The following is a 55,516-nucleotide window of genomic DNA, read 5'->3' on the forward strand; positions in this document are numbered from 1 at the left end:
CTGGGCGATGACGGCGCTGGTGCGCTGGTCGGTGTTCGCGCTCGTCACCGGCCGCACGCCGCGCCTGGACCTGGGCATGCGGGACTACTTCGCCATCGCCGACCGGGATGACCTGTCCTACGGCGAGAAGCTCGCCGCGTACCGCAAGCTCGCCGACGACTACTTCGAGACCGACCGCTACCTCGACTTCTGCGAGAGCCGGATGAGCCACCTCGGGGAGGTGGTGCTGGAGTGGGTCGACGGCCCGGACTTCGACGACCTGCTCGTCGAGACCGTCCGCAGCACCTACCCGCCGCACGAGCACGACCGGTTCGTCGCGCACTTCCGCGGGCTCGTGGGCCTGTGGGTGGCCGACCAGAAGGCGCTCACCCGGCCCGCGTAGCGCGGGGGAGCGCCACCACGGGCGGACGGCGCCCGCGCCGACCCCGAACCTCGTCGACCGGCCGCGTGTGGCGCACGCGATCGCTGCGTGGACGCCGATACCCGCTGCAGCGGCCGGCCCACGTCGTCACCGACCTGCTGGGGCTGGAGCCGGAGGCCCCGTCGACCACGAGGGCTGAACCCCGCGCGCCGCCGTGCCACCGACCGGCTCAGGGCCGCGGGGGATCGCGTGCGCCATCCGGTGTATCTGGCGGGCGGCAACCGCCTCCTCCTCGGGTGGAGAGGCCCGATTCCCGGGGCACGGCGGTACGAGGAGCCCGCTCATGACCACAGCGTCGACACCCGCGGCATCCACCCTGGTGGGCCTCGCCCCCGGACCGCTGGCCGGACGCCGGTTCGGGCTCGCGGACGGGTTCCTCCTCGTCGGCCGGGGCCCCGGGGCGGACGTCGGGCTGGCCGACCGGCACGTGAGCCGCAGGCACGCCGCGCCCACCGTCGCCGGCGGTCAGGTGGTGGTCGAGGACCTGGGTTCGTCCGGGGGCACGTTCGTCAACGGCCGACCGGTGCACGGGTGGCGCGAACTCCACCCGGGCGACGTCGTCGAGTTCGCCGTGGTCCGCATGCGCTACGAGGGCGGCGGTCCGGGCGGTGGTCCAGGCGCAGGACCGGTGGGCGGCGGGGTGCGCTACGACATCGACCGCCAGCTGGGCGAGGCCATCATCAACGTCGGCGGCAACTACTACCACCAGCAGCGCGACGGCCTGCTCCGCGAGATCGCGGCCGCCCGCACCCGGGGGCGGCGGCTGATCGGCGTCGGCGCCGTCCTCTTCCTCGCCGGGGCCGCGGTGTTCGCGGCCGCGGTGATCGGCTTCATGTCGCAGATCGTGGACGGTCTGAACGGCGGCGCCGTGGGGCCATCGACGAACCCCTTCGGCCCGCCCGTGTTCGGCGTCCCGGCCGGCCTGCTCGGATGGGCGCTCGCCGCGATCGGCGTCGTCGTGACCGTGATCGGCATCGTCCAGCACGTGGTGGCGACGGCGCGCCGGCGCCGCGTGCACCGGTCGTTGCCCCTGTGATGGACGGCGCTGTGGTCGAGGGCGCTGTGGTCGAGGGCGCTGTGACCGGCGAACCCACCCGCTTCGAGGAGACCCGATGACGTTCCACATCGGCAGCCGGCACGCCAATCAGATCAACAACGTGGCCGGCGACATGCACCTGTCCGGCGGCCAGCACGGCTACGTCGGCGACCCGGAGGTCGGGCGGCAGATCTCCCGGCACCTGCGGCGTTCGGTCGAGCGGGCGGGCCTGGACGGGCGGAGCGCCGTGGCCGCCCGGGCCGAGGTCGACGAGATCGATGCCGGGCTCGCGGCCGGGCGTCCCGACCGGTCGCGGATCGCCGGCGCGCTCGAGCGGCTGACCCGGCTGCTGTCGGCCACCGGCGCGCTCGCGGCGGCCGGCGCGGCTCTCGTCGAGCCGCTGCAGGCGTTGGCCGGCTGGCTCGGCGAGCTCGGCGCCCCCGTGCTCCAGCTGCTCGTCTGATCCGCGGCGCCGCTCAGCCCGCGTAGAGCCGCAGGTCGGAGGCGAACCGCTCGGTCATCTCGATCACCCGCTGCAGCTCGTGGTGGCGCACGACGACCCAGCCGTCGGAGATCAACATGGCGCGCCAGTCGCGGCGCGGGGCGCCGATCGGGAGCAGGTCGACGAGCACGATGTCGTCGCCGTAGGCGGCGCGCAGCGCGTCGAGGCCCTCGACGCGGGTGATGCGGCCGCTGCCCCGGGCGCGCTTGAAGATCGAGCCCGCGTTGTAGCGGTGGTGCAGCGGGGTGCGCAGGTGGCCGTGCAGCACGGCCTCGGCCCAGGCCACGTAGAGGTCGCCGTCGGTGGCGTAGTTCATGAGGTCGACGACCCGGGCGCCGGGGGGCCGCGCGGCGATCTCGCCGAACACCGCCTCGCCGGAGGCGGTGCGGTACCACTCCATGTGCGTGAAGCCGGTGCGGAACCCGAGCGCGGCGAGCACCCGGACACCCATCTGTCGCCCCGGCTGGAGGTCGGGTACGTCGAGGTCGCGCAGGGCGATCGAGACCGGGCTGATCCACTCGTGGAGCTTCATCTGCAGCGGCCGCGGCCGGTACCACATGACGTTCTCGAACAGGACCCGCCCGTCGGCGCAGACGGTGTCGAACGTGAGCTCCTCGCCGTCGACGAACTCCTCGACGCTGACCTCCGGGACGTGCCGCAGCAGCGGCAGGACCTCGGCGAGCTCGGCGGAGGAGTCGACGCGGTAGGTGTCGGCGGAGCCCGCGCCCGCGATCGGCTTGACGATGATCGGGTAGCCGATCCGCTCGGCGGCTTCCCACACGCCCGCCACGGTCGTGGCGCTCGCGTGGCGCGGGGTGCGGATGCCGGCCGCGTCGAGCACCTGCTTCATCCGCTCCTTGTCGCGGAACGGCAGCGTCTGCGCCGTCCCCATGCCGGGCAGCCCGAACGCCTCCCTGACCCGCGCTGCGAGCAGCATGTACGGCTCCCACAGGCACTCGACCCGATCGAGGTGCACGTGCCGGGCGAGCCCGTGCAGCGCGGTGAGCACCGCGCCCTCGTCGGCGAGGGGGACGTGCTCGTAGTGCGCGAGGGCGTCGCGGGCCGGGGCGGGCAGGTCGGAGGGCGGCTGGTCGCCGACCCCGATCACCCGCGCTCCCGCCGAGGCGAGCGCGTGCGTGAAGTAGGCCATCTCGGCCGGGAAACCGGGGGAGAGCATCACGACGGTGCCGCTCATTGGGCCTCCACCAGCTCGACCCGGATGCCCTCGACGATCTGCCGGAGCGCGTCGCGCACCACGTCGGTCTCCGGGTGGCGGACGATCACGTACCCCTCGCCCTCGTAGCCCGTCGACGCGGGGGTGCCCGGCTCGGGCAGGTGGGCCTCCACGACGAGGTGGCCGATCCGGCGCTGCAGCTCGTCCACCCCGTGCACGGCGCGGACCCGGCCCCGGCCCTGCCCGCGCAGGTAGGCGGTGCCCACCGCGTAGCGGCGCTCCGGCGGGTCGAACCCGCCGAGGATCACGAGCCGGGTCCACAGCCGGTGGAAGTCCACCTCGTGGGCGTAGCCGATCATCGACGAGATCTGCGCCCCCGGCGGCCGGGCGCCCACCTCGGACACCGCCACCGACCCGTCGGGGCGGCGGAACCACTCCATGTGGGTCAGCGCGTCGCGCACCCCGAGCGCGCGCAGCGCGGCCGGGCCGACGTCGGCGATCCCGGCGTAGCGCGGGTCGTCCAGCTCGCGCGGCAGCACCACCGTCCACTGGATCCACGGGTTGCGCAGCACCTCCAGCGGCGGCGGCACGTAGTCGGAGATCGAGGCCCACACGGTGCGCCCGCCGATCGTGACGCTGTCGAAGGTGTGCTCGTCCCCGACGAGGAACTCCTCGAGCAGGCCCGGCGTGTCGTGGTCCAGTGGCGTGGCGGCGAGCCAGCTGCGCAGCGCGGCGTCGTCGTCGAGCCGGTACGTCGCCTGCGCCCCCGCGCCCGCGGGCGGCTTCGCGACCAGCGGGAACCCGATCGCGTCGGCGAACGCGAGCGCCTCGGCGGGGTCGGTGACGAGCTGGTGGCGGGCGCACGGCACGCCCGCGGCGCGCAGCACCTGCTTCATGCGGGACTTGTCGCGCACGTTGTAGGCCGTCTCGACGTCCATGCCGGGGATGCCGAGGGCCTCCCGGGCGTACGCGAGCGGCACCTGCAGCTGTTCGAGCGCCCCGACCAGCCGCTCCACCGGCCCGATCTGGGCGGTGAGCCCTCGCGTGGCGGCGATGATCTGGCCCGGGTCGAGCGGGTCGTCGATCCGCCAGTGGCCCGCGGCGTGCCGGGCGATCTCCGGCGGGACGTGCTCGGCGGGCACGGTGGTGATCACGCCGAGGCGGACGTCGGGCAGTTGCGCCGCGGCGGCGACGAAGCGCACGGTGGCCGGCAGGAGGAAGGGCGCGACGAAGGCAGCGACGGCCATCCTGGGACGTTACCCTCCTCGGGGTGAACGTGGTCTTCGTCGAGCCGGCGTTCCCGCCGACGCAGCGGCACTTCGCGCGCGCGTTGGCCGAGGTGGGGGCCACGGTGATCGGCGTGGGGGAGCGCCACGTCGACGAGCTCGACGAGGAGCTCAAAGGCTTCCTGGCCCACTACCACCAGGTGCCGACGGTGGTGGACGCCGGCGTGCTCACCGATGCGGTCCGGTGGATCCAGGACAAGGTGTGGGTGGACCGGCTCGAGGCGACGATCGAGGCGCACACGCTCGCCGCCGCGCAGGCGCGGGAGAACTGCACGATCCCCGGCACGTCGGTGCGCACGGCGTGGCTGTGCCGCGACAAGCCGTCGATGAAGGAGGCGCTGCGCGCCGCCGGGGTGCCGACGGCCGCCTCCGCCGCCGCCACCGGCGCCGCCGCGGTGCACGAGTTCGTCGACGCCGTCGGCTACCCGATCGTGCTCAAGCCGCGCACCGGCGCGGGCGCGCTCGACACCACCCGCGTGGACGACCGCGCCGGGCTGGAGGTGGCGCTCGCCCGGTTCGGCGGGCAGGGGGTCGAGTCGATCGCGGTCGAGGAGTTCGTGGAGGGCCACGAGGGCTTCTACGACACGGTGTCGGTCGACGGCGCCGCCGAGCTGGAGTTCGTGTCGCACTACTACCCGAACGTCCTGGAGGCGATGCGCACCCGGTGGATCTCCCCGCAGTTCGTCTCGACCAACCGGGTCGACTCCGCGGGCGACTACCAGGAGCTGCGCGAGATGGGCGCCCGGGTGAACGCCGCGCTGGGGATCGGCATGAGCGCCACCCACATGGAGTGGTTCTTCGGGCCGAAGGGTCTGCGGTTCTCCGAGATCGGCTGCCGCCCGCCCGGCGTGGGCGCGTGGGACCTCTACTCGGCGGGCAACGACATCGACGTCTACCGGGAGTGGGCCAACGCGGTGGTCCACGGGCACGTCGCGGCCCGGCCGTCGCGCCGGTTCGCCACCGGGATCGTCGCGTTGCGACCCGACCGCGACGGGCAGATCACCGGGTACTCGGGCGTCGAGGAGGCGCAGCAGCGCATGGGGGAGTGGGTGATCGACGCCCACCTGCCGCCGCCCGGCACGCCCACGCAGCCGATCGAGGCGGGGTACTGGGCCAACGCCTACGTGCGCATGCGCCACCCCGACTACGACGTCCTGCGCGAGATGCTCGACGACGTCGGGCGCACCGTCCACGTGCACGCTGCATGAGGGCGTTCGTGCTCGGGCCGCAGCGGCGGCCCACCCTCGACGCCGTGGTCCGCGGGCTGGACCTCACCGGCCCGATCGCCACGGTCACCGCGGGCTGGCTGGAGCGCGAACCCGACGACGCCGAGCTCGACGCGCTCGTCGGCGGGCGCGGCGCGAACCTGCGCCTGTACGCCCGCTGGCTCGACGTGCAGGCGAACGACCCCGAGTACGCGGCGGCCGAGCAGGAGCACCGGGCCGCGCTGCGCGAGCTGCAGGAGCTGTACCTGGTGCAGCTGGACGGCACGCTGCGCGCCCTGCACGAGGTCGACCGCTACGGCGGCAGCAGGCCCGAGATCCGTGACGCGGTGCGGGCCGACGCGCAGGCCGCCGTCCGGGTCGTCGACGAACGCCACCTCGCGCGGGTGCGGGAGGCGCGGCGCGCGTTCGAGGAGCGCTGGCGGCCCGGCGCGCGGCTCGCGGCCGCCGGGCATCGCGCCGAGGTGGGCCAGATCCTCTCCGCCGCGTCCGCGCTCGTCGTCGCCGGCGGGCACGTCGGCGTGCTGCTGCACGTGCTGCGGCTGTTCGACGTGGCCGCCGCGCGCGTGGTGATCGCGTGGTCGGCGGGGGCGATGGCGCTGACCGAGCGGGTGCTGTTGTTCCACGACCGCGCCCCGCACGGGCCCTCCCACGCCGAGTTCCTCGACGCGGGCCTGGGCTGGCTCACCGGGTGCGTGCTGCTGCCGCACGCGCGCAGGCGCCTGCGCACCGACGACGCACCGCGCCTGGCGGAGCTGGCCGCCCGCGCCGCACCGGCCCGCTGCGTGGTGCTCGACGACGGGGTGCGACTCGACCTCGGCGACGGCGGCGCCCTGCCGCCGGGCGCGCGCACCATCGGCACCGACGGCCGCATCGGCGAGCTCACATGAGCCGGCTCGCGATCAACCGGCTCAAGGAGCGCAAGCCGGACGCCGCCGCCGTCGACCGGTTCCTCGCCCGGCACGACGTCCCGATCGTCGAGGGCGACCGGTGCACGTTCCTGTGGCGGGGCGAGGCCGACGAGGTGTTCCTCGTGCAGCGGATCGTCGGGCTGCCCGAGCGGCTGCCGCTGCGCAGGCTGTGGGGCACCGACCTGTGGTACCTGGTGCTGGAGCTGCCCCCGGGCTCCCGCATCAACTACCAGGTCGAGGTCCGCAGGGGCGACCGCGTCGAACGCGGCAACGACCCGCTCAACCCGAAGGTGTCCTACAGCCCGGTCGGGACCTCGTCGGTGTGCTTCGCGCACGGCTACACCACCCCGGACTGGACCGAGCCCGACCCCGACGCGCGGCCCGGTGAGCTGACCGAGCTGGTGCTGCCCAGCCGGGCGCTGCGCCGCGACTGCCGGGTCACCGTGTACCTGCCCGCGCGGTTGCGCCGCACGGCCGCCTATCCGCTGCTCGTGGTGCACGACGGCGGTGACTTCCTGCAGTACGCCGCCGCGAAGACGGTGCTGGACAACCTGATCCACCGCCTCGACGTGGCCGAGACGGTGGTGGCGTTCGTCGACCCGGGCGACCGCCTGGCCGAGTACGCCGACTCGACGGCGCACGCCCGGTTCCTCACCCGCGAGCTGGTGCCGCGGCTGGAGGCCGACCTGCCCCTCGTCGCCCAGCGGTCCGGGCGGTGCCTGCTCGGCTCCAGCTTCGGCGCCGTCGCCTCGCTCGCCACCGCGTACCGGGCCCCGGACTTCTACGGCTCCCTGGTGCTGATGTCCGGGTCGTTCGTCTTCACCGACATCGGCGCCGCCGACCACGGCGGCGGCCCCGTCTTCGACCCGGTGGTGCGGTTCGTCAACCGCTACCGGCAGCGCCCCCGCCGCCTCGCCGACCGGCTCTTCGTCAGCTGCGGGGTGTACGAGCCGCTGATCACGGCCAACCGGTCGATCGTGCACACGTTCGAGTCGACGGGCATGGCGGTGCGCTTCGTCGAGACGCGCGACGGCCACGACTGGGAGAACTGGCGCGACACGCTGCGCGACGCGCTGGCCTGGGTCTACCCCGGCCCGCAGAAGCTCGTCTACGAGTGACGCTCCCAGGTGTGGACCGGCTCGTTGGTGTGCATGTTGTCGACGTAGCGGCGCAGCATCTCGTGCAGCGCCGCGGCGCGGTCCCCGCCGATCGCGTGCACGGTGTCGACCTGCCACGAGGCGCCGTTCGTGCCCTCGACGCAGCGGGCCTCGACGATGCCGAGCAGCCGGTCGCTCACCTGCGGGGCGACGCCCCACGCGTCGAGGCCCTCGCGCGCGAGCGGCAGGAGCCTGCGCAGCACCAGCTCGGCGGCGGGTACCGGGCCGAGGCCGGGCCAGTAGATCGAGGCGTCCAGGCCGTCGCGGGCGCCGCTGTGGAAGTTCTCCTCGGCCGCGGAGAACGACATCTGCGACCACACCGGTCGCTCGTGCTCGGCGAGGGTGCGCACGAGCCCGTAGTAGAACGCGGCGTTGGCCATCGCGTCGACGACGGTGGGCCCGGCCGGCAGCACCCGGTTCTCCACGCGCAGGTGCGGCCGGCCGTCGACCACGGCGTAGATCGGCCGGTTCCAGCGGTAGATCGTGCCGTTGTGCAGGCTGAGCTCGTCGAGCGTCGGCACCTCCCCCCGCTCGAGCTGCTCGATCGGGTCGGTGTCCTCGCAGATCGGCAGCAGCGCGGGGAAGTAGCGGGTGTTCTCCTCGAACAGGTCGAACACCGAGGTGATCCAGCGCTCCCCGAACCACACCCGGGGGCGGACACCCTGTTCCTTCAGCTCCTCGGGGCGGGTGTCGGTGGCCTGCTCGAACAGCGGGATGCGGGTCTCGCGCCACAGCTCGGTGCCGAACAGGTACGGCGAGTTCGCCGCGAGCGCGAGCTGCACCCCCGCGATCGCCTGCGCGGCGTTCCAGTACTGCGCGAATTGGGCGGGGCTCACCTGCAGGTGCAGCTGGAAGCTCGTGCAGGCGGCCTCGGGGGTGATCGAGTCGGTGTAGGTGCGCAGCTGCTCGACGCCCTGGATCGACAGCGCCATGTCCTCGCCCCGCGCGGCGAAGATCTGGTCGTTGAGCAGCTCGTAGCGCGGGTTGCGGCTCATCGACTCGATGCGGACGTGCCGCGGCATCAGCGTCGGGAGGATCCCGATCATGACCAGCCGGGCGCCGCCGGAGCGGGCGCGCTCGTCGGCGGCGTTGAGGCTGGCCCGCACCGTCTCCTCGAACGAGACGAGCCCGGTCCCGCCGATCTCGCGGGGCGGCACGTTGATCTCGATGTTGAACTGGCCCATCTCGGTCTGGAAGGCCTCGTCGGCGACGAGGCCCAGCACCTCTTCGTTGACGTTCGCCGGCTCGCCGCGCTCGTCGACGAGGTTGAGTTCGAGCTCCATCCCGGTGAGCGGCCGGTCGAAGTCGAACTGCGACTCCCGCAGCATCTGGGCGAGCGCGTCGAGGCACCGGCGCGTCTTGTCCCGGAACCGGTGGCGGTCCTCCCGGCTGAACACCATGTGCTCGACGTCGCGCCCCACCCGATGCTCCTCCGTCGTGGATACGGGGTTCCATCGTCGGCGCTTTCGGGGGCGGCCGTCCACCTCCGTCAACCCGGCGCGCCCGCCGTCGCCCCCTCGCGGCGGCGCCCGACGGGCCGCGGCGCCCGTACGCCGAGCACCAGCCCGGCCACGACCAGCGCCGTCCCCGCCCACACCCCGGCGCCCGGCACCGGGCCGCCCAGCAGCACGCCGACCGCCGCCGCGGCGACCGGAGCGACCCCGGTGAGCAGGCCGGCGAGCGCGGTGCCCAGTCGCCCGACCGCCGAGTACCACAGGATGAACGCGATCGCGGTGAGCACGACCGCGAGGTATGCGATCGCGGCCAGGTGCGGCCCGCGGAGCGTCGCCGCGGCGGCGGGGCCCTCCGCGACGAGCCCGAGCGCGCCGAGCTGGACCGTGGCGATCCAGCAGGTGTGCACCGACACCCCCCACGGGCCGTGCCGGCGCAGCACGGGCACCGCGAGCAGGGTGAACCCGACCTCGCAGGCCAGCACCAGCGCCGCGTACCCGAGCCCGGCGAGGTCGGTGCGGCCGCCGCTCTGCACGAGCGCGGCGCCGGCCGTCACGACGACCGCGGCCAGCACCGCGGCCGGGGCGGGCCGCCCGCCCTCCAGCAGCGGCCCGACCAGCGCGAGCACCACCGGCACGCAGGCCACGGCCACCCCGAGCGCGGCCGGCTCGGCGTGCTCCGAGCCGCGCACGAGCCCGACGTTGAACAGCACGAGCCCGAGCGCGGCGACGCCGCAGAGCCACAGCCACTCACCGCCGCGCGGCGCCCGGATCGGCACCCGGGCGGCGCGGGCCAGGGCGAGCAGCAGCAGGAAGGCCGCCGCGTAGCGGATCGCCTGGACGGTGAACAGGGGGGCGTCGGCCAGCACGCCGGACACGGCGACGCTCCCGCCCACGCTCGCCATGGCCGCGATGCCCATGGCGAGCCCGCCGGCGCGGCTCGCCGTGTGGATCGACGCCGTGTGGATCGACGCCGTGTGGTTCGTCATGGCCCCAGCTTGGGCGCCGAATGGACTCGATGAGAGGTCCATTGACGCCGAGCGCTGCAGGACCAATCCGCGGGGTGCACCGGGACCGCGACTCGCGCGTACTGGGACCGCGACTCGCGCGTACCGGGACCGCGACTCGCGTGCACCGAGAGCGCGACTCGCCGACACCCAGGGCGCGACTCGCCGACACCCAGGGCGCGACTCGCGGGTGGGGGGGTTACGTCGTGCCGAAGGTGAAGACCATCCGGGAGCGGTACTCCTCGCCCGGCCGCAGGACGGTGGACGGGTAGTCCGGGTGGTTCGGCGCGTCCGGGAAGCCCTGCGCCTCCAGGCAGAAGGCGTCGCTCTGGCGGGCCGTGCGGCCGTCCGCGAGCACGAGCGAGCCGTCGAGCATGTTGCCCGAGTAGAACTGCAACCCCGGCTGGTCGGTGCGCAGCTCGAGCACGCGCCCGGTGCGCGGCTCCACGACGCGGGCGGCGGCCCGCAGCTCGCCGGGTGCGCCGTCGACCACGTAGTTGTGGTCGTGGCCGTGCACCGCGACGAGCTGCGGGTGGGCGTCCCGGATCCGGGCGCCGAGCCGCGCCGGGGAGCGGAAGTCCAGCGGGGTGCCGTCCACCGGGACGGGCGGCCCGGTGGGCAGCGAGTTCTCGTCCACCGGCAGGTACTGCCCGGCGAACAGCTGGATCTCGTGGTCCTCGGCGCTGCCGCCGCCCGCGAGGTTCCAGTAGGTGTGGTTGGTCAGGTTGACCACGGTGGGCCGGTCGGTGGTGGCGGTGTGCTCGATGCGCAGCTCGTTGCCGTCGACGGTGTAGGTGACGGCCGCCTCGAGCGTGCCGGGGAAGCCGTTGTCGCCGTCCGGGCTGGTGTGGCGCAGCGTGACCGCCGACCCGTCGGCCCCGTCGGTGCGCCACTGGGCCGACTCGAACCCGCCCGGCCCGCCGTGCAGCGCGTTCTCGCCCTCGTTGGGCGGGATCCGGTACTCGACCCCGTCGAGGGTGAACCGCGCGCCCCCGATCCGGTTGGCGTAGCGGCCCACGCAGGCGCCGAGGTAGGCGGGGTCGCGCCGGTAGGCGTCGAGGTCGGCGAGGCCGAGCGCGACGTCGCCCCACGTCCCGTCCCGGTCCGGGGTGCGGACCGCGACGATCCGCGCCCCGTAGGTGATCACGCCGACCTCGAGCGCGTCGCTGCGCAGCCAGATGACGTCCATCCGCTCGTCCACCGCCCCCGTCTACAGGGCGCCGGCGAGCCGGTAGTAGGCCTGGTTCCAGCGCAGCTCCTGCTGGAACCGGCGCGGGGTCGTGTCGGCGTCGATCACCACGAGCTCGGTGCGGGCGAACTCGGCGAGGTCGGCCAGCTCCTCGGTGGACAGGGCGGTGGACAGCACCGTGTGGTGCGGGCCGCCCGCCATGATCCAGGTCTCGGCCGAGGTGGCGAGGTCCGGGCGGGGCTCCCACACCGCGCGGGCCACCGGCAGGTTGGGCAGCGGCTCGTCGGCGGGCACCACGTCGATCTCGTTGAGCACGAGCCGGAACCGGTCGCCCATGTCGGACATGCCGACGACGATGCCCTCGCCGGGGGCGGCGTCGAACACCATCCGCACCGGGTCCTCGCGGTTGCCGATGCCCAGCGGGTGGATCTCGATGCGCGGGGTGCCCGCCGCGATCGTCGGGCAGACCTCGAGCATGTGCGCGCCGAGCACCTTCGGGGTGCCGGGGCCCAGGTGGTAGGTGTAGTCCTCCATGAACGAGGTGCCACCGGGCAGGCCCTCGGCCGCGACCTTGAGCGTGCGCAGCAGCGTGGCGGTCTTCCAGTCGCCCTCGCCCGCGAAGCCGTAGCCCTCGGCCATCAGCCGCTGCACGGCGAGCCCCGGGAGCTGGCGCAGCGCGCCGAGGTCCTCGAAGTTGGTGGTGAAGGCCTTCGCCCCGGTCTGGTCCAACAGCGCGCGCAGCCCCAGCTCGATGCGGGCGCCGTAGCGCAGCGACTCGTGCCGCTCACCGCCGCGACGCAGCTCCGGCACGACGTCGTAGCGCTCCTCGTACTCGGCGACCAGCCGGTCGACCTCGCTGTCGAGGCTCGCGTGCACCGCGTCCGCGAGGTCGGTGACCGCGTAGCCGTTCACGGTGACGCCCCAGCGCCACTGCGCCTCGGTGCGGTCCCCCTCGGTGACGGCGACGTCGCGCATGGTGTCGCCGAACCGGGCGAGCCGCAGCGAGCGGACCTCCGCCCACCCCCGCGCCGCGCGCGTCCAGGCCGCGATCTTCGCCTGCACGCCCGCGTCGGACACGTGCCCGGCCACGATCTTGCGGACCACGCCGAGGCGGGCCTGGATGTACCCGAACTCCCGGTCGCCGTGGGCGGCCTGGTTCAGGTTCATGAAGTCCATGTCGATCGTCGCCCACGGCAGCGCCTTGTTGGCCTGCGTGTGCAGGTGCAGCAGCGGCTTCTGCAGCGCGTCGAGGCCGTGGATCCACATCCGGGCCGGCGAGAACGTGTGCATCCACGCGATCACGCCGATGCAGAACGGGTCGGAGTTGGCGGCCAGCATCGTGCGGTGGATGCCACCGGAGTCGGTGAGCACCGGCTTCCACACCAGCTCGACCGGCAGCGCCTCGCCGAGGACCTTGGAGATCTCCTGCGACTGCTGCGCGACCTGCTGCAGCGTCTCCTCCCCGTACAGGCCCTGGCTGCCGGTGAGGAACCAGACCTGCGCAGTCATTTGCGACCCCCCTGCTGGCCGTAGACGTTCTGGTAGCGGTCGTAGAGCGCGTCGACGTCGTCCTGCGGGATCGGCACGAGCGGCCCCATCTGCCGGGCGACGAACGTCGTGCGCGCGACGTCCTCGCACATGACCGCGGCCTTGACCGCGGCCTTCGCGTCCGGCCCGATCGAGAACACGCCGTGGTTGCGCATGATCACCGCGCGCGAGCGGTGCCCGGACAGCGTCTCGACGATGCCGCGCCCGATCGCGTCGTCGCCGATGCGGGCGAACGGGCCGAGCGGGATCGGGCCGCCGAACTCGTCGGCCATCGCGGTGAGGACGCAGGGGATCGGCTCGCCGATCGCGGCCCAGGCGCTGGCGTAGGTGGAGTGGGTGTGCACGACGCCGCCCACCTCGGGCATGTGCCGGTACACGTAGGCGTGCGCCTCGGTGTCGCTGGAGGGGGAGTAGTCGCCCTCCACGAGCTTGCCCTCGAGGTCGCAGACGACCATGCGGTCGGGCGTGAGCTCGTCGTAGGACACCCCGCTCGGCTTGATCACCATCAGGTCGTGGCCGGGGACCCGGCCGGACACGTTGCCCGCGGTCCAGACGACGAGGTTGTAGCGGACCAGCTCGGCGTGCAGGGCGGCGACGCGTTCGCGCAGCTCGTCGACGGCGGTCTTGGCGGAGGCGGGAATGGTCGTCATCTGCCGCTCACCGCCGCCCGCCGAATGGCACGCAACCGGTGCAGGACATCGTTCTCTCCTCGTCCGAAGTAGTCGTGCAGGCGCTGGTACTCCGCGTAGAGCGCGTCGTAGGCGCGCGCCCGCTCGGGGTCGGGGGTGTAGGCGTTCCGGTTGACGCCGCCCATGGCCGCGGCGGCCGAGCGCACGTCCGGGTAGGCGCCGGCGGCGACCGCGGCGTGGATGGCGGCGCCGAGGGCGGGGCCCTGCTCGGAGACGATCGTCGACAGCGGCATGTTGCAGACGTCGGCGTAGAGCTGCATGAGGAAGCGGTTCTTCAGCAGCCCGCCGGCCACGACGAGCTCCCGCACCGGCACCCCGGACGCCTCGAAGGCCTCGATGATCGTGCGGGTGCCGAACGCGGTGGCCTCCATCAGCGCCCGGTAGATGTGCTCGGGGCGCGTGGCGAGGGTCTGGCCGACGATCACGCCGGACAGCTCGTGGTCGACGAGCACCGACCGGTTCCCGGAGTGCCAGTCCAGCGCGACGAGCCCGTGCTCGCCGACGGCCTGCTCGGCCGCGAGTTCGGTGAGCAGCGTGTGGATGTCGATGCCGCGCTCGGCCGCGCGCTGGTGGTACTCCGGCGGCACCGAGGTGTCGACGAACCAGGCGAAGATGTCGCCGACGCCGCTCTGGCCCGCCTCGTAGCCCCACAGGCCCTCCACCACGCCCCCGTCGACCACCCCGCACATGCCCGGCACCTCGCCGAGCTGGTCGGAGACCATCACGTGGCAGGTGGAGGTGCCCATGATCGCGACCATCTGGCCCGGTTCGAGGGCCTGTGCCGCGGGCACGGTGGCGTGCGCGTCGAGGTTGCCGACGGCCACGGCGATGCCCTCGGGCAGCCCGGTCCAGGCCGCCGCCTCGGCGGTGAGCCCGCCCGCGCGCTTGCCGAGCGGGGCGATCGGGTGGTCGAGCTTGTCGGCGACGAAGTCGGCGAAGTCCGGGTTCAGCGCGGCGAGGTAGTCCCGGTCGGGGTGCTTGCCGTCCTGGTACATGCCCTTGTAGCCGACGACGCACGCGTTGCGGACGTAGGTGCCGCAGAGCTTCCAGATGATCCAGTCGGCCGCCTCGACCCAGCGCTCGGTGCGCGCGTAGATCTCGGGGTCCTCCTCGAGCAGCTGCAGCGCCTTGGCGAACTCCCATTCGCTGGAGATCCGCCCGCCGTAGCGGGCGAGCCACGGCTCGCCGCGCTCCTGCGCGACCTTCGTGATGCGGTCGGCCTGGGGCTGGGCGGCATGGTGCTTCCACAGCTTCGGGTAGGCGTGCGGGCGGCCGGCGAACTCGGGCAGCTCGCACAGCGGGGTGCCGTCGGTGAGCGTCGGCAGCACGGTCGAGGCGGTGAAGTCGGTGGCGATGCCGATCACGTCGCGCGGGTCCACCCCCGCCGCGGCCACGGCCTTCGGCACCGCGACCTTGAGCACCTCGATCCAGTCGCTCGGGATCTGCAGCGCCCAGTCCGGCGGCAGCGGCTCCCCGGTGGCGGGCAGGGTGCGGTCGACCACCCCGTGGGGGTAGGGGTGCACGGCGCTGGCCAGCTCGGCGCCGTCGGACACCCGCACGACGACCGCCCGCCCGGACAGCGTGCCGAAGTCGATGCCGACGGTGACGGCGCCCTCGGGGTGGTTGCTCGTGGGTGAACTCGGCACGGTGCTCACTCCCGTCGAACGACGTTGTTAGCGCTCACAATCGGGGGCGGGCCGGTCCGTTGTCAAGGCGCCGCGCCAACTCATCTGACATCACGCCGGTGAGCTGCCGCGACGCGGTCGGACGTTCATCCCCCGGCGCGTCGGGTAGGCGAGACCCATGACCCGACCCGAACGATCCGGCCGGTGGCCGTCGTCGATCCGCCGCCCCCGCGAAGGCCCGCGCCGCCGGGGCCGGATCGGCTTCTGGGGGCCGGTGCCGTACTACTCGACCCGCACCCGCCGCGGAACGGAGGTGTCCGTGGGCGGCTGCGGCTGCTGCCTGCCGATCCCGTTGCTGGCCCTCGCCGCGACCGTGGTCGCGCTCCGCGCCGCACGGCGCCGGTGGCGCTGATCCCCGGCGCTGATCACCGTGCTCAGCGGGCCGGGCCGGTGCTGCGGCGCAGCACGAGGTCGGTGGGCACGAGGTCCGAGCCGGCCGGCGGGCCGAAGTTCGCGGCCTCCTCGGGCCGGATGAGGTCGAGCAGCAGGCGCACCGCGCGCCGGCCCGCCTCCGGGAAGTGTTGGCGCACGGTGGTGAGCGGGGGCCGGAAGAACTCCGCCTCGGGCACGTCGTCGAACCCGATGATGCTGACGTCCTCCGGCACGCGGCGGCCCGCCTCGTCGAGGGCGCGCAGGGCGCCGAGCGCCATGTGGTCGTTCGCGGCGAACACGGCCGTGAGGTCCGGGTCGGCGGAGAGGAGGCGTTGCATCGCGGCGTAGCCGGAGCGGGCACTCCAGTCGCCCGCCTCGGGCGTGGTCACCCGGGCGCCGGCCGCGGTGAGCGCGGCGTGCCAGCCCTCGACGCGCCAGCGGGCGTCGAGCCAGTCGGCGGGCCCGGCCAGGTGGTGGACGGTCTTGTGGCCCAGCTCGAGCAGGTGGCGGGTGGCGCGGGCGGCGCCGCCGCGCTGGTCGATGCCGATCGCGGGCACCGGCGCGGTCTCCCCGGTGGTCCCGCCGCCGAGCAGCCCGCCGACGAACACGGTGGGCACCGGCCGCAGCTTCGCGGTGAGCACGTCGACCGCGTCGAGCTGGGCGGCGAGCGCCACGACCCCCTCGACGGACTGGTCCTGCAGGCGGACCAGCGCCCGTTCGACGGCCTCGTAGCTGATCCGCTCGACCACCGCGATGCTCACGCCCATGCCGACGGAGCTCGCCGCCTGCTCGATGCTGTAGAGCGTGCTCACCGGCCCGTACAGCACGGTGTCGAAGGTGATCACGCCGAGGGCGCCCGAGCGGCGGGTGGCGAGCGCCCGCGCCACGGCGTTGCGCCGGTAGCCGAGCTGTTCCATCGCGGCCAGCACCCGGGCCCGGGTCTGCTCGCTCACGTGGGGCGAGCCGTTGACGACGCGCGAGACGGTTTGGTGGGACACCCCGGCCAACCGCGCGACGTCGGTCATCACGGGTGCTTGAGCGGGTTCCACCATGGCGCACATGCTCGCATGCGTCGCGGGGTGCGCGACCCCGCGCGAGGTGACACCCTTCGCGCATGGCCGAGGAGCAATGGTTCTACTGCCTCAAGCACCGCACGGTGGAGCCGTGGCAGGGCTGCCGCGCGGCCGACCGGCTCGGGCCGTACCCGGACCAGGAGACGGCCGCGCGGGCGTTGGAGATCGCGCGCGAGCGCACCGAGGCCGCCGACCGGGCCGACCGGGAGTGGGAGGAGAAGGGCTCCGATCGCGACCCGAACCGGTGAGCCGAACCCCGTGGATCAGGCCCCGTGGATCAAGCCCCGTGTTTCACGCCAGGTAAGGGATCGTCTGGGGCCCCTCGGGCAGCACGCACACCCGGGCGTGCGGGCCCGCGGCGGCGAGCGCCTCCTGCACGGTCTCGCCGATGTCGGCGGTCTGCTCGAGGTGGGCGGCGGCCAGCGCCTCGTCCGACAGGTACGAGGTGTGCATCACGACCCGCGCGGCGGTCTGCACCTTGGCCTGTACCTGCACCTGCCACTGGTCGGGCACGGTCTGCGGCCGGGCCTCGATCGCCTCGAGCAGGGCGCGCGGCGACGGCGCCGACTGCAGGACCTCCCGGTAGGAGCCGTGGTCGGGGAACCCGTCGCGGCACTCGGCCGCGCACACGATCGTGCCGCCCTCGCGCACCACCGTGGCGCCTGCCGACATGCCCTTCACCGACTGGTAGAGGTTCTGGTCGAGCGGGAAGCCCGCGTTGGTCGTGACGACCACGTCGAACCGGCCGGGGACCGGCCGCATCGCCAGCCGCTTCGCAGCCTCCCGCGCGGTGGCGTGCATCGCGAACAGCTCGCCGCCGAACGCCTCGACGATCTGCTGCTCGCGGTTCAGCACGACGTCCAGCGCGAAGTCGACCCGGCCGACGGCGCCGACCACGGCGCGGATGTCGTCGTGGACCGGGTTGCCCTCGCACACCGCCCACGTGGCGCGCGGGTGCCCGATCCGGCGTGCGTCGTGCAGGGTGAGCACGGTGTCCAGCCCGGCGAGGCCGGGGGCGACCAGCTTGGGGCCGCCGGAGAACCCGGCGAAGAAGTGCGGCTCGACGAACCCGGTGGTGATCCGCAGGTCGGCCTCCACCCAGTGCCGGTTGAGCCACACCGGCACGCCGTCGCGGTCGGGCCCGCCGCCGTGGGTGCCGAGGTGCACGAGCGAGGCCGGGTCGCGCGCGTCGTGGTTGACCACCCGCACCGCGTTCGCGACGTCCTCGCCGAGCATCGCCCGGATCTCCGCCTCGGTGTTGCCGCGGTGGGTGCCGGTGGCGACGATGACCACCACGTCGTCGAGGTCGACGACGCCGTCGAGCTCCTCGAGCACCGCCGGGATCATCAGGTGCCGGGGCTGGGCCCGGGTGCCGTCGCACATCGAGATCGCCACCCGCTGGCCCGGCCGGGCGAGCTCGCGCAGCGGGGGACCGGCCACCGGCCGCCGCAGCGCCGTGCGCAGCACCTCGCGCTGGTCGGGGGCGCCGGGCACGTAGAGCGGCTCCACGACCGTGGTGCGTTCGGCCGGCAGGTCCACCGGCAGGCCCGTGTCGCCGTAGGCGAGCAGCACGGTCGTCGTCCCCGTCATCGGACGGCTCCTTCCTGAAGCGCCCGCAGCAGCGGGATCGCCTCGATCTTCTCCCTCGTGAGCTCCGACCAGCGGATGCCGCAGTCCGGCCGCGGCCCGCGCCGCTCCCGGCAGTCGATCACCCGCTCCGGGGTGACCACGATGTCGACCGGGGCGTCGTGCGGCCCGGTCGGGATCGCGCCCGCCGGGCGGACCTGCAGCTCGTGCACCGTGGTGACCACCAGCGTCTGCGGCCCCACCAGCCCGGCCGCGGTGGCGAGGGCGAACTCCAGGTCGGCGAAGCCGCCGCCCTTGCCCAGCCGGGCGCCGTCCTCGCCGACGGCGACGCAGCCGCTCACCACGATGTCGACCGGCGTCAGGTCGGCCACCGCGACGCGGCGCGCCGAGCGGGTGGCCCCCGCGATCGACGCTGCGCGCCGCGGCGGGTCGGCGAGGTGGTCCGGGTCGAGCAGGAAGAACGGCTCGGGTTCGGCCAGGCGCGGCACCGCCATGTAAACGGTCTTGCCGTCCTCGAGGGCCCGCCGGCGAACCGGAAGCTGGGCCGAGTCCGGGTTGGCCTTGATCGTGGTGGCCGCCTGCCAGAACGGGGTCTCCGCGAGCCGGCGGGCGGCGGCCTCGGCGCCGGTGAAGTTCGTGATGCGGTTGCGGGCGCCGGGGAAGCGGGCCACCTTCGCCGCCGAGAGCGCCGCCCACGCCTCCTCGCGCAGCGCCGCCTTGGCCGCGAGCAGCTCGGGGTCGCCGCCCGCGTCGTGGTCGTGGCGGCGCGGGGTGCGGGGGCTCACCGGCCCGCGACCCGCCTGCGGTCGCCCTGGGCGCGCAGCCGGGCGAGCACCGGCAGGCCCAGCCGGGGCAGCGCACCCGCGACCCGCATCCCGGCCGCGCGGTGGGCGGGCAGCGAGCGGACGACCCGGCGCCCGTCGAGCAACCCGATGGCGGCGTCGGCGACGGCGGTGGGTGTGAGCAGGGTCTTCTGGGAGAACAGGATCGCGGTGTCGGGGCTTTCCTGCTCGTCGCGCACGAGCGCGGTGTCGGCGGCGTCCGGGCAGAGCGCGTGGGCCCGCACCGGGATCCGGGCGAGGTCCAGCTCGCCCTGCAGGCTGGTGGTGAAGCTGAGCACGGCCGCCTTCGTGGCCGCGTAGACCGCGAGCCCGGGCACCGGCCCGTGCGAGGACATCGAGGCGATGTTGAGCAGGTGCCCGCCGCGTTCGCGCATCGCCTCGACGGCCGCGCGGGAGCCGTGCACGACGCCGAGCAGGTTGACCTCGACCTGCAGCGTGACGTCCCGCTCCGGCTGCTCCCACACCCGTCCGGCGCGCAGCACGCCCGCGTTGTTGACCCAGACCCCGACCCGGCCGAGCTCGGCGGCCGCGGCCGCGACCTTCGCGTGGTCGCCGGGCAGCCGGGCGTCGGCCTGCACCGCGGTGGCGCCCAGCTCGCCCGCCGTGGCCGCGAGGGCGTCGGCGTCCAGATCGGTGATCAGCACCCGGTGGCCGCGGGCGACGAGGCGGCGGGCGATCTCGCGGCCGAAGCCCCGCGCGGCGCCGGTGACGACGGCGACGGTGTCGTGTGGGGTGGTCACGGCGACACCCTGCCATCCCGCGGGCGGCCGCGCCGCGGCACGCCCCGGTGAATGGTCCGACCACGCGTGGCGGCATCCCGTTAGGGTGGAGGCCCCCCGGCCCCCAGAGGAGTGAACGCCTGTGTCCGACCCGGCCCGCGAGATCAGAACCGACGTGCCCGGCGCGGCCCGCATCTGGAACTACTGGCTCGGCGGCAAGGACAACTACGAGGCCGACCGGCTGGCCGCCGAGGCCGCCCTGCAGTACTACGACATGGCCACCTTCGCCCGCCAGTCGCGCCAGTTCCTCAACCGCGTGGTGCGCTTCCTCGCCGGCGAGGCGGGCATCCGGCAGTTCCTCGACATCGGCACCGGGCTGCCGACGATGCAGAACACCCACGAGATCGCCCAGTCGATCGCGCCGGAATCGCGCATCGTCTACGTCGACAACGACCCGATCGTGCTGGCCCACGCGCGGGTGCTGCTGCGCAACACCACGCCGGAGGGCGTCACCGACTACGTCGAGGCCGACTACCACGAGCCGGACGTGATCCTCGAGCGGGCGCGGACGATCCTGGACTTCGACCGGCCGATCGCCGTGATGTTCATGGGCGTGCTCGGCCACGCGCGCAGCTTCGAGGTCTCGCACTCCATCGTGAAGCGCGTCATGGACGCGGTGCCCTCCGGCAGCTACCTCGCCCTGTGGGACGGCAACGACACCAACCCCGCGCTCAACGCGCTCGCCGAGAACTACGCGAAGTCCGGCGGCGTGCCCTACATCCAGCAGCCGATCGAGCACATCCGCGGCTACTTCCGCGATCTGGAGCTGGTCGAGCCCGGGCTCGTCTCGGTCACCGAGTGGCGGCCCGCCCCGACCGAGGTGGGCGCGGCCACGCCGCTGCCCGAGACCACGGGCGGCGTGGCGCGCAAGCCGTAGCGCGGGGTCAGGCGAGCCGCGACGCCGCGACCGCGAGCCAGCGGTCGACGTCGTCCGGGCCGTGGTGGCGGATGGCCCAGTCGACCATCCGCAGCCCCATGTGCGCCCAGTACGCGCGCAGGGTGGCGGGGTCGAACACGTCGTCGATGCGGTTGTCGAGCCAGCGCGCCGCGGCCGAGCGGGCCGAGCGGTCCCGGGCGTCGACGCCGGGCACGGCGAGGTCGAAGCGCAGGGTGACCAGGGCGAACCGGTGGTCACCGCGGGCGGCGCCGTCCCAGTCGACCACCCCGGTGACGGCGCCGGTGCGGTCGACCAGCACGTTGCCCGGGTGCAGGTCGAGGTGCACCAGGTCGTCGCCTGCCATCCGGTGCGGTGAGGCCGCGCCGATGCGGCGCACGACGTCGAGCAGGCGCCGGGTGCGCTCGTCGTACTGCGCGAGCGGCTGGTGCAGGCAGAAGCCCGGCCCGCTGCGCAGCAGGTGCAGCTCGGCGGCCGGGACGTCGCTGCGCCCGCGCAGCAGGCCCGCCCCGCGCCCCGCGATGGCGACCATGTGCTCGACCAGCGCGAGGTCGACCCGCTCGGGCGGCTCGCCCGCGAGCCGCTGCTGCACCACCGCGATGCGGTCGGGCAGCCGCGCGACCAGCTCGTGGCGCGGGGCCGGGATGCCCGCGCCGCGGGCGAGGTCGAGCAGTTCGCCGGTGCGCCCGATCCGGGCGAACGCCACGTCGGTCGCTCGGTCCGAGTCGGTGGGACCCCACTGCGTCAGCACCCCTTCGTGGCCGTCGGGCCAGCGCACGAGCGCCGCCCCGACCTGGCCGCCGGGCAGCGGCCCGACCAGCTCGAGCTCGGCGCCGGTCGTCGTGCGCAACTGCTCCAGCAGCTCTGCGGCGTCGAGGCGCGGGACGGGTGCGGTGGCGTCGGGTGCGGTTGCGTCGGGTGCGGTGGCGTCGGGGGTGGCGGTGTCGGAGGCGTCGGCCACAACCGGCCACCCTATGCGCCCGAGCGGCCACGTGGGGTGGTTTTCGCGCAGTTCTCCCGGCCGTCAGAACGCCGTCAGAACTCGGTGCCGTGGCGCGGCGTGCGCTCCGCGCGGAACGCGGTGTCGACGCGGGGCACCGCCGCGGGGTCGTCGCTGCCCAGCAGCCCCGCCCTGGCGAGGGACCCGGCGTGCGCGCCGCCGAACAGCAGCGAGCCGAGCGCGGCCACCTCGATCCCGACGACCGGCGCGCCCGCCTGCGCGGGGACGCACTCGGCGCCGTCCGGCCCGCCGCGCAGCCGGTAGCGCCCGCCGCTTGCGAGGAACGGATCGCGCACGTCGAACACGACGTCGATCTCGGTGGCGTAGCGGCGGGCGGACAGCGCGGCCGGCACGTCGAGCACCCGGGCCCACATGCCGTCGTACAGGCCGACGGTGCGCAGCTGGCGGGGGTCGGCGAGCAGGTGCTGCAGCGGCTCGGCGATCGAGAGCGGCTTGGCGGAGATCGTCTCGACGAGGTCGAGGGCGAGCACGGTGCGCCACAGCGCGATGTAGGCCTCGTCGGAGGCGGTGGCCAGGTCGGTGATGCGGCACGTCTTCGTGGCGCGGTCGATGCGGTACGACAGGTAGCCGTCGGCGTGGACGAGGTGGTAGAGCGGCGTGGCACCGCCGCGCTGCCACTCGCGGTCGGCGAGCAGGACGTGCCACCACCGCGGAGACCGCGACAGGGCGGCCGGGGTCTGCGCCGCCCACCTGCGGTGGAGCTGCGGGGCGATGCGGCGCACCTCCTCGGTGCTCACCTGGCGCACCCCGCCGGGGTCGGGCACGCCCGGGCGGAACGCGGCGCGGCGCCGGTCGATCGCGACCTCGCGGTGCTCGGTGGCGATCCCGTAGCCGAAGCGGCCGTAGATGCCGCCCTCGCTCGCCGTGAGCAGGGAGAGCGGGACGCCGTCCGCGGCGAACCCGCGGTGCTGCTCGGCGAGGAGGGTGCGGAGGATGCCGCGCCTGCGGTGGGTGACCGCGACCGACACCCACGAGACGCCCTCGGCCGCGAGCACGGCCCCGCCGGGCAGCGTCACGTCGAACGGGTACGAACCGGTGATCCCGACGATCTCGCCCGCGTCCTCGGCGAGCAGGTAGCGGTCCGGGTCGAACAACAGCCGGATGTGGTCCAGGTGTTCGTCGGTGTAGTGCTCGCCGAACGCCCGCCCGTCGGCGACGGCGATGGCAGGCAGGTCGTCGGCGGTGGCCCGGCGCAGGGTGATCGTCGGGGGCAGGGTGGAGGGCGCTTCGCGGTGCAGCACGAAGGCGGAGTCTGCTCCGGCGGCCCGAGCGCCGTCGACCGGTTTGCGCGATCAGCCGGCCCAGGCCGCGCGGAACGCCGCGATCGCCGGCTCCATCTCGGCGGCGGGCACCTCGGACGTGCGGCGGGCGCCGAGCGGGACGCTCGTGGTGATCAGGTCACCCGGGAACAGGTCGATCCGGCTCACCGACGGCGTGGCGAGCCCGCGCAGCGCCGCGCCGGGCGCGAACGGGTCGAGGGCGGAGGCGAGCGGCCCGCCGGTCCAGACCGGTACCCCGGCGAGCGTGCCGGAGCTCGTGACGTGGGTGTGCCCGGCGAGCACCAGCCGCACGTCCGTGCCCGCGATCGCGGCGCCGAGCTCGTCGCGGCGCAGCAGCGGGATGGAGGCGGCGAGCGGCGCGGCGCTCGGCAGCGGCGGGTGGTGCAGGGCGAGCACGGTGCCGGCCGGGGCGGGCTCGGCGAGCTCGCCGCGCGGGCGGTCGAGCTGCTCGGGCGCGAGCTGGCCGTGGCCGTGCCCGGGGACGGTGCTGTCGAGCACGGCGATCCGCACGTCGCCCACCCGGACGGTGTGGTCGAGCGGCTCGGGCGACGGCGGCTCGCCGAGCAGGTGCTCGCGCAGGGCGGCGCGGTCGTCGTGGTTGCCGGCCACGTACACGGCCGGGGCGGACAGGCGGGCGGCGGCCGGTTCGACGATCCCGCGCAGGCGGCGGTACTGGGCGGGCGTGCCGTGCTCGGTGAGGTCGCCGGTGAACACGAGCGCGGCGGGCCGGATCCCGGAGTCCTCGATCGCGGCGAGCGCCTCCGCGAGCACGGCGGCGGTGTCGACACCGCCGGGGAACGCCTCGCCCTCGGCGACGACGTGCAGGTCGGTGAGCTGGACGAGCGTGGCGGTCGGGGAGGGGTGCGTCACATCGCCATCCTGCCCGACGAGGTAGTTAGCAACGCTATCTATACTCGGTCGCCGTGACCTCCGAGATCAGTCCGTTCCGCCAGCCGAAGGCCGTGTGGGCCGTCGCCTTCGCCTGCGTGGTGTCGTTCATGGGGATCGGGCTCGTCGACCCGATCCTCCCCGCGCTCGCGACGCAGCTGGATGCGAGCCACACACAGGTGGAGCTGCTGTTCACCAGCTACCTCATCGTCACGGCGGTCGCGATGCTGGTCACGGGCGCCGTGTCGAGCCGGATCGGCGCCAAGCGCACGCTGATCGCGGGCCTGGTGCTCATCGTGGTGTTCGCGGGCGCCGCCGGGGCCTCCGACTCGATCGCCGGGATCGTCGGGTTCCGCGCCGGTTGGGGTCTGGGCAACGCCCTGTTCATCGCGACCTCGCTCGCGGTGATCGTCGCCTCGGCGAGCGGCGGGTTCGCCGGGGCGATCGTGCTCTACGAGACCGCGCTCGGCATCGGCATCGCCACCGGCCCCCTGCTGGGCGGGCTCCTGGGCAACGTCAGCTGGCGCCTGCCGTTCCTCGGCGTCTCGGTCCTCATGCTGATCGCGCTCGTGGCCACCGTGGTGTTCCTGCCGCCGACACCCCGGCCCGCGCGGCGCTCGTCGCTGCGCGAGCCGCTGGCCGCGCTGCGCCACCGCAGCCTGCGCAGCACGAGTCTGGTCGGCCTGCTCTACAACTGGGGCTTCTTCACCCTCCTCGGCTACGCCCCGTTCCTGATGGACCTCGACGCGCTGGCGCTGGGCGGGGTGTTCTTCGCGTGGGGCGTGCTGGTGGCGATCTTCGCGGTGTTCGGCGCGCCCTGGTTGGAAGGGCACTTCGGGACCGCCCGCACCCTCACCGCGTCCCTCGTGTGCGTGGCCGTGGTCCTCGCCCTGATCGGGACGTTCCCCGGGCAGCGGTGGGTCGTGATCGCCGCGGTGATCGCCTCCGGCGCGTTCCTCGGGCTGAACAACACGCTGGTCACGACCGCGGTCATGAGCATCTCGCCGGTGCCGCGGCCGGTCGCGTCGGCGACCTACGGGTTCGTGCGCTTCATCGGCGGCGGGGTCGCCCCGTTCGTGGCCGGGCTGCTCGCCGAGCACCTGTCGGTGCACGTGCCGTTCCTGCTCGGCGCGGTGGTCGTGCTGGCCGGGATGCTGCTGCTGCAGACGGTCCGCGCCGAGCTCGACACCTCCCCGGAGGACCGGGAGGCGGCGCAGGAGGCGACGACCGAGATCCCCGCCGTGGCGGAGGAGGCGATCACCGCCCGGGACGCCGCGATCCACGACCGGTGACCACCGGTGCGGCGGTGCGCGGGTCCTCCGGCCACGCGTGCTTGGGGTACCGGCCCCGCAGCTCCGCCCTGACCTGCGGGTAGCCGGTCTCCCAGAACGTCGCGAGGTCCGCGGTGACGGCGGCGGGGCGCCCCGCGGGCGACAGCAGGTGCAACACCACCGGGAGCCGCCCGCCGGCCACCGCGGGCGCCCCGGTCCAGCCGAACACCTCCTGCACCTTCACGGCGAGGACGGGCCGTTCCCCGGAGTAGTCGATCGCGATCCGCGAGCCGGACGGCACGGTGATCCGCTCCGGCGCGAGCTCGTCGAGGGCGGCGGCCTCGCGCCAGCCGAGCAGGCCGCGCAGGACCGCTGCCGCGTCGACGCGGCCGAGGTCGGAGCGGTTGCGGGCGCCCGCGAGGTGCGGGCCCCACCGCTCGGGGTCGGCGAGCAGGGCCTCGTCGGACACGTCCGGCCACGGCGGGCCGAGCACGCGGTGCAGCGTGGCGAGCCGGTCGCGCAGCCGGCGCGCGCCGTCCGACCAGCGCAGCAGCCCGAGGCCCTCGGTGCGCAGCCCGTCGAGGAGGGCGTCGCGCAGCGCGCCCGGTGAGGGCTCGGCGATGCGGTGCTCGTCGAGGACGATCGCGCCCAGGCGCCGGACGTGGCGGGCCACCACCCCGGCCGGGTCGCCGCGCACCCACGTCACCTCGTCGGCCTCCGCGACGAGGGCGGGTGCGGCGCGCAGCGCGAGCTCGCGGTCGGCCGCGGCGGCGAGGCGGACCCGGCCGTGGTCGGCGCCGGGCGTGCGGTCGGCGACGGCGACGGCGAGCCACTCCTGGTCGGCGAGCGCCGTGCCCGGGGGCAGCTCCACGGCCGTGCCGCCGGCCATGAGGTAGCGCCGCGAGCCGGGGGAGCGCCGCCGCGCGAGCCGTTCCGGGTGGGCGAGCGCGGTGACGAGCGCCGGGTCGTCCCCCCGACCGGCGCCGGTGCCCTCCCCGTCGACCTGGCGTTCCAGCCTGCGCACCTCGGCCCGCCACCGCCCGGCGCCGGGTGCGGACCCGGAGCGCAGCCTCCGCAGCTCGGCCTCGAGCTCCACCCCGCCGGCGAGGGTGTCGTCGTCGAGCAGCGCCACCACCTCCGCGGCCGCCCGAGCCCCGACCTCGGCGGCGCCGTCGAGCAGCGCCCCGGCCAGCCGCGGGTGCAGGCCGAGCTCGGCCATGCGGCGGCCCCGCCCGGTGACCGCGTCGCCGTCGAGCGCGCCGAGCGCGCGCAGCACCTCCCGGCCGGCCCGCAGCGGCCCCTCGGGCGGCGGGTCCCACCAGCGCAGGCCCGACCCGTCCGGGGTGCCCCAGCAGGCGAGGTCGAGCGCGAGCCGGGTGAGGTCGGCGGTGCGGATCTCCGGATCCGGCTCGGGGGCGAGCAGCTCGCCCTCCGGCCAGCAGCGCAGCACCCGGCCCGGGGCCTCGCGGCCGGCCCGCCCGGCGCGCTGCTGCGCCACCGCGGCCGACACCCGGACGGTGACCAGCCCGGCGAGCCCGCGGCGGTGGTCGGTGCGCGGTACCCGCGCGAGGCCCGAGTCCACGACCGCGCGCACCCCCGGCACGGTGAGGCTGGACTCGGCGACGGCGCTCGCGAGCACGACCCGGCGGCGCGGCCCCGGCCGCAGCGCGCGGTCCTGCTCGGCGGGCGGGAGCCGTCCGTGCAGCGGCAGCACGTCCGCATCGACGCCGGCGAGGGCCGCGGCGGTGCGGCGGATCTCGGCGGCGCCGGGGAGGAACGCGAGCACGTCGCCGTCGTCCTCGTCGAGCGCGGTGCGCACGGCGCGCGCCACGCACGCCTCGATCCGCTCGCCGCGCAGCGGCGGGAGGTGGCGGACGGACACGGGGTGGGTGCGGGCCTCGACCTCGAGCACCGGGGCCGGGTCTGCGGAGGCGGCGAGCAGCTGCGCGAGGCGCTGGGTGCGGACGGTCGCCGAGGTCGCGAGCAGCCGCAGGTCGGGGCGCAGGCCGTCGCGGGCGTCGAGCAGCAGCGCGAGCAGCAGGTCGGCGTCGAGGTGCCGCTCGTGGCACTCGTCGAGCACCACGGCGGCGGTGCCGGGCAGCTCCGGGTCGGCGACGAGCCGGCGTAGCAGCAGGCCCGAGGTGACGACCTCGATCCGGGTGGCCGTCGAGGTGCGGGCGTCCCCGCGCACCGCATAACCGACGGTGCGGCCGACCTCCTCGCCGGCGAGCGCCGCCATCCGCGCGGCCGCGGCCCTGGCCGCGAGCCGGCGCGGCTCGGCCACGACCACCTTGCCCGGCAGCTCGGCCGCCAGCGCGGGCGGCACGAGCGTGGTCTTGCCGGTCCCGGGCGGCGCGACGAGCACCGCGGAGCCGGCCCGGACGAGGGTGTCGGCGATGCGGGGGAGGGCGGCGCGGACCGGCAGCTCGGTGGGCTCGGCGGACTCGGGGGACATCGGCCCCCAGTCTGCCGGTCAGGCGAGCGCGGGCTGCGTGGCGTCGGGTTGGGCGGCGTCGGGTTGGGTGGCGTCGGGTTGGGTGGCGTCGGGTTGGGGTGCGTCGGGCAGGGGGTGGCGCAGCGACGACCGGTGCTCGGCCCAGTGGCGCAGCAGCCGCTCGCCGAACCGGTCGGCGAGCAGGCCGCTCGCCCGGATCCCGAACACGACGTCGGCGGCGAGCGCCGGTTCGGCCGCGAGCAGCGGGGCGATGACGCCGCGGCGGACGAGCTGCTCGTGCACCGCGTCCGCCTCGACGTGCTCGGCGTAGAACTCGACCGCCGCCTCCGGCAGGTCGAGCCGGCGCATGGCCTTGACCAGGCGGTCCGAGCCGGGGGAGGAGGTGAGCTCGACCGTGGCGAACTGGCCGACCAGCGCCCCGCGCAGGGCGCGGCGCAGCCCGCACAGCGACATGAAGTTGACCTCGGCGAGGGCTTCGGCGGGCGCGGCGTCCAGGTAGGCGCCGTAGGAGTCGTCGAGGTCGAGGGCGCGCATCATGTCGGCGAACAGCCGCGCGTGCATCCGGTCGGGGTTGCCCGCGCCGTACTCGTCGTGCTCGACGGTGACGAGCGCGGCCTTGGCCGGCCCGTCGAGCCGGGCGATCACCCAGGCCTGCGGGTCGGCCTCCTTGAGGTGGTACAGCGAGCGCTGCGCCACGTACTCGCGGACCTGCCAACGCTCGCCGTCCTTGGCCAGGTGCCACGACGGCCCGGTGCCCTCGACCGGCTCGACGAGCAGCGCGCCGATCTCGGCGTCCACGTCGTCGGAGGGGTCGGCCTCGGCCCGCAGCGCGTCGAGGAATGCGTTCTCGGCGGCGACGCGCAGCGCCACCAGGGCCGGGTCCCACTCGCGGTCGTCGGGGACGCCCCCGAAGCCGCGGTAGTGCATCTCGTACAGGCAGTACAGGGCGAGCTGCAGGTCGTCGCCGTGGGGATCGGCGCCGTCCACGGGCGGGAGGAGGGTGGGGCCCCGGCGCAGCGCGTCGATCACGGCCGCCGACAGCGGACCGCGCGGCTGCGGCAGGGGTGGCGCCTCGACCGGGCGGACGGGGCTAGTGCCGAGCACCGTTGTTCTTCTCCTCGTTCGAGCTGCGGACCTTGCGCCGGTGGCTGGTGTCGCAGAAGGGCTTGCGGCGGCTGCGCTTGCAGGTGCACAGCGCGGTCACCGGGCGGTCGGAGCGCACGTGGCTGCCGTCCGGGAGCACGATGTCCACCGGGCCGGACACCAGCACCGGGCCCTCGTCGGTGACCAGGACCTGGCGCGCGGGGTCGGGCGCCCGGTCAGGCATGGCGGGCCCCCACGACCACGAGCTCCTCCTCGCGCTGCCCCGGCTCGATGAGGCCGCGGGACTCCAGGTACGCGGCCCTGGCCCGCATGACCGGCCCGAACGGCACGGTGGCCTTGGCGAGCACCTGCGGCACCAGGCCGGCGCGGTCGAGGGCGTCGAGCGTGAGCGCCGCGTCGCACACGCCGGAGTGCACGATCAGCACCTCACCGCCGGGCGCGAGGACCTGCGGCACCTCGGCGCAGATCCGGTCGAGGAAGGCCCGCCCGTCCGGACCGGCGTCCCAGCAGCGCGCCTTGCGGTGGCGCGGCAGCCGGGACGTCAGCGCCGGCACGTACGGGGGGTTGGCCACCACCAGCCCGAAGCGGCGGCCGGCGACGGGGCGGAACAGGTCGCCCCGGTGCACCGCGACCGCGGCCCGGTGCAGCCGGGAGTTGACCCAGGTCGCGGCGACCGAGCGCAGCGAGACGTCGACGGCGCTGACGGTGCGCGCGCCGGCCCGGGCCGCGGCGATGGCGAGCGCCCCGCTGCCCGTACCGATGTCGAGGACGTCGCGGTCGCGGGCGAACGCCCCCTGACACATCACGTCGGTGAGCAGATGGGTGTCACCCTCGGCCCGGTACACCCCTGGGGGGCAGAGCAGCATCACAAGGATCTGATGCCCCGGCACGGGCGGGCCAAACATCACCGCTCAGACGGTCCGCCCGCCGGCGAGCGCCGAGCAGCGCGCCTGCGCCGCCTCGACGACGCCGGAGCGGTTCTTGTGGGACTCCTCGAACGCGATCATGGTGCGCAGGTCGTCGGGGTCGTCGAGCTCGCGGAGGGCGGCGATCGCCCGCTGCGCCGTCATCTCCTCGAAGTGCTTGATCGGCAGCTCCGAGGCGGCGAGGCCGCCCAGGTCCGCGCGGGTGTCGTGCACCGCGCCCGCCACGGTGTCGGCGCCCTCGCGGCGCGCCACCCGCTCGGCCTGCTGCAGCGTGGCGTCGCGGCCCGCGGTCGCGACCTCGCGGGCGCCGCTGCCGAACCGGGCGGCCGCACCGGCGACGCCCTCGACGGCCTCGACGGCTCCCTCGCCGGTGCGGTAGACGGTGTGGACGGCCCGGTTGACCTGCTCCACGGCGAACCGGGTGGGCAGCCAGACCGCGTGCGCCACGCCGCCCGCGAACCGCTGCAGCGGGGTCGGGACGAGGGAGGCGGGGCCACCGAGCGCCTCCTCGGCGAGGACGCGGGTCAGCCAGTCGACGGTGGCGGTGTGGGCGGTGACGAGGTCGTCGGCGAGCCGCTCCACCTCGTCGAGGCCCGCCCGCTGGGCGAGCACGCGCAGGTAGCGGGCGCGGTCGAGCAGCTGGTGTTCGAGGGCGAGGTCACCCAGCAGCGCCTCGTCGATCGGCTGCACCTGCTCGACGGTGGTCTTGAACAGCGCGATGATCCGGCCGATCGCGGGCGTCACGACGTCGGGCACGGCGCCCAGGTCGCGCAGCGCGCGCTCGATGCGCTCGGCGCGCCGCACCGCGTTGGCGCCGTTTCGCTCCAGCTCGAGGCGCACGGCATCGGTGCTGGCCTGGCCGGTGCGGATCCGGGCGATCTGCGCCTCGGTGCGGGTGAGCTGTTCGAGGGCGCGCAGCTGGGCCGCGACGGCGGTGGTGGCCTCGGCCTCGGGGGCGGTCGGGAGGGCGGTGGTGGGGTTCGCCATGCCCCTCGGGTGCCCGGGGACCGGGATCGACACGCCTGGCGCCCGGGTGATGCGGGGCACGGCCGATCCGGTGACCTACTCGTCGCCCGACCCGGCCCCCAACCGGGCGTCCAGCTCCTCCAGCCGGGCCCTCGCCCTGGCCGCGCGGGACGCCGCCACCCCGACGGCGCGCGCGGAGGCCTTGGCCGCCGTCTCCGCGTCGCGGGCGGCCGTGGCGGCCTCGCGTTCCCGCTCCCGGGCCGCCTCGAGCTCGGCGGTGAGCTCGGCCACCCGCCGACGGGCCTCCTCGCGGGCGGCGACCGCCTCGTCCCGCGCGGCCTCGTCGGCGTCCTGCTTCGCCCGTGCCTCGGCCTCCTCGTCCTCCGCGGCGGCGAGCTCGTCGGCCCGCCGGTCGCGCTCGGCCTGCAGCCGTTCCAGGCGCGCCCGCCGCTCGGCGTCGTCGTCCCGGTCGGGCTCGTCGGGTCGCTCCGGTTCGGGGGACGGTGGGGGCGCCGACGAGCGGGGCGCCGACGGCACGGCCACCGCGTCCGGGTCGACCTCGGGGCCGAAACCGGTGTAGCTGAGCGTGCGGGTGAGCCGGCCGGAACGGACCTGCTCGGCGATCTCCGGGCGGGCGAGCGCGGCGTCGAGGATGCCGTGCAGCTCGCGCAGCACGCTCTCGGCCGCCGGGTCGCCCGCCTCCTGGGCGAGCCGCCCCGCCTCGCGCGCCATCGCCGCCACCAGCTGGTGGCGCTTGCTCGACAGCTGGCGCAGCGCCGGGCCGTCGAGGGTGCGCTGGGCGTCGGCGAGCCCCGGGGCGAGCGCGAGCAGCCCCTCGAGCTGTTCGGAGCGGTGCCGGGCCAGCAGGTTGGCCAGCCACGCGGCCTTGGTGGGCTTGCGCAGCCTGCCGATGGCCTTGGCCAGCCGGCGGTCGCCCCGCTCACGCGCCTCGGCGACGGCCGCGTCGCGCGCCGCGATGAACTCGTCCGGTGGCACGCCGTAGAGCTCGTCGGCGACCGTGCCCAACGCGTCGTCGACGTCGGTGGCGGGGGCGGAGTGGTCGGGCACACACCGAGCCTAGTGCGGTTTCGGGCACGAAGATCCGCACGATTGCACGTGCAACGGTTACCGTGGAGTAGCACGGACATGGCGGAGACCCCCCGGCCGCCCCGTGCCCCCCCGGCGGCCGCCTCCCCGCCCCTCGAGAGGCGGCCGCCGGCCCACCCTTCCCGGTGTGCGGGGGTGCGCACCGGCGGCACGGCGGGCAGGCTGCCGGGGATGGACCCGACCCCCGCGCTGCCACCGCCCGTGCCGCCGATGCTGGCCACGCCGGGCGATCCCCCCGCGGGCCCGGCCTGGTCGTTCGAGTTCAAGTGGGACGGCGTGCGGGCCGTCACCGGCGTGGCGGGCGAGCGGATCAGGGCGCACAGCAGGCGCGGCAACGACGTCACCGCGGCCTACCCCGAGCTCGCCGACCTCGTCGCGCTGCTCGACGGCCGCCCGGCGCTGCTCGACGGGGAGATCGTCGCGCTCGACGAGTCGGGCCGCCCCGACTTCGGCACCCTGCAGCACCGGATGCACGTGCGCTCCCCGGACCCGCAGCTGCTGGAGCGCATCCCGGTCTCCTACATCGTGTTCGACCTGCTCCACCTCGACGGCGTCCCGCTGCTGGAGGAGACCTACGACCGCAGGCGCGAGCTGCTGGAGGGGCTCGGGCTCGCCGGGTCCCGGGTGCAGGTGCCCCCGCCCGCGGTCGGCGTGAGCGGCGCGCAACTGCTCCAGGTCGCCCGCGCCCACGGCCTCGAGGGCGTGGTCGGCAAGCGGCGTGCCTCCCGCTACGAGCCCGGGCGCCGCTCGACCGCGTGGATCAAGACCGCCCTGCTGCACACCCAGGAGGTGGTGATCGGCGGCTGGACGTCCGGGGAGGGACGGCGCGCGAACAGCATCGGAGCGCTGCTGCTCGGCGCCTACGACGCGGACGGCTCGCTGCGCTACCTCGGCCACGTCGGCACCGGGTTCACCGAGGCCGCACTGCGCTCGCTGCTGCCCGAGCTGCACGCCCGCGAGCAGGCCGAGAGCCCGTTCGACGAGGAGGTGCCGCGCGACGAGGCCCGCAAGGCCCGCTGGGTGCGCCCCGAGCTGGTGGGCGAGGTCGTCTACCGGGTGCTCACCAAGGACGGCCGGCTGCGGCACGCGGCGTGGCGCGGCCTGCGCACCGACAAGGACCCGGCCGAGGCGACCATCGGGGGCGGCGCCCACGCGAGCGGGTGATCCACATTCGGGTTACTCGCCCTCACCGCGGGCAGCGGCGTGGTTACCGTTCGACAACGTCCGCTCCCGCACCACTCACGCGGATCCCGCGCGAGTCCGGCCGAGGGGAAGCCCGTGTCACCGTTCAGCCACCCGCTCCTCACCACTGCGCTCGCCGCTGCGTTGTCGTTCCCCGCGGTGTCGTTCCCCGCGGTGTCGATCCCGGTCCCCCCGATCCCCGAGCTGCCGGTGCCGGTGCCGCCGCCCGTCGCCGAGGTGCGGGTGCCCGGCCTGCCGGAGGCGATCGACCAGCCGTCGGTGCCGGAGGGGCCCGGGCGGGCGGAGGTCCCGGCCGACCTGCTCGACCTGAGCAACTGGAAGCTCACGCTCCCGACCGGTGAGCAGGGCAAGCCGAAAGAGGTGCTCTCGGCCCAGCTCGCGCGCTTCAGCGACGAGTTCTTCTCGGTGACCCCGGCCCGCGACGCGGTCGTGTTCACCGCCGAGGTCGGCGGCGTCACGACGAAGAACAGCAAGTACCCGCGCTCGGAGCTGCGGGAGATGCGCGGTGACGAGAAGGCGGCGTGGTCGAACCCCGGTGGCACGCACACGCTGGAGACCCGGCAGGCGATCCTCGCGGTGCCGAAGGTCAAGCCCGAAGTGGTGGCGGCGCAGATCCACGACGGCGACGACGACGTGCTGCAGATCCGGCTCGAGGGCGAGCGGCTCACCGTGCAGAGCGACGACGGCGAGACCGAGACCGTCCTCGACCCGGCCTACCGGCTCGGCACCCCCTACGACCTGAAGATCGTCGCCGCGGACGGGCGGATCGAGGTCTTCCACGACGGGCAGCGGAAGGCCGAGCTGCGAAAGAGCGGCACGGGCTGGTACTTCAAGGTCGGCGCCTACGTGCAGTCCAGTCCCGAGAAGGGCGACGCCGAGGGCACGCCGGGCGCGGTCGCGGTCTACTCGCTGAAGGTGACCCACACCGACTGACGGCCCGGTCGGTCCCGCCCGTCGGAGCGCTCCGGCCGGTCGTCGTCGGCGGGCGGCTCGGCGGCGGCCCACTCCTCGCGGTTCGACCCGCCCGGGCCGAGCTCGCCGGAGAGCTGGTCGGTGAGCGCCTCGTCCTCGCGCGGGCTGTGCGTGGAGCTACCGCGTTGCACCGGTGTCCTCCTTCCGGTGGGTGCTCCTGCGCCGCGTGCTGCGCAGGAGCAACAGCAACAGCGCCGCGATGACCCCGCCGACCACGAGCGGCCGGGTGCGCACGGCCTCCTCGACGACCGGCGCCGTCGCCGTGGCCTTCTGCGTGACGACCTCGCGGGTGTGGGCGAGCAGGTCGTGCACCCGCTCGCTGGTCTCGGCCCGCTTCTCGCGCAGCCGCTGAGGCACGTCGACGCGGTGGACGAGCTCCTCGACGGTGTCGCCGATCTCGGCCCGCAGCCGTTCCACGTCCCGTTCGACGATCTCGCCCCGCGCCGGGGTGCGGTCGCCGTCCGGCGCGCTCATCGGTGCACCGCGTTCCGGACCGCGGAGACGTCCTCCTGGACGCCCCGCACCGCCTGTTCGGGCACCGGGGGAGTGGCCGCGCGCAGCCGGGACCGGCCGACGAGGGCGAGCACGCCCGCGACGAGCAGCAGGACCACGCCGACGATCAGGGCGGCGAACCACACCGGGACCACGGTCGCGAGCCCGGCCACGGCGGCCGCGACCAGCGCGCCGACCCCGAACAGGGCCACCACACCACCCGCGCCGGCCAGCCCCGCCCCGGCGCCCGCGCGCTTGCCCTTCGCGGCGAGCTCGGTGCGCGCGAGGTCCAGCTCGCGGCGCACCAGCTCCGACAGCTGCGTCGACAGCCTGCGGACCAGCTCGCCGGTGGGGACGTCGGCGAGGTCACGGTGTCCGTTGGCGGACGGCGCCGACCGCTGGGCCGGCACGTCGGTCGGGTTCGTGGTCATGCCGCAGGCCTACCCCTCGACCGGGCCCCACTAACTAAACCGCGACGGCCTCCAGCTCGGCCACCGCATCGGACACGGCCATGACGCACGCCTGGCGCGCCGCCTGGGCGCCCGCGCCGTCCCGCAGCCGCTGCGCCTCCGCCCCCGGCGCGTCCAGCGCGGCGGCGAGCTCGTCCGGCCGTTCGCCGATCACCTCGACCGCGTCGGCCAGCCGTTCCAGAAGCGCCGCGAGCTCGGGGTCGCCGGGGTGGTCGGCGTGCTCGGCGAGGTTGCCGAGCAGCACGCTGACCTGGAGCACCCGTTCGCTCATCCGGCTCAGCCGGTCGACGACGTCGCGGCCGGCGAGCGGGGAGTCGGCGCGGCGGATGTGGCGCCTGCGCGGGTTCCAGCGGACGCTCTCGCGCCCGTACCAGACCGCGTCGTCGGCCCGACGGACGGCGTGGCGCAGGCCGCGGGCGTTGTCGGCCCACCAGCGGGCGTCGGCCACCGACCAGCCGTCGTGCACGGTCGCGGCCATGTCGCGCAGGTCCGCCGCCACCTCGCCGACCAGCGCCGCGACCGCGGAGTGCGCGTCGCGCAGGTGCACCGGCGGCAGCACGAGCGTGTTCACCAGCGCCCCCACGAACGCGCCGCAGAGGCTGAGCGCCACCCACCCGGCGAGGTCCCACGCGGAGGCCGCCGTGCCGTTGACCACCACGATGAGCGCGGTGATCGCGGTCCACCACCCGTCGGGCCCGAACTGCCGCCACCGGCCCACGAGCAGCCCGAGCAGGACGACCAGGCCGACGGCGACGGAGGTGGCCGGGGCGAGCAGGCCCACGACGTAGGCCAGCACCACGCCGGTCGTCACGGTGGCCGCCTGGCGCGCCGCGCCCTTCCACGATCCCCGCACGGTGCTGGTCACGGTGAGCACCGCGGCGTACGGGGCGAGGAAGGCGAGGCTGCCCGCCCACGGCGCGGTCACCAGCAGCGCGCCGACGCAGGCCAGCCCGGCCTTGACCGACTGCACCACGACCTCGCGCTCGCGGCTCGGCCTGCGCAGCACGCGCAGGCGCTCCCACACCCGCTGCCGGTAGCTCGCCACGTCCTGGTGGTGCCCCGGGGCCGGCGGGGACATGCACCGGAGTGCAGCACGCCACCCCGGGTGCGCCCGCCGGTCCACGGGGAACGACGAGCGGGCCACCGGCCGACGAGAAGCGGCCGGCGACGTTTGCTTCTCCGGGATGCGGTGGAACGTGGTGGGCATGGAGGTTTCGCCGCCCGCCCCCGGCCGCATCGAGTTCGTCCACCGCAGCTGGCCGGCGGACCCGCAGCAGCTCGCGGTGATCCGGCGGGAGCTCTCCGCCTGGCTCGCCCCGCTGCAGCTGACCGAGATGGAGGTCGCCGACGTCGTGCTCGCCGTCGACGAGGCGGCCGCCAACGCCGTGCGCCACGCCTACGGCCCCGACGAGGCCGGGGTCGTCGACCTCACGCTGTGGACCGAGGGCCCGACGGAGGGCTCTGCGGAGGGCTCGGCGGCGACGCTGTGCATCGAGGTGGTCGACCACGGCAGCTGGCGCCCGCCGTCGGAGGGCCCGACCGACGGCGGGCGCGGCATCCCGCTGATGTCGCACATGTCCGAGTCGGTGCTCATCCACTTCGACGAGCGGGGCAGCCGCGTGCTGCTGCGGCACCGGATCCCCGAGCCCGGGGCCGAGCGCGAGCACGAGGAGGCCTGACGCCGCCGAGCGGGTACCCCGGTGGTATGGAGAACCGCCGAGAAGAAGGCCGCCCGCATCGCACGCGGGCCGACTACGAGCGCGGCCTGCCCGACTACCACGACCCGACGGCCGGTGTCGGCGGAGCCGCCCCGACCTACAGCGCGCTGACGCTGCGCGCCGTGCTCGCGGTGTTCGGGCTCGTGTTCGCCGGTGGCGCGGCCTGGATCGGGTTCGCGAACGGGCTGCCGCTGCTCGGGTGGGCGATGGTCGTGGTCGCGTTGATCGCCCTCGTCGACCTGGCGTGGGTGCTGCACCGCAAGCGGCGCGGTGAACCGGGCTAGGGGTACTGCCGGGTCCCGGCGGCCGACCGCACGGCGGCGGCCTCGGCGCGCAGCCGGTCCCACAGCTGGTCGACGTGCTCGGCGCCGGTGGTGACCGACCCGATCGCCACCCGGATGACGTAGCGCCCGCCCGCCACGGTGTGGGTGAGGAACGCCTCCCCGGAGGCGTTGACCCGGTCCAGCACCGCGCGGGAGGCCGCGTCGTCGGCCTCGGGTCCGTCCCCGGTGACCACCCGCAGGCACACCAGCGCGAGCGTCGGCTCGCCCACCAGCTCGAACCCCGGGTCGGCGCGCACCTGGTCGGCGAGCTTCGCGGCCAGCGCGACGTGCTCGCGGATGTGGGCGCGCAGCCCGGACAGCCCCGCGCCGTGCACGACCGCCCACAGCTTGAGCGCCCGGAACCGGCGCCCGAGCGGCACCTGCCAGTCCCGGTAGTCGACGACCGCCCCCGATTCCGAGGCGGCGTTGCGCAGGTACTCGGGGGTGATCGACAACGCCTTCGGGAGGGCGGTGCCGTCGCGCACCCACAGCAGGCCGGCGTCGAACGCGGTGAGCAGCCACTTGTGCGCGTTCGTCGCGAAGGAGTCGGCGAGCTCGACGCCGTCGAGGAGGTGGCGGAACTCCGGGCACAGCGCGGCCACGCCCGCCCAGGCCGCGTCGACGTGCACCCACACGCCGTGCTCGCGCGCGGCCTCCGCCACCGCGCGCACCGGGTCGATCGCGCCGGTGCCCGTGGTGCCGACGGTCGGGCAGACGAGCACCGGCCGCAGCCCGGCCGCGACGTCGGCTCGCAGCGCGGCGGCGAAGGCACCCGGGTCCATCGCGAGCGTGCCGGGGGCGGTGTCGACGACCCGCAGCGCGTGCGCCCCGAGCCCCGCGACCCGCACGGCCTTGGCCAGCGACGAGTGGGTCTCGCTCGTCACGTAGACCCGTTCGGTTCCGCTGACCCCGGACTCGCGCCACCGCGGGTCGGCCCGGTTCAGCGCGGCGAGCAGCACGACGAGCGCCGCCGACGACGCCGAGTCCTGGATGCAGCCGCCCCCGCCGCCCGCGAACGTGAACGCGGGGTCGAGCCCCAACGCGCCGGCGAACGCGTCGAGCATCACCTGCTCGACCTCGGTGGCCGCGGGCGAGGTGGACCACAGCATCCCCTGCGCGCCCAGCGCGCCGGACAGCATGTCGCCGAGCAGCGAGTGCAGGGAGGCGTTGGCGGGGAAATAGCCGAAGAACCGCGGGTGCTGCCACAGGGTGCTCGCCGGCACGACGACGCGGTCGACGGTGTCGAGCAGGTCCTCCAGCGGGGCGGGGTCCTCGGGCAGCGCCGCCGGCATCCGGGCGCGCACCCAGCCCGGCTCGACGCCGGGCTGCACCGGTCGCGCCTCGAGCCCGGCGCGGTGGTCGGCGATCCAGTCGACGACGGCGTGGCCGAGCCGGCGGAACTCCTCCGGGTCGAGATCTGCGGTCACGCCGCCACGCTAACGACTCGAGTGGCAGGACTCACGTCCCGTCCTGGCAGCGGAACCGGCCGTGACGGCGCATGGTCGAACGGTGACTGGTGACCCCGGCGCGATGACGGGCCGACGCGGTGAGCGGAGCCGCCTGAGGTTGCTGCAGCTGACCGGCCTGACCAGCAGCTGCGACCGGTTCGCCCTCGCCCCGCTGATCGTGGTCATCGGCATCGACATGCGGGCGCCGCTCGTGGCCGTTCTGGCCGTCGCCAGCGCCTACTACCTCGCCTACGGGCTGATGCAACCGGTGTGGGGCCTGGTGAGCGACCGCATCGGGCGGGTGCGCGTCATGCGCATCGCGCTGCTCGGGGCGGCGCTCGCCGGGGTCGTGTCGGCCCTCGCGCCGAACCTGCTGGTCCTCGGCGTGTCCCGGACGGTCTCGGCGGCCTGCGTGGCCGCGCTGATCCCGGCCACGCTCGTGTACGTCGGCGACATGTGGCCGGCGCAGGTGCGCCAGCGCCCGCTCGCCGAGGTGCTCACCGCCTCCTCCCTCGGCACCGCGCTCGCGACCGCGGGCGCGGGCGCGGCCGCCCAGCTCGTCGGCTGGCGCGCCGTGCCGGCCGTGACCGGGGTCGCGGCCGCCGCGCTGTGGGTGGCGCTGCGCAGGCTGCCCGAGCCGGAGCGCGAACCCGCCTCCCAGAGCCCGATCGGGTCCCTGCTCGCCGTGGTGCGGGACCGGTGGGCGCTCGTCGTGCTCGTCCTGGTGCTCGTCGAAGGCGCGATCGTGCTGGGCGTGCTCACCTACCTGCCGGCCGCGGTGCAGGCGCTCGGGTCGTCGGAGGGCGTGGCCGGGCTGGTCGCCGCCTCGTTCGGGGTGGGCGCGGTCGTCCTGTCCCGCGTGGTGCGGTCGCTCGTCGGGCGCCTGTCGGCGGTGGGCCTCGCCACGGTGGGCGCGGCCATGCTCGTCGCGGGCTGGGCGCTGCCCGCGCTCACCGTCTCCCTGGTCACCGTGACCGTCGGCGGCCTGCTCGTCGGCGGGTCGTGGGCGTTCCTGCACACGACGCTGCAGAGCTGGGCCACCGAGGTCGTGCCGGGGGAGCGAGCGGCGATGATCGCGCTCTTCGCGGCGCTGCTGTTCCTGGGCGGCTCGGTCGGCACCGCGGTGCTTGCCCCGCTCGCCGACGTCGCCGCGTTCGACGCGGTGTTCCGGGTGGCCGTCGCGGTGTCCGTGCCGCTGGCGGTCGCCGCCGTGCTCGCCCGCCGCCGCTACGGCGAGCGGGGCACGATCGGTCCCGCCCCCGCCGCGGACTGACGGTGGTATGACAGGGCCCGTCGATCAACCGGGAAACGGGAGGCGGGAACGGTGGACATCACGGACGGCGTGGCGTTGGTGACGGGCGGGGCGTCCGGCCTCGGGCTCGCGACCGCGACGGCGCTGCGGGATGCGGGCGCGCGGGTGGTGATCCTCGACCTGCCGTCGTCGGCGGGCGCCGAGCGCGCCGCCGAGCTGGGCGACGGCGTGCGGTTCGCGCCCGCCGACGTGCGCAGCGAGGCCGAGGTGGCGGCGGCGTTGGACGTCGCGGAGGAGCTCGGGCCGCTGCGGGTGGCGGTCAACTGCGCCGGGATCGGGCCCGCCCACCGGACGGTCGGGCGCAGCGGCCCGTTCCCGCTCGCCGATTTCACGCGCGTGATCGAGATCAACCTGATCGGCACGTTCAACGTGGTCCGTCTGGCGGCCGAGCGGATGATGCGCCTCGACCCGGTCGGCGGCCCGGACGGCGAGGAGCGCGGCGTCATCATCAATACCGCATCGGTGGCCGCGTTCGACGGCCAGATCGGCCAGGCCGCCTATTCCGCCTCGAAGGGCGGAGTCGTGGGGATGACCCTTCCGATCGCGCGCGATCTGGCGAGCGCGCGGATCCGCGTGATGACGATCGCGCCCGGCTTGTTCAACACGCCGTTGCTCGCCGGACTGCCGGACGAGGCGCGGGCCTCGCTCGGGGCACAGGTGCCGCACCCCGCCCGACTCGGGGATCCGGCCGAGTACGCCGCGCTCGCGGCGCACATCGTTGCCAATCCGATGCTCAACGGAGAGGTCATCCGGCTCGACGGCGCAATCCGGATGGCCCCGCGCTGAGATCAGTGCGCCTTGTGGTAGGCCTCGAGGACGTTGGAGGGGATCCGGCCCCGCTCCGAGATCTTCATGCCCTGCTTCTGGGCCCATTCCCGAATCGCCTGGTTGAGCTCGCGGTCGGTGGTGGGCCGGGACGCGGTCGAGCCACCCGAACGGCGGCGTCCACTCGTGCGACGAGCTGCGGAAATGAAGGGCGCCAGCGCCTCGCGCAACTTGGCACTATTGGCCGCGGACAGGTCGATCTCGTAGGACTTACCCTCGAAGGCGAACTCGATCTGCTCGTCGGCGACGCTGCCGTCCAGGTCGTCGACCAGGGTGACGGTCGTCTGCTTGGCCACTGGTGCTGCCTTTCCGAACTGCTCCGGGTACGCCAGGACGCCCGCAGGGTGGTCATCCGGCGATGGAGAACGGTGGGAACTGATTTCGCGCACGATGATAAAGGAGCCCGGTGCGCATTGTCGATCCGGGGCCGATCCGTGGGCCGCAGCAGCGGGAATGGGAGCGGGCGGACCGGAATGCGACCGCTCAGCGGCGCCGCCGGGGCGGGCTTCACGCGGATCTCACCGTCCCTCCGGAAGCCGCTCCGGATCCGGATCCCCACCCGTGCAGAACCGTCGCCGTGCGGGCGGTCCCGCCCGGCGAACGAGGGGTGAAAACGCAGTTCGAGATGCGTGGCCCGGCGCGGCGGTATGCGCTCACCGAACCGGCGTTCTCGGGCAGTTCCGGCGGGGCGCGGTTCAGCGGGACGAACCGGCCGACCCCGCGGGCGGTGCGGCGGTGGGCGGAATCGGCGCCGCCTCGTCCGCGGCGGGCTCGGCGGCCGCGGCCTCGTCGGCCGGGCAGACCCATTCGCAGCGGGTGTGGTCCCAGTAGCAGCGCTGGTCGTGCCGGTGCCAGGGCTCGGCGGGGAAGCTCGTGCACATGATCGGTCCCTTCGACGGCCCCCTCCGGGTCGGCAGGGCTCGATCCGACGGCCGCGGGTGTTACCGCGAGCGCCGGCGGCGGGAGATAGTGACGCCATGGATGGGGCAACCGAGCTCTCCTTCGAGCCGCTGACGCCGGTGTCGTACCTGGACCGGGCCGCCGCCGCGCACGGCGACCGGGTCGCCGTCGTCGACGGGGACCTCCGCTTCACCTATGCGGAGCTGCACGAGCGGTGCCGCCGGCTCGCCGGGGCACTGGCGCCCCTCGCGGCGGGCCGCCCGGTGGCGGTGCTGGCGCCGAACACGCACGTGCTGCTGGAGGCGCATTTCGGGGTGCCGTGGGCAGGCGTGCCGCTGGTGGCGATCAACACCCGGCTGGCGGCGGGCGAGGTCGCCTACATCCTCGAGCACGCGCAAGCCGCGGTGCTGGTGCACGACCCGGCCTTCGACGAGCTCGTGAACGAGGCGGTGGCGGGGCTCGCCGCGCCGCCGCGGCGCGTGCGGGCGGGGGAGGACTACGAGGCGCTCCTGGCCGGGGCGACGCCCAGCGCGGTGCGGCCGACCGATGAGCGGGCGTTGTTGTCGATCAACTACACGTCGGGGACGACGGGGCGGCCGAAGGGGGTGATGTACCACCACCGGGGTGCGTACCTGCAGGCGTTGGCGATGGTGGCGCACACGGGGTTGTCGCCGTCGGCGGTGCACCTGTGGACGCTGCCGATGTTCCACTGCAACGGGTGGTGCTTCCCGTGGGCGGTGACCGCGGCCGCGGCCACGCACGTGTGCCTGCCGAAGGTGGATCCCGGCGAGGTGTGGCGGCTCATCCGTGAGGAGGGCGTGACCCACCTGGAGGGCGCGCCCACCGTGCTGTCGATGATCGCCTACGCCGGTGCGGCCGAACCGCTGCCGCGCACGGTCCGGGTGTCCACCGGTGGCGCGCCGCCGACCCCGGCGATCCTGCGGCGGATGGGCGAGCTGGGCTTCGACGTGACGCACCTGTACGGGCTGACCGAGACGTTCGGCCCGGCGATGATCTGCGACTGGCGCCCGGAGTGGAACGACCTCGACCCGGCTGAACAGGCGCGGCTGAAGGCCCGCCAGGGCGTGGGGAACATGATCGCCTGCACCGCTCGCGTGATCGCCGACGACGGGTCCGACGTGCCCGCCGACGGCACGACGATCGGCGAGATCGCGCTGCGCGGCAACAACGTGATGCTGGGCTACTTCAAGGACCCGGAGGCGACCCGGGCGGCCGCGCCGGACGGCTGGTTCCGCACCGGCGACCTGGGGGTGCTGCACCCGGACGGGTACGTGGAGCTGCGCGACCGCAGCAAGGACGTGATCATCTCCGGCGGCGAGAACATCGCCAGTGTCGAGGTGGAGCAGGTGCTCGCCGACCACCCCGCCGTGCTCGAGGCCGCCGTGGTGGCCGCACCCGACGAGAAGTGGGGGGAGGTGCCGGTCGCGTTCGTCACCCTCCACGAGGGGGCGAACGCCACCGCCGAGGAGCTGCAGGAGCACGTGCGCGCCCGGCTGGCCCGGTTCAAGGCGCCGAAGCAGGTGGTGTTCGGCCCCCTGCCCAAGACGTCGACGGGGAAGATCCAGAAGTACGTGCTGCGCCAGCGGACGGCCGCATCGCGGAGATAGTGCCCAACAGGGTTACCCGCGGACACGCTGTGTGAAGAGACACCCCGCAAAAGGGTGGGGAGCGGCGTCCGGCAGAGTGACAGGGTGCCTGTCAGCTCCCCGCCCACCGGCGCAATGGCGTTCCGCCTCGTCGCGATCGCCGAGGCGTGCTCGTGCGTCGGCCAGCGCACCGCAGTCGTGTCCGCCCGCGTCGGCGGCGGCCGGCGACGGCCGGTCGCACCGCCCCCGACCCGTGCCCCGGTCGCCGAGCCGGAGGTCGCCTAGTGCGTGGGCGACAGGGACGCGCCGTCCCCACCCGTGGCAGGCCGCCGCCCGGTGGTCCGGGGCGGGGGCGACCGCCGAAGCCGATGGCCCCCGTCGGTCCCGGGCGCGGTTGGGTCCGCCCGGCGAACTAGGACGCGTCAGGACCGTGGCCGCGGGCCGACCGCGGCCGTGAGGGCCTGGTCGAGGTCGGCGACCAGGTCGCGCGGGTCCTCCAGGCCCACCGAGAACCGGAGGTGCCCGTAGCGGCGGAACTCCTCCGGGTAGAAGCGGGCGCGCTCGTCGTCGCCGGACACGTGCACGATGAGCGACTCGTCGTGGCCGAGCGACACCGCCGATGTGATCACCCGCAGCGCCGCGACGAACCGGTTCTGGGTGTCGGGGTCGCCCTCGACGGCGAAGGCGAGCATGCCGCCGAATCCGCCGTCGAGGGTGCGGGCGGCCAGCTCGTGCTGCGGGTGCGACCGGAGCCCGGGATAGGCCACGTAGGCCACGCGCGGGTCCTGGTCGAGGAACTCGGCCACGGCCTGCGCGTTCGCGCAGTGGGTGCGCATCCGCATCGGCAGCGTCACCGACCCGCGCATGATCAGCCAGGCGTTGAACGGGCTGATCGCGCCGCCGACGTTCACCATCGCCTGCTCGCGCACGGCCTCGACCAGCGCCGTGCCGGCCTCGCCCGCGCCGATGACCGCGCCGCCCATCGCGTCGCCGTGGCCGTTGATGTACTTCGTGAGCGAGTGCACGACCACGTCGGCGCCGAGCGTGAGCGGGCGCTGCAGCACCGGCGTGGCGAAGGTGGCGTCCACCGACAGCAGCGCGCCCGCGGCGTGGGCGAGCTCGGCGACCGCCGCCACGTCGGTGATGCGGGTGGTCGGGTTGGCCGGGGTCTCGACGTGCACGAGCCGGGTCTGCGGCCGGATCGCGGCGGCCACGGCCTCCGGGTCGGAGGTGTCGACGAGCGTGGCGGTGATCCCGTACTTGTCCGGCAGCAGCTCGGTGAGCAGCCGGTAGGTGCCGACGTAGGTGGTGTCGGACGAGACGACGTGGTCGCCGGAGCGCAGCGCCGCGAAGAACACCGCGTGGATGGCCGCCATCCCGCTGGCGAGCGCGACCGCGGTGGTGCCGCCGTCGAGCGCGGCGAGCTTGGCCTCCAGCCACTTCTGGTTGGCCCCGCCGTTGCGGGTGTAGAGCGGCGTTCCCGTGCCCGACCAGGACAGCTCCGACGGGTCCTCGGGCAGGGCGTAGGAGTTGGCCATCACGAGCGGCCTGCGGATCGCCCCGGTCCCGGCGTCGACGGCGTTGCCCGCGTGCACGGCGAGGGTGGCGAGGTGGGGGGAGTTCGACACGAACCCTTCCTAGAGCGCCGACCCGAGCGCCCGGTAGGCGGGGCGCAGCAACTCCCTCACCTCGTGGCCGCGGACCTCGATGGGGAACCGCGGCACCTGGTCGAGCAGGGCGTCGGGCGGGGTGCGGGGCCCGGCGAGGGCGCCCGGCAGCTCGCCCGCCACCCAGAACCGGTCCATGACCTCCGCGAGGTCCGTGCCGTGGGCCGGTGCGGGGACCGCGGCGCGGCGGGTGCGCAGCTCCTCCAGCAGCGCCTCGCGGTGCCGCCCGCGGATGGCGAGGATCTGGAACGGGTCGGCGTCGAAGCGCTCGGCGAGCACGTAGCAGACGGCGGCGAGGTGCTTGCAGGGCACGGCGTAGTCGGGGCAGCTGCAGTCCATCGCCAGGTCGCGGGCGTCGGACGGGAACAGCGAGAGCCCGACGTCGGCGAAGACCCGCTCGATGTCGCGGGGCATCTCGCCGTTGAGCAGGGCGGCGGCGTAGGAGGCGTCCTCGGCGAGCGCCTGGGCGACCGCGCCCCACTCCGCCTTGCCGAACGCGGGCACCCCGATGCGCACCTGGTAGGGCTGGGGCCGGGTGCCCTGCACGCGGGCGGTGGCGCCGCCCACGTCGACGTCGAGGGAGACGATCTGCCCCGCCCGGGCGTAGGTGCGCCCCCGCGAGAGCCGCCCGCCGACGCCGAGCGACTCGAGCACCGACAGGAAGCGCTGCGACCACCAGGTGCGGGCCACCGGGCCGCGGGTGTTGTTGATCTGGATGCCGCCCTCGACCTTGCGCGGCCGGGCGGGTTCGGCGTCGCGCCACCAGAACGGATCGGGGTCAGGCATCGGCCCCCTCCTGCTCGGTGTCCTCCTGGAGGGCCTCCGCGCCGAGCGTGAACAGCTCGCGCAGCGTGTCGGTGGACAGCTCCGTGAGCCAGCCCTCGCCGTCGCCGACGACCATCGATGACAGCGCCTTCTTCTTGGTGATCAGTTCGTCGATGCGCTCCTCGACGGTGCCGGGGCAGACGAACTTGCGGACCTGCACGTTGCGGCGCTGGCCGATGCGGAAGGCCCGGTCGGTGGCCTGGTTCTCCACGGCGGGGTTCCACCAGCGGTCGAGGTGGATCACGTGGTTGGCCGCGGTGAGCGTGAGCCCGGTGCCGCCCGCCTTGAGCGACAGCAGCATGATCGGCGGGCCGTCGCCGGACTGGAAGCGGGTGACCATCTCGTCGCGCCGCTTCTTCGGGGTGCCGCCGTGCAGGAACGCGACGTCGGTGTCGAAGCGCGCCGACAGGTGCGGGACGAGCATGTGGCCGAACTCGGTGAACTGGGTGAAGCAGAGCACCCGGTCGCCCTCGGCCAGGATCTCGGCGAGGATCTCCTCCAGGCGGATGATCTTGCCGGAGCGGTGCCCGATGGGCGAGCCGTCGTGCAGCAGGTGCGCGGGGTGGTTGCAGACCTGCTTGAGCTTGGCCATCGCGGCGAGCACGTTGCCCCGGCGCTCGATGCCCTCGGAGTCTGCGATCTTCTCCATCATGTCGTCGACGACCGTGCGGTAGAGCGACGCCTGCTCGCGGGTGAGCCGGTAGTGCTGGGTGATCTCGATCTTCTCCGGGAGGTCGTCGATGATCGCCGGGTCGGTCTTGACCCGCCGCAGCAGGTACGGCCGGGTGACCCGGCGCAACAGGGCCGCGGCGTCGGCGTTGCCGTGGCGCTCGACGGGGATGGCGTAGCGGGCGCGGAAGCTCTCGACGGACCCCAGCAGGCCGGGGTTGAGCACGTCCATGATCGACCACAGCTCGGAGAGCCGGTTCTCCACCGGGGTGCCGGTGAGCGCGACGCGGTGTTCGGCGGTGAACCGGCGGACCGCCCGCGCGTGACCGGACCGGCTGTTCTTCACCGCCTGCGCCTCGTCGAGCACGAGCCGCCGCCACTCCACCTGGGCGAGGTCATCGCCGTCGCGGGCGGCCGTGGCGTAGGTGGTGACGACGAGGTCGGCGGCGTCCACCGCGGCGAGCAGCTCCTCGCCGTGGGCGCGGCCCGCCCCGTGGTGGGCGAGCACGCGGAGGTCGGGGGCGAACCGGGCGGCCTCCCGCTGCCAGGTGCCGACGAGCGACATCGGGCAGATCAGCAGCGTGGGGCGGCGCTCGTCGGGCGGAACCCGTGCGCGCTCGTGGGCCTCCAGCGCGAGCAGCTGCACCGTCTTGCCCAGGCCCATGTCGTCGGCGAGGCAGGCGCCGAGCCCGAGCGCGGACAGGAACGCGAGCCACGACACGCCGCGCTGCTGGTAGGGGCGCAGCTGGGCGCGGAAGCCCTCCGGTGGCTCGATCGGCGTGATCGACCGCTCCGCGGTGCCCGCGAGCAGCTCGCCGATCCACCCGTCGGCGCGGATGTCGGTGACGGGCAGCGGCGGCGCCTCCGGGCCCTGGTCGTCGGGGTGGCGCTGGGCGAGCGCGAGCAGCTCGGCGGCGGTGGGCGCGCCCGTGTCGCGGCGGGCGTTGGCCCGGCGCAGGAATTCGAGCCCTTTGCGCAGGCGCTCGACGTCGACGCTCACCCACCGGCCGCGCAGCCGCACGAGCGGCGCCTTGGTGGCGACGAGGTCGCTGATCTCCTCCTCCGACAGCTCCTCGTCGCCCACCGAGATCGACCAGCGGAACTCCGCCAGCTGCTCGCGGCCCAGCCCGCTGCGGGTGAGCACCCGGTCGGCCGGCGTGCTGCGGGCCGACAGGGTGAGCCCCACCCGGCGGGCGCCGTCCCACCCGCGGGGCAGCTGCACCCCGAACCCGGCCTCGACGAGCATCGCGGCGCGGGTGGTGAGGAACTCGTGGGCGTCGTCGACGGTGAGGTCGAGCCGGCCGGGCCGGGCCTGCCGCAGCGCCCTGGCCAGCGCCGGGTAGACGAGCGCCGCCCGCCCCAGCTCGGCGAGCAGCAGCTCCTGCGGCGAGTCGAGCAGCCGCTCGGCGGCGCCCGCCCACACCTGTTCGGCGGGCACGAGCAGGCTCGGGTCGGACGTGGACTGCAGCAGGAACTCCAGCACCCACCGCGTGCCGTCGCCGGTCTGGTCGAGCAGGTCGGGCTCGGGGTCGGACGGGTCGTGCAGCGTGCTGACCTCCGACAGCCGGAAGCAGGCCCTGCCCTCGCCGGTGGTGTCCGCGCCGAACTCGTCCCAGGAGGCGACGGCCTCCTCCAGCGCCGACAGTTCGGAAGCGGGGACGGCGGTGTCGAGGCGCCCGTCGGCGGTCTGCAGGGCGGCGAGCCAGGCCTCCGCGGCGGGCGGCGCCGCGGGACCGGCAGCGGGCCGGGGCGCGAGGAGCTCGACCGGCTGCGGCGCGCGGGCGAGCCGGTCGCGCACCGCGGCGTCGGTGAGCGCCTCGAGCGCGTCGGCCATCAGCTCGTGCGGGTCGGGCCCCGCGTCGGGAGCGATCGCCTCCGCCCGCCCGACCGGCGGCAGCGCGGCGACGAGCGCGTCGAACGCGACGGCGTCGAGCCCCTGCACCACGGGCCGCCACCGGGCGTGGGCGTGGCCGCCGTGGCGCCGCAGCGTGGGCAGCACCCGGCCGCGGGCGGCGAGGTCGGCGGCGAGCGCGGCCACCGCGCGCAGGTGGGCGACCGTCGCACCGTAGCGCGCCTCGTCGGCCGGGTCCTCCAGCTCGGCGGCGTCGACGACCAGCGCGGGCACCGTCCACGCGCGCAGCACCGGCCCGCCGCGCGGCGGCGCGGACCGGCCCCGGCTGCGCACCAGCTCCGGCGAGGCGAGCGGCCCGCCGGGGCGGGAGGGGAGCAGCAGCGTGGCGGTGGCGGGCTTGCCCGGGTGCAGCGCCGCCAGCGCGGACACCGGCGCCGCGAACGGGTGGGGCCGGGCGGCGCGCGAGGACCGGCTCGAGGTGCTCGCGGGACGTTCGCCGTCCTCGGCCCACAGCAGCACCCCGCGGCCGGGGGACCAGAGGGCGTGGACGGCGAGCACGGGATCAGGCTACGGAGGGTCCCCGACAACCGGGGGTGGTGGGCGCGGCGTGGCCGCAGGTGGGTTGTGTCGTACGCGGCGCCGCCGGCGGGCGGTGCCTCGGGGGGCGACTCCCACATGTGCTTCACACACCGCCGGCGGTCCGTGACGTGCCCTCGGGATGCGCGAACCCACGACAGGGTTGGGGCCGGGCCGCGGCATCGAGGGCGCGGCGGAGCGCGGACAAGGCAAAGGCCCGCCGGCGGGGCCGGCGGGCCGCGGGTGCGGACCGGGCGAGCGGTCGTCAGGCGGCGATCGCCTTCGGGGCGCTCGCGTTGATCTCGATGCGGCGCGGCTTGGCCTGCTCCATCACCGGGATCCGCAGCGTCAGCACGCCCGCGTCGTAGCTCGCCTCGATCCGCTCGGTGTCCAGGCCCTCCCCGAGGAAGAGCTGGCGCGTGATCGAGCCGTAGGGCCGCTCGGAGACCAGCGTCTCGACGCCGTCCGGCAGCTTCTGGGTCCGCTCGGCCTTCAGCGTGAGCACGTCACGCTCGACGCTCAGGTCGATCGAACCCGGGTCGATGCCGGGCAGGTCGAAGTGGACGACGAACTGGTCACCGTCGCGGTAGGCCTCCATCGGCGCCATCGCGCTGCGCGAGTTCGCGCCGAAGTGGTCGAAGACCTGCTGGGTGAACCTCTCCAGCTCGTAGAACGGGTCGGTGCGCATCAGCATCCGCTCATCGCCTCCTTCCTGCACGTCCGGTCCGGCATCCCCGACCGCCGGATCCGTCATCTACAACGGCGACTGCAGACTTTCTGTTCCCAGGGAGGCAGGAAACCGGCAGCAGCGGGTGTGATTCAGGCCGGGCGCGAGGCGGCGAGGAAGCGGCGGACCGCCTCGCGGGCGCCGTCGACGATCTCCGGGCCGTGGGTGAAGCCGACCCGGTCGTAGTCGAGCTCGCCCAGCACGTGCGCGGTGCGCTTGGTCATCCGGAAGTCGCTGCAGACGAACCGGGGCGGGTAGCGCAGGCCGAACGCGTTGAAGATCGCGTCGCCGGTGATCAGCGTGCGGGTGGGCTCGTGCAGCAGCGAGATGTGCCCGGGCGTGTGGCCGGGGGTGGCCACGACGCGCAGCCCGCCCGCGACGTCGAGCACCTGGCCGTCGGTGAGCCGCTCGCCGACCGCCACCGGCGGGAACCGCCCGTTCTGCAGCCGCGCGATGATCCGGCCCGCCAGGGTGGTGCGGTCGCCGGGCGGGGCCTGCCCCGACTCGACGAACCCGGCGTCCTCGCCGTGCACGGCCACCGGGGCGCCGGTGCGGGCCGCCATGTCCATCGCCCCGCCCGCGTGGTCGGGGTGGGCGTGGGTGAGCACGATGCGCTGCACGTCGGCGGGGTGCTTGCCGAGCGCGGCCAGCCCGGCGACGATCCGCGCGGGCGCCCGCTGGACGCCGGTGTCGACGAGCGTGACCGACCCGTCGTCGTCGAGCAGCGCGAACGAGTTGACCGCCCACGAGCCTACGGTCGGGATGCGGAAGACACCCGGCGCGACGGCGACCGCTGGGGGAGGGGCCATGCGACCCGAGCGTAGCCGCCCGGCGGGCCCGCGCCAGACTGCGCGGGATGCCCGCTCTGCCCCCGTCCGCGCAGCGGTCCCGGCTCGCCACCGCCCCCGTGGCCCGGCTCGCGACGCTGCGCCCCGACGGCTCCCCGCGCCTGGTGCCGATCACGTTCGCGCTGCTGGACGACGTGATCTGCTCCGCGGTGGACGAGGTCAAGCCGAAGACGACCACCCGGCTCGCCCGCCTCGCCGACGTCGAGCGCGATCCGCGGGTCGGGATCGTCGTGGACCACTACGCCGACGACTGGTCGACGCTGTGGTGGGTCCGGGTGGACGGCACGGCCGCGGTGCACACCGGTGGGCCGTTGCGCGAGCGGGCCGTGCGGGCGCTCGTCGCCAAGTACCCGCAGTACGCGGCGGCCCCGCCGGCGGGCCCGGTCCTCGTCGTCACGCCGACCCGCTGGACGGGCTGGTCCGCCGGCCCCGTCGACCAGTGATGAAACCTTTCACGACCCGCCGCCGCGATCACCGGTGATCGCACGGGGGCTTGACGCACGTCACATGCACCCTTAGGGTCGCCGCAACGTCTGAAACGTTTAAATTCCCGTCCGACAAAGAGGTCCAGATGAGGAAGCACAGCTCCCCGCGTCTTCTCGCGCGGACGATCGCGCTCGCGGCAGGTGCCGCGATGGCCCTCGCCGGCTGCAGCGCCGGCAGCCTCGGTTCCAGCAGTGGCGACGGGGTCCTCCTGACCTTCCTCGTCTCCAGCAACCAGAGCACCGTGAGCGCCGCCGAGGCGTTGGCCGAGGCGTTCATGCAGCAGAACCCGGACATCACCGTGGAGGTCGAGACCCGTCCCGGCGGGTCGGAGGGCGACAACATCGTCAAGACCCGGCTCGCCACCGGCGACATGAGCGAGGTGTTCCTCTACAACTCCGGCTCGCTGTTCCAGGCCATCGGCCCCGAGCAGAACCTCACGCCGGTCACCGACCAGCCGTGGGTCGGCGCGCTCGAGGAGAACTTCAAGCGGGTCGTGTCGGTCGGCGACCAGGTCTACGGCGCTCCCTTCGGCCCGCAGCTCACCGGCGCGGTCCTCTACAACAAGCGCATCTACGCCGACCTCGGCCTCGAGGTCCCGCGCACGTGGGACGAGTTCATGGCCAACAACACCGCGATCAAGGCGGCGGGCATCGACCCGGTCATCCAGACCTACGGCGACACCTACACCTCGCAGCTGTTCGTGCTCGGCGACTTCCACAACGTCGCCGCCGCCGAACCCGACTTCGCCGAGCGCTACACCGCCGGCGAGGCCAAGTTCGCGACCTCCCCGGCCGCGCTGAAGGGCTGGCAGCACCTGCAGGAGCTGCACGACCTCGGCTACTACAACGAGGACTTCCCCACCGCCAAGATGGAGGAGGGGATGCGCAAGCTCGGCGACGGCGAGGGCGCGCACTACCCGATGCTGTCCAACGGCATCTCGGCGCTGGCCGTCGCCTCGCCCGAGGGCGCCACCGACATCGGCATCTTCCCGATCCCGGGCGACGACCCCGCGCGGAACGGGCTCACGGTCTGGTCGCCCGACGGCGTGTACATCCCGAAGACCACCGAGGGCGCCGAGCTCGAGGCGGCCAAGCGGCTCCTGGCGTTCATCGCGAGCCCCGCCGGCTGCGCCGCACAGGCGGCGGGCTCCATGCCCACCGGCCCGTACGCGGTGGACGGGTGCACGCTGCCCGCCGACGTCCTGCCCGCCACCAAGGACTTCCAGACCTACTACGACGCCGGGGCCTACAGCCCGGCGCTCGAGTTCCTGTCCCCGATCAAGGGCCCGGCGCTCGAGCAGATCACCGTCGAGGTCGGCTCCGGCATCCGCTCCGCCGTCGACGGCGCCGCCCTCTACGACGAGGACGTCCGCAAGCAGGCGCTGCAGCTCGGGCTGCCCGGGTGGGACTAGTGACCCTCACGACCACGACGAGCGCCGCCGCCCCGCCGGGGGCGGCGGCCGCCCCGCCGGCCGGTCGTCGGCCGCGCAGCCCATACCCCACCTGGTTCTACCTGCCGGCCGCGATCCTCTACACGATCTTCTTCCTGGTCCCGACGTTCGCCTCGTTCTACTTCAGCCTCACCCGCTGGAGCCTGTTCGAGTTCGAGTTCATCGGGCTGGAGAACTTCGTCCAGTTCTTCCGGGAACCGGCCCTGGTCACCGGGTTGACCAACACGATCATCTACGGGGTCGTGACCTCGGGCCTCAAGGTCGTGCTCGGGCTGCTGTTCGGCGTGCTGCTGACCTCGCAGATCATCGCCCGCGGGTTCCTGCGTTCCGTGGTGTTCTTCCCGGTGCTGGTCAGCACGATCGGCGTCGGGATCACCTTCCAGGTGCTGATGGACCCGTTCGGGGGGCCGATCAACGAGGCGCTCGCCGCCATCGGGATCCCGGGGCCGGGGTGGCTCACCGACCCGTCGCTCGCGCTGCTGTCGGTCGCGCTGGTCGACGTGTGGAAGGGGGTCGGGCTCGCCACCGTCATCTACATGGCCGGGATCGTGTCGATCCCGCAGGAGTACTTCGAGGCCGCGCGCGTCGACGGCGCCGGGCCGCTGCACCAGTTCCGGCACGTGCTGCTCCCGCTGGCCCGGCCCGCCACCGTCACCGTGATCATCCTGTCGCTGATCGGCGGCCTGCGGTCGTTCGACCTGATCTGGGCGATGACCCGCGGCGGGCCCGGCTTCACCTCCGACGTCATCGCGTCGGTGATCTACAAGCAGTACCAGGCCGGCTTCTACGGCCTGTCCACCGCCGGGAACGTCCTGCTGTTCGTCCTGGTCACCGCGATCGTCCTGCCGCTCTCGCGGTTCCTCAACCGCAAGGAGGTGGAGCTGTGAGGACCGCGACCCGCTACTGGCTCGGCACGGCGGCGATCGTCGTGTTCGCCGTCGTGTTCATCGTCCCGTTCCTCTTCATCGTCCTCACGGCGATGAAGGACCAACAGGAGGCGGGCCAGCTGGAGTTCACCTGGCCGTCGCAGATCGCGCTGCTGGACAACCTGCGGGAGGCCCTCCAGGCGCGGGACTACATCCTGATCATCGCCTTCATCAACAGCACTATCCTCACGGTCACGAGCGTCGCGCTGATGGTGGTCCTCGCGGCGATGGTCGGGTTCGTGCTGCAGCGCCGCGCCACCCGCTGGTCGGGCTTCATCAACTTCCTCGTGCTGTCCGGGTTGATCATCCCGCCCGCGGTGGTGCCCACCATCTGGGTGCTGCAGGGGCTGGGGCTGTTCCGGACCATGCCGGGGCTGATCCTCGTCGAGGTCGCCTACGGGCTGTCGTTCTCGATCCTGCTGTTCCGGGCGTTCATCGCCACGGTGCCCCGTGAGCTGGACGAGGCGGCGATCATCGACGGCGCCGGCCCGCTGCGGCTGTTCTTCCGCGTCGTGTTCCCGCTGCTGCGCCCGGTGGCGGTCACGGTGATCGTCGTGCAGTCGGTGGTGGTGTTCAACGACTTCACCCACCCGCTGTACTTCCTGCCCGGCGAGCACAACGCCACCGTGCAGCTCACGCTCTACAACTTCCAGAGCCAGTACGAGACCCAGTACAACCTGCTGTTCACCAACATCCTGCTCATCACCATCCCGCCGCTGGTGATGTTCCTGTTCTTCAACCGCCAGATCGTCGCCGGGATGACCGCCGGCGCCATCAAGGGCTGAAAAGACCCCCGAGGGAGAACCCGTGCCGTCCGTCGTGCGGATCACCGCCGAGTACGCCACCGACCGGACCACCGTCGCCACGCCGCGCCCCCGGCTGACGTGGGTGACCGAGTCGGACACCCCCGGCTGGCTCCAGGCCGGCGCCGAGGTCGAGCTGGACGGTGACCGCACCGCCCGGCTGCCCGGCCGCGACTCGGTGCTCGTGGACTGGCCGTTCGAGCCGCTGGAGGCCGGCAGCCGCCACACCGTGCGGGTGCGCGTCACCGGCGAGGACGGCCTCACCTCCGACTGGAGCGAACCGCACGAGATCGTCGCCGGGTTCCTGCCCGAGGGCGGCTGGCGCGCGCAGCTGGTCGGCCTCGCCGACCCCGCGTTCGAGGGGCAGCCCGCGCTCGTCCGCGGTGGGTTCACCGTGGACGGCCCGGTGCGCCGCGCCACCCTCTACGCCACCGCGCACGGCGTCTACCAGGTCGAGATCAACGGCCGTGAGGTCGACGACGAGGTGCTCAAGCCCGGCTGGACCCCGTACGAGCAGCGGCTGCTGCACGAGACCACCGACGTCACCGCGCTGCTGGCCGACGGCGAGAACGCCGTTGGCGTGTGGCTCACCGGCGGCTGGTACTGCGAGCGGTTCGGCTTCCGGGAGGCGGAGCTGCACTACGGGCCGCAGCCCGCGGTCGCCGTCCAGCTGGTGATCGAGTACGCCGACGGGCGCACCGCCACCGTGGCGAGCGGTCCGGGCTGGCGCGCCACCGGGGACGGGCCCGTCGTCGCGGGCGGGATCTACGCCGGGGAGCGCTACGACGCGCGGCGCGCGCTGCCCGGGTGGTCCGAGCCCGGCTTCGACGACTCCGGCTGGGCGCCGGTGCGGGTGGACGAGACCGACGTCGTGCCCGAGCCCCGCACCGCCCCCGGCGCGCGGCGGATCGAGGAGGTGCCGGTCCGCGAGGTGATCACCACCCCGAGCGGCGCGACCGTCTGCGACTTCGGGCAGAACGTCGTCGGCTGGCTGCGGATCACGGTGAGCGGCGAGCGCGGCCAGGAGATCGTGCTGCGCCACGCCGAGGTCCTCGAGCACGGGGAGTTGTGCACCCGCCCGCTGCGCCGGGCCGAGGCCACCGACCGCATCGTCCTCGCCGGCGGCGGCCCCGAGACCTGGGAGCCGCGCTCGACGTTCCACGGGTTCCGCTACGTGCAGGTCGACGGCTGGCCGGGTGAGCTGGACCCGTCCGCCGTCGTCGCGGTCGTGGTCCACTCCGACATGCGGCGCACCGGCTGGTTCGACTGCTCCTCGGAGCTGGTCAACCGGCTGCACGAGAACGTGGTGTGGGGGATGCGGGGCAACTTCCTGCACGTGCCCACCGACTGCCCGCAGCGCGACGAGCGGCTCGGCTGGACCGGCGACATCCAGGTCTTCTCGCCCACCGCCTGCTACCTGTTCGACAGCGACGGCTTCCTCGCCTCCTGGCTCACCGACCTCGCGCTCGAACAGCGCGTCCAAGACGGCGTGGTGCCGTTCATCGTCCCGAACGTCCTCGAGCGCGCCGCGACCCCGGCCGCGGCGTGGGGCGACGCCGCCACCGTGGTCCC

56 protein-coding genes (1 of these 56 cut by a window edge) are annotated in these 55,516 nt (G+C 74.6%); 23 read left to right on the plus strand and 33 right to left on the minus strand.

The window, feature by feature from the left end:
* The 3 genes from VKZ81_RS33705 to VKZ81_RS33715 form a co-directional block, all read left to right on the plus strand.
* A partial coding sequence (locus tag VKZ81_RS33705; RefSeq protein WP_324245810.1) for a hypothetical protein occupies positions 1-382 on the plus strand: 382 nt, incomplete at its 5' end.
* A 322-nt stretch (positions 383-704) separates the two neighbouring features.
* A complete protein-coding gene (locus VKZ81_RS33710) occupies positions 705-1,457 on the plus strand; it encodes an FHA domain-containing protein (RefSeq protein WP_324245811.1) in 753 nt (250 codons plus the stop codon).
* Between the two features lie 76 nt (positions 1,458-1,533).
* The gene (locus VKZ81_RS33715) at positions 1,534-1,920 is read left to right on the plus strand and encodes a hypothetical protein (RefSeq protein WP_324245812.1); all 387 of its coding nucleotides are present in this window, start codon (positions 1,534-1,536) and stop codon (positions 1,918-1,920) included.
* A 13-nt stretch (positions 1,921-1,933) separates the two neighbouring features.
* On the opposite strand, the gene VKZ81_RS33720 is transcribed toward VKZ81_RS33715, so the two are convergent.
* Positions 1,934-3,154 carry an ATP-grasp domain-containing protein gene (locus VKZ81_RS33720; RefSeq protein ID WP_324245813.1) on the minus strand — a complete coding sequence of 407 codons (1,221 nt, stop codon included), beginning with the start codon at positions 3,152-3,154 and terminating at the stop codon, positions 1,934-1,936.
* Positions 3,151-4,380 carry a hypothetical protein gene (locus VKZ81_RS33725; RefSeq protein ID WP_324245814.1) on the minus strand — a complete coding sequence of 410 codons (1,230 nt, stop codon included), beginning with the start codon at positions 4,378-4,380 and terminating at the stop codon, positions 3,151-3,153. Before VKZ81_RS33725 ends, VKZ81_RS33720 begins: the two co-directional genes overlap by 4 nt.
* Positions 4,381-4,403: 23 nt before the next feature.
* Between VKZ81_RS33725 and VKZ81_RS33730 the strand changes: the two genes are divergently transcribed.
* From VKZ81_RS33730 to VKZ81_RS33740, 3 genes are read left to right on the plus strand one after another with little or no spacing between them, the layout of a single operon-like run.
* The gene (locus VKZ81_RS33730; RefSeq protein ID WP_324245815.1) at positions 4,404-5,627 is read left to right on the plus strand and encodes an ATP-grasp domain-containing protein; all 1,224 of its coding nucleotides are present in this window, start codon (positions 4,404-4,406) and stop codon (positions 5,625-5,627) included.
* Entirely contained in the window at positions 5,624-6,532 is a 909-nt protein-coding gene (locus VKZ81_RS33735; RefSeq protein WP_324245816.1) for a type 1 glutamine amidotransferase family protein, read from the plus strand. Before VKZ81_RS33730 ends, VKZ81_RS33735 begins: the two co-directional genes overlap by 4 nt.
* Complete coding sequence (locus VKZ81_RS33740; RefSeq protein ID WP_324245817.1) at positions 6,529-7,671, plus strand: alpha/beta hydrolase-fold protein; 1,143 nt, start codon at positions 6,529-6,531, stop codon at positions 7,669-7,671. Before VKZ81_RS33735 ends, VKZ81_RS33740 begins: the two co-directional genes overlap by 4 nt.
* Here the strand turns inward: VKZ81_RS33740 and VKZ81_RS33745 are convergent.
* The 6 genes from VKZ81_RS33745 to araB form a co-directional block, all read right to left on the minus strand.
* A complete protein-coding gene (locus tag VKZ81_RS33745; protein WP_324245818.1) occupies positions 7,662-9,131 on the minus strand; it encodes a glutamate-cysteine ligase family protein in 1,470 nt (489 codons plus the stop codon). The two genes, VKZ81_RS33740 and VKZ81_RS33745, sit on opposite strands and share 10 nt — an antisense overlap.
* Before the next feature lie 68 nt (positions 9,132-9,199).
* Positions 9,200-10,150, minus strand: coding sequence for a DMT family transporter (locus VKZ81_RS33750; RefSeq protein ID WP_324245819.1), 951 nt, complete (start codon positions 10,148-10,150; stop codon positions 9,200-9,202).
* 217 nt (positions 10,151-10,367) lie between these two features.
* On the minus strand, positions 10,368-11,369 hold the full coding sequence (locus VKZ81_RS33755) for an aldose epimerase family protein (RefSeq protein ID WP_324245820.1): 1,002 nt from the start codon (positions 11,367-11,369) through the stop codon (positions 10,368-10,370).
* A gap of 9 nt (positions 11,370-11,378) precedes the next feature.
* Positions 11,379-12,866 carry an L-arabinose isomerase gene (araA, locus tag VKZ81_RS33760; protein ID WP_324245821.1) on the minus strand — a complete coding sequence of 496 codons (1,488 nt, stop codon included), beginning with the start codon at positions 12,864-12,866 and terminating at the stop codon, positions 11,379-11,381.
* Positions 12,863-13,555, minus strand: a complete 693-nt coding sequence (locus VKZ81_RS33765) for an L-ribulose-5-phosphate 4-epimerase (RefSeq protein ID WP_324245822.1) — start codon at positions 13,553-13,555, stop codon at positions 12,863-12,865. Before VKZ81_RS33765 ends, araA begins: the two co-directional genes overlap by 4 nt.
* Entirely contained in the window at positions 13,552-15,240 is a 1,689-nt protein-coding gene (araB, locus tag VKZ81_RS33770; RefSeq protein WP_324245823.1) for a ribulokinase, read from the minus strand. Before araB ends, VKZ81_RS33765 begins: the two co-directional genes overlap by 4 nt.
* 157 nt (positions 15,241-15,397) lie before the next feature.
* Between araB and VKZ81_RS33775 the strand changes: the two genes are divergently transcribed.
* A complete protein-coding gene (locus tag VKZ81_RS33775; RefSeq protein ID WP_324245824.1) occupies positions 15,398-15,631 on the plus strand; it encodes a hypothetical protein in 234 nt (77 codons plus the stop codon).
* Positions 15,632-15,653: 22 nt separating this feature from the next.
* Here VKZ81_RS33775 and VKZ81_RS33780 read toward each other — a convergent pair whose 3' ends face one another.
* Complete coding sequence (locus tag VKZ81_RS33780; RefSeq protein WP_324245825.1) at positions 15,654-16,676, minus strand: LacI family DNA-binding transcriptional regulator; 1,023 nt, start codon at positions 16,674-16,676, stop codon at positions 15,654-15,656.
* Positions 16,677-16,765: 89 nt separating this feature from the next.
* Here VKZ81_RS33780 and VKZ81_RS33785 point away from each other — a divergent pair, with 89 nt between their 5' ends.
* Positions 16,766-16,972, plus strand: a complete 207-nt coding sequence (locus VKZ81_RS33785) for a hypothetical protein (protein WP_324245826.1) — start codon at positions 16,766-16,768, stop codon at positions 16,970-16,972.
* A 43-nt stretch (positions 16,973-17,015) separates the two neighbouring features.
* Here the strand turns inward: VKZ81_RS33785 and larA are convergent, their stop codons facing one another.
* From larA to VKZ81_RS33800, 3 genes are read right to left on the minus strand one after another with little or no spacing between them, the layout of a single operon-like run.
* Positions 17,016-18,314: a nickel-dependent lactate racemase gene (gene larA / locus VKZ81_RS33790; RefSeq protein WP_324245827.1), complete on the minus strand. Its 1,299-nt coding sequence runs from the start codon at positions 18,312-18,314 to the stop codon at positions 17,016-17,018.
* Positions 18,311-19,096 carry a 5-formyltetrahydrofolate cyclo-ligase gene (locus VKZ81_RS33795; RefSeq protein WP_324245828.1) on the minus strand — a complete coding sequence of 262 codons (786 nt, stop codon included), beginning with the start codon at positions 19,094-19,096 and terminating at the stop codon, positions 18,311-18,313. Before VKZ81_RS33795 ends, larA begins: the two co-directional genes overlap by 4 nt.
* Positions 19,093-19,893, minus strand: coding sequence for an SDR family NAD(P)-dependent oxidoreductase (locus tag VKZ81_RS33800; RefSeq protein ID WP_324245829.1), 801 nt, complete (start codon positions 19,891-19,893; stop codon positions 19,093-19,095). The genes VKZ81_RS33795 and VKZ81_RS33800 overlap by 4 nt, the downstream gene beginning before the upstream one ends.
* Positions 19,894-20,014: 121 nt before the next feature.
* Between VKZ81_RS33800 and VKZ81_RS33805 the strand changes: the two genes are divergently transcribed.
* Positions 20,015-20,809, plus strand: coding sequence for an SAM-dependent methyltransferase (locus tag VKZ81_RS33805; RefSeq protein WP_324245830.1), 795 nt, complete (start codon positions 20,015-20,017; stop codon positions 20,807-20,809).
* A gap of 7 nt (positions 20,810-20,816) precedes the next feature.
* Here VKZ81_RS33805 and VKZ81_RS33810 read toward each other — a convergent pair whose 3' ends face one another.
* The 3 genes from VKZ81_RS33810 to VKZ81_RS33820 form a co-directional block, all read right to left on the minus strand.
* The gene (locus tag VKZ81_RS33810) at positions 20,817-21,788 is read right to left on the minus strand and encodes a phosphotransferase (RefSeq protein ID WP_324245831.1); all 972 of its coding nucleotides are present in this window, start codon (positions 21,786-21,788) and stop codon (positions 20,817-20,819) included.
* Positions 21,789-21,862: 74 nt separating this feature from the next.
* Entirely contained in the window at positions 21,863-23,089 is a 1,227-nt protein-coding gene (locus VKZ81_RS33815) for a GNAT family N-acetyltransferase (protein ID WP_324245832.1), read from the minus strand.
* A gap of 51 nt (positions 23,090-23,140) precedes the next feature.
* The gene (locus VKZ81_RS33820) at positions 23,141-23,998 is read right to left on the minus strand and encodes a metallophosphoesterase (protein ID WP_324245833.1); all 858 of its coding nucleotides are present in this window, start codon (positions 23,996-23,998) and stop codon (positions 23,141-23,143) included.
* 53 nt (positions 23,999-24,051) lie between these two features.
* Here VKZ81_RS33820 and VKZ81_RS33825 point away from each other — a divergent pair, with 53 nt between their 5' ends.
* A complete protein-coding gene (locus tag VKZ81_RS33825; protein WP_324245834.1) occupies positions 24,052-25,308 on the plus strand; it encodes an MFS transporter in 1,257 nt (418 codons plus the stop codon).
* On the opposite strand, the gene hrpB is transcribed toward VKZ81_RS33825, so the two are convergent.
* The 6 genes from hrpB to VKZ81_RS33855 all read right to left on the minus strand — a co-directional run bounded on the left by hrpB (position 25,274) and on the right by VKZ81_RS33855 (position 31,806).
* Complete coding sequence (gene hrpB, locus VKZ81_RS33830) at positions 25,274-27,742, minus strand: ATP-dependent helicase HrpB (RefSeq protein WP_324245835.1); 2,469 nt, start codon at positions 27,740-27,742, stop codon at positions 25,274-25,276. The two genes, VKZ81_RS33825 and hrpB, sit on opposite strands and share 35 nt — an antisense overlap.
* Before the next feature lie 18 nt (positions 27,743-27,760).
* Positions 27,761-28,846: an iron-containing redox enzyme family protein gene (locus tag VKZ81_RS33835; protein ID WP_324245836.1), complete on the minus strand. Its 1,086-nt coding sequence runs from the start codon at positions 28,844-28,846 to the stop codon at positions 27,761-27,763.
* Positions 28,833-29,069: a CDGSH iron-sulfur domain-containing protein gene (locus VKZ81_RS33840; RefSeq protein WP_324245837.1), complete on the minus strand. Its 237-nt coding sequence runs from the start codon at positions 29,067-29,069 to the stop codon at positions 28,833-28,835. The genes VKZ81_RS33835 and VKZ81_RS33840 overlap by 14 nt, the downstream gene beginning before the upstream one ends.
* The gene (locus VKZ81_RS33845) at positions 29,062-29,712 is read right to left on the minus strand and encodes a HemK2/MTQ2 family protein methyltransferase (RefSeq protein ID WP_324245838.1); all 651 of its coding nucleotides are present in this window, start codon (positions 29,710-29,712) and stop codon (positions 29,062-29,064) included. The genes VKZ81_RS33840 and VKZ81_RS33845 overlap by 8 nt, the downstream gene beginning before the upstream one ends.
* A gap of 45 nt (positions 29,713-29,757) precedes the next feature.
* Positions 29,758-30,759, minus strand: coding sequence for a ferritin-like domain-containing protein (locus VKZ81_RS33850; protein WP_324245839.1), 1,002 nt, complete (start codon positions 30,757-30,759; stop codon positions 29,758-29,760).
* Positions 30,760-30,834: 75 nt separating this feature from the next.
* Complete coding sequence (locus VKZ81_RS33855) at positions 30,835-31,806, minus strand: hypothetical protein (protein WP_324245840.1); 972 nt, start codon at positions 31,804-31,806, stop codon at positions 30,835-30,837.
* Positions 31,807-32,016: 210 nt separating this feature from the next.
* On the opposite strand from VKZ81_RS33855, the gene ligD reads away from it, so the two are divergent.
* Both ligD and VKZ81_RS33865 read left to right on the plus strand, forming a co-directional pair.
* Positions 32,017-33,009, plus strand: coding sequence for a non-homologous end-joining DNA ligase (ligD, locus tag VKZ81_RS33860; protein ID WP_324245841.1), 993 nt, complete (start codon positions 32,017-32,019; stop codon positions 33,007-33,009).
* Positions 33,010-33,123: 114 nt separating this feature from the next.
* Positions 33,124-33,981 carry a polysaccharide lyase family 7 protein gene (locus VKZ81_RS33865; RefSeq protein ID WP_324245842.1) on the plus strand — a complete coding sequence of 286 codons (858 nt, stop codon included), beginning with the start codon at positions 33,124-33,126 and terminating at the stop codon, positions 33,979-33,981.
* Here VKZ81_RS33865 and VKZ81_RS33870 read toward each other — a convergent pair.
* The 4 genes from VKZ81_RS33870 to VKZ81_RS33885 are packed head-to-tail and all read right to left on the minus strand — an operon-like array spanning position 33,951 to position 36,060.
* Positions 33,951-34,151, minus strand: coding sequence for a hypothetical protein (locus VKZ81_RS33870; protein ID WP_324245843.1), 201 nt, complete (start codon positions 34,149-34,151; stop codon positions 33,951-33,953). The genes VKZ81_RS33865 and VKZ81_RS33870 overlap by 31 nt on opposite strands.
* Complete coding sequence (locus VKZ81_RS33875) at positions 34,138-34,494, minus strand: DUF3618 domain-containing protein (protein ID WP_324245844.1); 357 nt, start codon at positions 34,492-34,494, stop codon at positions 34,138-34,140. The genes VKZ81_RS33870 and VKZ81_RS33875 overlap by 14 nt, the downstream gene beginning before the upstream one ends.
* Complete coding sequence (locus VKZ81_RS33880) at positions 34,491-34,943, minus strand: phage holin family protein (protein WP_324245845.1); 453 nt, start codon at positions 34,941-34,943, stop codon at positions 34,491-34,493. The genes VKZ81_RS33875 and VKZ81_RS33880 overlap by 4 nt, the downstream gene beginning before the upstream one ends.
* A 34-nt stretch (positions 34,944-34,977) precedes the next feature.
* On the minus strand, positions 34,978-36,060 hold the full coding sequence (locus tag VKZ81_RS33885; protein ID WP_324245846.1) for an FUSC family protein: 1,083 nt from the start codon (positions 36,058-36,060) through the stop codon (positions 34,978-34,980).
* A 127-nt stretch (positions 36,061-36,187) separates the two neighbouring features.
* Here VKZ81_RS33885 and VKZ81_RS33890 point away from each other — a divergent pair, with 127 nt between their 5' ends.
* The gene (locus VKZ81_RS33890; RefSeq protein WP_324245847.1) at positions 36,188-36,661 is read left to right on the plus strand and encodes an ATP-binding protein; all 474 of its coding nucleotides are present in this window, start codon (positions 36,188-36,190) and stop codon (positions 36,659-36,661) included.
* Positions 36,662-36,687: 26 nt separating this feature from the next.
* Positions 36,688-36,984: a DUF6343 family protein gene (locus tag VKZ81_RS33895; protein WP_324245848.1), complete on the plus strand. Its 297-nt coding sequence runs from the start codon at positions 36,688-36,690 to the stop codon at positions 36,982-36,984.
* Here the strand turns inward: VKZ81_RS33895 and VKZ81_RS33900 are convergent.
* A complete protein-coding gene (locus VKZ81_RS33900; protein ID WP_324245849.1) occupies positions 36,981-38,450 on the minus strand; it encodes a pyridoxal phosphate-dependent decarboxylase family protein in 1,470 nt (489 codons plus the stop codon). The genes VKZ81_RS33895 and VKZ81_RS33900 overlap by 4 nt on opposite strands.
* Before the next feature lie 82 nt (positions 38,451-38,532).
* Between VKZ81_RS33900 and VKZ81_RS33905 the strand changes: the two genes are divergently transcribed.
* Both VKZ81_RS33905 and VKZ81_RS33910 read left to right on the plus strand, forming a co-directional pair.
* A complete protein-coding gene (locus VKZ81_RS33905; RefSeq protein WP_324245850.1) occupies positions 38,533-39,744 on the plus strand; it encodes an MFS transporter in 1,212 nt (403 codons plus the stop codon).
* A gap of 51 nt (positions 39,745-39,795) precedes the next feature.
* Positions 39,796-40,569: a 3-hydroxyacyl-CoA dehydrogenase gene (locus VKZ81_RS33910; RefSeq protein ID WP_324245851.1), complete on the plus strand. Its 774-nt coding sequence runs from the start codon at positions 39,796-39,798 to the stop codon at positions 40,567-40,569.
* Between the two features lie 2 nt (positions 40,570-40,571).
* Here VKZ81_RS33910 and VKZ81_RS33915 read toward each other — a convergent pair whose 3' ends face one another.
* Both VKZ81_RS33915 and VKZ81_RS33920 read right to left on the minus strand, forming a co-directional pair.
* Positions 40,572-40,904, minus strand: a complete 333-nt coding sequence (locus VKZ81_RS33915; protein ID WP_324245852.1) for a histone-like nucleoid-structuring protein Lsr2 — start codon at positions 40,902-40,904, stop codon at positions 40,572-40,574.
* Positions 40,905-41,303: 399 nt separating this feature from the next.
* Positions 41,304-41,489 carry a hypothetical protein gene (locus VKZ81_RS33920; protein ID WP_324245853.1) on the minus strand — a complete coding sequence of 62 codons (186 nt, stop codon included), beginning with the start codon at positions 41,487-41,489 and terminating at the stop codon, positions 41,304-41,306.
* A 96-nt stretch (positions 41,490-41,585) separates the two neighbouring features.
* Here VKZ81_RS33920 and VKZ81_RS33925 point away from each other — a divergent pair, with 96 nt between their 5' ends.
* Together VKZ81_RS33925 and VKZ81_RS33930 are read left to right on the plus strand one after the other, a co-directional pair.
* Positions 41,586-43,136: an AMP-binding protein gene (locus VKZ81_RS33925; RefSeq protein WP_324245854.1), complete on the plus strand. Its 1,551-nt coding sequence runs from the start codon at positions 41,586-41,588 to the stop codon at positions 43,134-43,136.
* Positions 43,137-43,220: 84 nt separating this feature from the next.
* Complete coding sequence (locus VKZ81_RS33930; protein ID WP_324245855.1) at positions 43,221-43,400, plus strand: hypothetical protein; 180 nt, start codon at positions 43,221-43,223, stop codon at positions 43,398-43,400.
* Between the two features lie 137 nt (positions 43,401-43,537).
* Here the strand turns inward: VKZ81_RS33930 and VKZ81_RS33935 are convergent, their stop codons facing one another.
* The 5 genes from VKZ81_RS33935 to VKZ81_RS33955 form a co-directional block, all read right to left on the minus strand.
* Positions 43,538-44,743, minus strand: coding sequence for a trans-sulfuration enzyme family protein (locus VKZ81_RS33935; RefSeq protein WP_324245856.1), 1,206 nt, complete (start codon positions 44,741-44,743; stop codon positions 43,538-43,540).
* Between the two features lie 9 nt (positions 44,744-44,752).
* Complete coding sequence (locus VKZ81_RS33940; protein ID WP_324245857.1) at positions 44,753-45,568, minus strand: SWIM zinc finger family protein; 816 nt, start codon at positions 45,566-45,568, stop codon at positions 44,753-44,755.
* Entirely contained in the window at positions 45,561-48,686 is a 3,126-nt protein-coding gene (locus VKZ81_RS33945; RefSeq protein ID WP_324245858.1) for a DEAD/DEAH box helicase, read from the minus strand. Before VKZ81_RS33945 ends, VKZ81_RS33940 begins: the two co-directional genes overlap by 8 nt.
* Positions 48,687-48,969: 283 nt before the next feature.
* On the minus strand, positions 48,970-49,398 hold the full coding sequence (locus tag VKZ81_RS33950; protein ID WP_324245859.1) for an Hsp20/alpha crystallin family protein: 429 nt from the start codon (positions 49,396-49,398) through the stop codon (positions 48,970-48,972).
* Between the two features lie 125 nt (positions 49,399-49,523).
* Positions 49,524-50,240: an MBL fold metallo-hydrolase gene (locus VKZ81_RS33955; RefSeq protein WP_324245860.1), complete on the minus strand. Its 717-nt coding sequence runs from the start codon at positions 50,238-50,240 to the stop codon at positions 49,524-49,526.
* Positions 50,241-50,287: 47 nt separating this feature from the next.
* Here VKZ81_RS33955 and VKZ81_RS33960 point away from each other — a divergent pair, with 47 nt between their 5' ends.
* From VKZ81_RS33960 to VKZ81_RS33980, 5 genes are all read left to right on the plus strand, one after another.
* Positions 50,288-50,722, plus strand: a complete 435-nt coding sequence (locus VKZ81_RS33960; RefSeq protein WP_324245861.1) for a TIGR03668 family PPOX class F420-dependent oxidoreductase — start codon at positions 50,288-50,290, stop codon at positions 50,720-50,722.
* 128 nt (positions 50,723-50,850) lie between these two features.
* Entirely contained in the window at positions 50,851-52,176 is a 1,326-nt protein-coding gene (locus tag VKZ81_RS33965; RefSeq protein ID WP_324245862.1) for an ABC transporter substrate-binding protein, read from the plus strand.
* Positions 52,176-53,102 (plus strand): carbohydrate ABC transporter permease, encoded by a 927-nt coding sequence (locus VKZ81_RS33970; RefSeq protein WP_324245863.1) that lies wholly within the window; start codon positions 52,176-52,178, stop codon positions 53,100-53,102. Before VKZ81_RS33965 ends, VKZ81_RS33970 begins: the two co-directional genes overlap by 1 nt.
* The gene (locus VKZ81_RS33975; RefSeq protein ID WP_324245864.1) at positions 53,099-53,926 is read left to right on the plus strand and encodes a carbohydrate ABC transporter permease; all 828 of its coding nucleotides are present in this window, start codon (positions 53,099-53,101) and stop codon (positions 53,924-53,926) included. Before VKZ81_RS33970 ends, VKZ81_RS33975 begins: the two co-directional genes overlap by 4 nt.
* 22 nt (positions 53,927-53,948) lie before the next feature.
* Positions 53,949-55,516: the 5' portion of a glycoside hydrolase family 78 protein gene (locus VKZ81_RS33980; RefSeq protein WP_324245865.1), read on the plus strand. It continues 1,228 nt past the right edge of the window; 1,568 of the gene's 2,796 nt are visible here — the first part of the coding sequence; the start codon lies at positions 53,949-53,951; the stop codon falls past the right edge of the window.

It is taken from the genome of Pseudonocardia sp. (assembly GCF_035305885.1).
Taxonomy (GTDB): domain Bacteria; phylum Actinomycetota; class Actinomycetes; order Mycobacteriales; family Pseudonocardiaceae; genus Pseudonocardia.

What these genes read in the sequence shown, in the direction of transcription:
- VKZ81_RS33775 (WP_324245824.1), top strand. Translation starts at nt 15,398, where the DNA reads ATGACCCGACCCGAACGATCCGGCCGGTGGCCGTCGTCGATCCGCCGC.
- VKZ81_RS33895 (WP_324245848.1), top strand. Translation starts at nt 36,688, where the DNA reads ATGGAGAACCGCCGAGAAGAAGGCCGCCCGCATCGCACGCGGGCCGAC.
- VKZ81_RS33850 (WP_324245839.1), bottom strand. Translation starts at nt 30,759, where the DNA reads ATGGCGAACCCCACCACCGCCCTCCCGACCGCCCCCGAGGCCGAGGCC.
- VKZ81_RS33840 (WP_324245837.1), bottom strand. Translation starts at nt 29,069, where the DNA reads ATGCCTGACCGGGCGCCCGACCCCGCGCGCCAGGTCCTGGTCACCGAC.
- VKZ81_RS33940 (WP_324245857.1), bottom strand. Translation starts at nt 45,568, where the DNA reads ATGCCTGACCCCGATCCGTTCTGGTGGCGCGACGCCGAACCCGCCCGG.
- VKZ81_RS33750 (WP_324245819.1), bottom strand. Translation starts at nt 10,150, where the DNA reads ATGACGAACCACACGGCGTCGATCCACACGGCGTCGATCCACACGGCG.
- VKZ81_RS33875 (WP_324245844.1), bottom strand. Translation starts at nt 34,494, where the DNA reads ATGAGCGCGCCGGACGGCGACCGCACCCCGGCGCGGGGCGAGATCGTC.
- araA (WP_324245821.1), bottom strand. Translation starts at nt 12,866, where the DNA reads ATGACTGCGCAGGTCTGGTTCCTCACCGGCAGCCAGGGCCTGTACGGG.
- VKZ81_RS33960 (WP_324245861.1), top strand. Translation starts at nt 50,288, where the DNA reads ATGCCCGCTCTGCCCCCGTCCGCGCAGCGGTCCCGGCTCGCCACCGCC.
- VKZ81_RS33880 (WP_324245845.1), bottom strand. Translation starts at nt 34,943, where the DNA reads ATGACCACGAACCCGACCGACGTGCCGGCCCAGCGGTCGGCGCCGTCC.
- VKZ81_RS33780 (WP_324245825.1), bottom strand. Translation starts at nt 16,676, where the DNA reads ATGACCGACGTCGCGCGGTTGGCCGGGGTGTCCCACCAAACCGTCTCG.
- VKZ81_RS33950 (WP_324245859.1), bottom strand. Translation starts at nt 49,398, where the DNA reads ATGCTGATGCGCACCGACCCGTTCTACGAGCTGGAGAGGTTCACCCAG.
- VKZ81_RS33765 (WP_324245822.1), bottom strand. Translation starts at nt 13,555, where the DNA reads ATGACGACCATTCCCGCCTCCGCCAAGACCGCCGTCGACGAGCTGCGC.
- VKZ81_RS33720 (WP_324245813.1), bottom strand. Translation starts at nt 3,154, where the DNA reads ATGAGCGGCACCGTCGTGATGCTCTCCCCCGGTTTCCCGGCCGAGATG.
- VKZ81_RS33955 (WP_324245860.1), bottom strand. Translation starts at nt 50,240, where the DNA reads ATGGCCCCTCCCCCAGCGGTCGCCGTCGCGCCGGGTGTCTTCCGCATC.
- VKZ81_RS33925 (WP_324245854.1), top strand. Translation starts at nt 41,586, where the DNA reads ATGGATGGGGCAACCGAGCTCTCCTTCGAGCCGCTGACGCCGGTGTCG.
- VKZ81_RS33725 (WP_324245814.1), bottom strand. Translation starts at nt 4,380, where the DNA reads ATGGCCGTCGCTGCCTTCGTCGCGCCCTTCCTCCTGCCGGCCACCGTG.
- VKZ81_RS33890 (WP_324245847.1), top strand. Translation starts at nt 36,188, where the DNA reads ATGGAGGTTTCGCCGCCCGCCCCCGGCCGCATCGAGTTCGTCCACCGC.
- VKZ81_RS33885 (WP_324245846.1), bottom strand. Translation starts at nt 36,060, where the DNA reads ATGTCCCCGCCGGCCCCGGGGCACCACCAGGACGTGGCGAGCTACCGG.
- VKZ81_RS33715 (WP_324245812.1), top strand. Translation starts at nt 1,534, where the DNA reads ATGACGTTCCACATCGGCAGCCGGCACGCCAATCAGATCAACAACGTG.
- VKZ81_RS33965 (WP_324245862.1), top strand. Translation starts at nt 50,851, where the DNA reads ATGAGGAAGCACAGCTCCCCGCGTCTTCTCGCGCGGACGATCGCGCTC.
- VKZ81_RS33920 (WP_324245853.1), bottom strand. Translation starts at nt 41,489, where the DNA reads ATGTGCACGAGCTTCCCCGCCGAGCCCTGGCACCGGCACGACCAGCGC.
- VKZ81_RS33785 (WP_324245826.1), top strand. Translation starts at nt 16,766, where the DNA reads ATGGCCGAGGAGCAATGGTTCTACTGCCTCAAGCACCGCACGGTGGAG.
- VKZ81_RS33735 (WP_324245816.1), top strand. Translation starts at nt 5,624, where the DNA reads ATGAGGGCGTTCGTGCTCGGGCCGCAGCGGCGGCCCACCCTCGACGCC.
- VKZ81_RS33740 (WP_324245817.1), top strand. Translation starts at nt 6,529, where the DNA reads ATGAGCCGGCTCGCGATCAACCGGCTCAAGGAGCGCAAGCCGGACGCC.
- hrpB (WP_324245835.1), bottom strand. Translation starts at nt 27,742, where the DNA reads ATGTCCCCCGAGTCCGCCGAGCCCACCGAGCTGCCGGTCCGCGCCGCC.
- ligD (WP_324245841.1), top strand. Translation starts at nt 32,017, where the DNA reads ATGGACCCGACCCCCGCGCTGCCACCGCCCGTGCCGCCGATGCTGGCC.
- VKZ81_RS33845 (WP_324245838.1), bottom strand. Translation starts at nt 29,712, where the DNA reads ATGCTGCTCTGCCCCCCAGGGGTGTACCGGGCCGAGGGTGACACCCAT.
- larA (WP_324245827.1), bottom strand. Translation starts at nt 18,314, where the DNA reads ATGACGGGGACGACGACCGTGCTGCTCGCCTACGGCGACACGGGCCTG.
- VKZ81_RS33710 (WP_324245811.1), top strand. Translation starts at nt 705, where the DNA reads ATGACCACAGCGTCGACACCCGCGGCATCCACCCTGGTGGGCCTCGCC.